The 57671-nt window shown below is 41.6% G+C and carries 57 protein-coding genes, 1 pseudogene, 1 riboswitch and 1 other annotated feature (2 of these 60 cut by a window edge); of the genes and pseudogenes, 24 read left to right on the top strand and 34 right to left on the bottom strand.

The annotated features are described in order from the left end of the window. The 3 genes from pheS to AYJ08_RS00575 all read right to left on the bottom strand — a co-directional run. Window positions 1-1019, bottom strand: the 5' portion of a protein-coding gene (pheS, locus tag AYJ08_RS00585) for a phenylalanine--tRNA ligase subunit alpha (protein WP_031410890.1). 16 nt of this gene lie to the left of the window's left edge; 1019 of the gene's 1035 nt are visible here — the first part of the coding sequence; the start codon lies at window positions 1017-1019; its stop codon lies off the left edge, out of view. Between the two features lie 441 nt (window positions 1020-1460). Next, complete coding sequence (locus AYJ08_RS00580; RefSeq protein ID WP_064016164.1) at window positions 1461-2288, bottom strand: TrmH family RNA methyltransferase; 828 nt, start codon at window positions 2286-2288, stop codon at window positions 1461-1463. Between the two features lie 4 nt (window positions 2289-2292). Next, the gene (locus tag AYJ08_RS00575) at window positions 2293-2946 is read right to left on the bottom strand and encodes a potassium channel family protein (RefSeq protein ID WP_003335016.1); all 654 of its coding nucleotides are present in this window, start codon (window positions 2944-2946) and stop codon (window positions 2293-2295) included. A 136-nt stretch (window positions 2947-3082) separates the two neighbouring features. On the opposite strand from AYJ08_RS00575, the gene sspI reads away from it, so the two are divergent. Then, on the top strand, window positions 3083-3319 hold the full coding sequence (gene sspI, locus AYJ08_RS00570; protein WP_031410892.1) for a small acid-soluble spore protein SspI: 237 nt from the start codon (window positions 3083-3085) through the stop codon (window positions 3317-3319). A gap of 135 nt (window positions 3320-3454) precedes the next feature. Here sspI and AYJ08_RS00565 read toward each other — a convergent pair whose 3' ends face one another. The 6 genes from AYJ08_RS00565 to AYJ08_RS00540 form a co-directional block, all read right to left on the bottom strand. After that, window positions 3455-4537 (bottom strand): M42 family metallopeptidase, encoded by a 1083-nt coding sequence (locus AYJ08_RS00565; RefSeq protein WP_082890818.1) that lies wholly within the window; start codon window positions 4535-4537, stop codon window positions 3455-3457. Between the two features lie 32 nt (window positions 4538-4569). Beyond that, entirely contained in the window at window positions 4570-4950 is a 381-nt protein-coding gene (locus tag AYJ08_RS00560; protein WP_031410894.1) for a DUF1294 domain-containing protein, read from the bottom strand. Continuing rightward, on the bottom strand, window positions 4947-5573 hold the full coding sequence (locus AYJ08_RS00555; protein ID WP_064016163.1) for a DedA family protein: 627 nt from the start codon (window positions 5571-5573) through the stop codon (window positions 4947-4949). The genes AYJ08_RS00560 and AYJ08_RS00555 overlap by 4 nt, the downstream gene beginning before the upstream one ends. A 230-nt stretch (window positions 5574-5803) precedes the next feature. After that, window positions 5804-7579: a B12-binding domain-containing radical SAM protein gene (locus tag AYJ08_RS00550; protein ID WP_064016162.1), complete on the bottom strand. Its 1776-nt coding sequence runs from the start codon at window positions 7577-7579 to the stop codon at window positions 5804-5806. A 33-nt stretch (window positions 7580-7612) separates the two neighbouring features. After that, a complete protein-coding gene (locus tag AYJ08_RS00545) occupies window positions 7613-8125 on the bottom strand; it encodes a MogA/MoaB family molybdenum cofactor biosynthesis protein (protein WP_003338945.1) in 513 nt (170 codons plus the stop codon). 240 nt (window positions 8126-8365) lie between these two features. Next, entirely contained in the window at window positions 8366-9067 is a 702-nt protein-coding gene (locus tag AYJ08_RS00540; protein ID WP_064016161.1) for a pirin family protein, read from the bottom strand. 263 nt (window positions 9068-9330) lie between these two features. Here AYJ08_RS00540 and AYJ08_RS00535 point away from each other — a divergent pair, with 263 nt between their 5' ends. Both AYJ08_RS00535 and AYJ08_RS00530 read left to right on the top strand, forming a co-directional pair. Next, window positions 9331-9702 (top strand): hypothetical protein, encoded by a 372-nt coding sequence (locus tag AYJ08_RS00535; RefSeq protein ID WP_064016160.1) that lies wholly within the window; start codon window positions 9331-9333, stop codon window positions 9700-9702. 282 nt (window positions 9703-9984) lie between these two features. Next, window positions 9985-11331, top strand: coding sequence for a TrkH family potassium uptake protein (locus AYJ08_RS00530; RefSeq protein WP_064016159.1), 1347 nt, complete (start codon window positions 9985-9987; stop codon window positions 11329-11331). Between the two features lie 61 nt (window positions 11332-11392). Here AYJ08_RS00530 and leuB read toward each other — a convergent pair whose 3' ends face one another. From leuB to AYJ08_RS00495, 7 genes are all read right to left on the bottom strand, one after another. Beyond that, complete coding sequence (gene leuB / locus AYJ08_RS00525) at window positions 11393-12490, bottom strand: 3-isopropylmalate dehydrogenase (RefSeq protein ID WP_064016158.1); 1098 nt, start codon at window positions 12488-12490, stop codon at window positions 11393-11395. Between the two features lie 112 nt (window positions 12491-12602). Next, on the bottom strand, window positions 12603-14138 hold the full coding sequence (locus AYJ08_RS00520) for a 2-isopropylmalate synthase (protein ID WP_064016157.1): 1536 nt from the start codon (window positions 14136-14138) through the stop codon (window positions 12603-12605). Between the two features lie 82 nt (window positions 14139-14220). Further along, complete coding sequence (ilvC, locus tag AYJ08_RS00515) at window positions 14221-15243, bottom strand: ketol-acid reductoisomerase (RefSeq protein WP_003335031.1); 1023 nt, start codon at window positions 15241-15243, stop codon at window positions 14221-14223. A 75-nt stretch (window positions 15244-15318) separates the two neighbouring features. After that, window positions 15319-15819: an acetolactate synthase small subunit gene (gene ilvN, locus AYJ08_RS00510; protein ID WP_003335032.1), complete on the bottom strand. Its 501-nt coding sequence runs from the start codon at window positions 15817-15819 to the stop codon at window positions 15319-15321. Between the two features lies 1 nt (window position 15820). Beyond that, window positions 15821-17545: a biosynthetic-type acetolactate synthase large subunit gene (gene ilvB / locus AYJ08_RS00505; protein ID WP_064016156.1), complete on the bottom strand. Its 1725-nt coding sequence runs from the start codon at window positions 17543-17545 to the stop codon at window positions 15821-15823. Between the two features lie 853 nt (window positions 17546-18398). Continuing rightward, complete coding sequence (sat, locus tag AYJ08_RS00500) at window positions 18399-19571, bottom strand: sulfate adenylyltransferase (protein ID WP_231928953.1); 1173 nt, start codon at window positions 19569-19571, stop codon at window positions 18399-18401. Between the two features lie 54 nt (window positions 19572-19625). Further along, a complete protein-coding gene (locus AYJ08_RS00495) occupies window positions 19626-20318 on the bottom strand; it encodes a phosphoadenylyl-sulfate reductase (protein WP_064016154.1) in 693 nt (230 codons plus the stop codon). Window positions 20319-20616: 298 nt separating this feature from the next. On the opposite strand from AYJ08_RS00495, the gene AYJ08_RS00490 reads away from it, so the two are divergent. Continuing rightward, on the top strand, window positions 20617-22242 hold the full coding sequence (locus AYJ08_RS00490) for a nitrite/sulfite reductase (RefSeq protein ID WP_064016153.1): 1626 nt from the start codon (window positions 20617-20619) through the stop codon (window positions 22240-22242). Window positions 22243-22332: 90 nt separating this feature from the next. Next, complete coding sequence (locus AYJ08_RS00485) at window positions 22333-22539, top strand: DUF3906 family protein (protein WP_003335037.1); 207 nt, start codon at window positions 22333-22335, stop codon at window positions 22537-22539. A gap of 157 nt (window positions 22540-22696) precedes the next feature. On the opposite strand, the gene AYJ08_RS00480 is transcribed toward AYJ08_RS00485, so the two are convergent. The 5 genes from AYJ08_RS00480 to infC all read right to left on the bottom strand — a co-directional run bounded on the left by AYJ08_RS00480 (window position 22697) and on the right by infC (window position 26551). Continuing rightward, entirely contained in the window at window positions 22697-23863 is a 1167-nt protein-coding gene (locus AYJ08_RS00480) for an aminotransferase class I/II-fold pyridoxal phosphate-dependent enzyme (RefSeq protein ID WP_064016152.1), read from the bottom strand. After that, on the bottom strand, window positions 23860-25023 hold the full coding sequence (locus tag AYJ08_RS00475) for an aminotransferase class I/II-fold pyridoxal phosphate-dependent enzyme (protein ID WP_064016151.1): 1164 nt from the start codon (window positions 25021-25023) through the stop codon (window positions 23860-23862). The genes AYJ08_RS00480 and AYJ08_RS00475 overlap by 4 nt, the downstream gene beginning before the upstream one ends. A gap of 98 nt (window positions 25024-25121) precedes the next feature. Further along, window positions 25122-25230, bottom strand: a riboswitch (SAM riboswitch). Between the two features lie 128 nt (window positions 25231-25358). After that, window positions 25359-25718, bottom strand: a complete 360-nt coding sequence (gene rplT, locus AYJ08_RS00470) for a 50S ribosomal protein L20 (RefSeq protein WP_003335040.1) — start codon at window positions 25716-25718, stop codon at window positions 25359-25361. Window positions 25719-25819: 101 nt separating this feature from the next. Next, a complete protein-coding gene (rpmI, locus tag AYJ08_RS00465; protein WP_003335042.1) occupies window positions 25820-26017 on the bottom strand; it encodes a 50S ribosomal protein L35 in 198 nt (65 codons plus the stop codon). Window positions 26018-26041: 24 nt separating this feature from the next. Further along, entirely contained in the window at window positions 26042-26551 is a 510-nt protein-coding gene (gene infC, locus AYJ08_RS00460; protein ID WP_003335043.1) for a translation initiation factor IF-3, read from the bottom strand. Window positions 26552-26661: 110 nt separating this feature from the next. Here infC and AYJ08_RS23225 point away from each other — a divergent pair, with 110 nt between their 5' ends. Continuing rightward, window positions 26662-26868, top strand: coding sequence for a hypothetical protein (locus AYJ08_RS23225; RefSeq protein WP_157452759.1), 207 nt, complete (start codon window positions 26662-26664; stop codon window positions 26866-26868). Window positions 26869-26896: 28 nt separating this feature from the next. Here the strand turns inward: AYJ08_RS23225 and thrS are convergent, their stop codons facing one another. The 3 genes from thrS to AYJ08_RS00445 all read right to left on the bottom strand — a co-directional run bounded on the left by thrS (window position 26897) and on the right by AYJ08_RS00445 (window position 31296). Beyond that, window positions 26897-28810 (bottom strand): threonine--tRNA ligase, encoded by a 1914-nt coding sequence (gene thrS / locus AYJ08_RS00455; RefSeq protein WP_064016150.1) that lies wholly within the window; start codon window positions 28808-28810, stop codon window positions 26897-26899. A 79-nt stretch (window positions 28811-28889) separates the two neighbouring features. Then, window positions 28890-29132, bottom strand: a binding site (T-box leader). A 10-nt stretch (window positions 29133-29142) separates the two neighbouring features. Further along, window positions 29143-30060, bottom strand: a complete 918-nt coding sequence (gene ytxC, locus AYJ08_RS00450) for a putative sporulation protein YtxC (RefSeq protein ID WP_064016149.1) — start codon at window positions 30058-30060, stop codon at window positions 29143-29145. 183 nt (window positions 30061-30243) lie between these two features. Continuing rightward, entirely contained in the window at window positions 30244-31296 is a 1053-nt protein-coding gene (locus AYJ08_RS00445) for an FAD:protein FMN transferase (protein WP_064016148.1), read from the bottom strand. Window positions 31297-31550: 254 nt separating this feature from the next. Here AYJ08_RS00445 and AYJ08_RS00440 point away from each other — a divergent pair, with 254 nt between their 5' ends. From AYJ08_RS00440 to AYJ08_RS23215, 15 genes and pseudogenes are all read left to right on the top strand, one after another. After that, window positions 31551-31937: a NusG domain II-containing protein gene (locus AYJ08_RS00440; protein WP_064016147.1), complete on the top strand. Its 387-nt coding sequence runs from the start codon at window positions 31551-31553 to the stop codon at window positions 31935-31937. Continuing rightward, window positions 31921-32487, top strand: a complete 567-nt coding sequence (locus AYJ08_RS00435; RefSeq protein ID WP_064016146.1) for a Gx transporter family protein — start codon at window positions 31921-31923, stop codon at window positions 32485-32487. The genes AYJ08_RS00440 and AYJ08_RS00435 overlap by 17 nt, the downstream gene beginning before the upstream one ends. Window positions 32488-32518: 31 nt before the next feature. Next, a complete protein-coding gene (locus tag AYJ08_RS00430; RefSeq protein ID WP_064016145.1) occupies window positions 32519-33355 on the top strand; it encodes an ATP-binding cassette domain-containing protein in 837 nt (278 codons plus the stop codon). Continuing rightward, window positions 33331-34230, top strand: a complete 900-nt coding sequence (locus AYJ08_RS00425; protein WP_064016144.1) for an ATP-binding cassette domain-containing protein — start codon at window positions 33331-33333, stop codon at window positions 34228-34230. The genes AYJ08_RS00430 and AYJ08_RS00425 overlap by 25 nt, the downstream gene beginning before the upstream one ends. Further along, window positions 34224-35054 (top strand): energy-coupling factor transporter transmembrane component T family protein, encoded by an 831-nt coding sequence (locus AYJ08_RS00420; RefSeq protein WP_064016143.1) that lies wholly within the window; start codon window positions 34224-34226, stop codon window positions 35052-35054. Before AYJ08_RS00425 ends, AYJ08_RS00420 begins: the two co-directional genes overlap by 7 nt. Then, entirely contained in the window at window positions 35038-36972 is a 1935-nt protein-coding gene (locus AYJ08_RS00415) for a peptidase U32 family protein (RefSeq protein WP_064016142.1), read from the top strand. Before AYJ08_RS00420 ends, AYJ08_RS00415 begins: the two co-directional genes overlap by 17 nt. Window positions 36973-36998: 26 nt before the next feature. Beyond that, window positions 36999-38276 carry an aspartate aminotransferase family protein gene (locus AYJ08_RS00410; protein ID WP_064016141.1) on the top strand — a complete coding sequence of 426 codons (1278 nt, stop codon included), beginning with the start codon at window positions 36999-37001 and terminating at the stop codon, window positions 38274-38276. A 27-nt stretch (window positions 38277-38303) separates the two neighbouring features. Then, entirely contained in the window at window positions 38304-39758 is a 1455-nt protein-coding gene (locus AYJ08_RS00405; RefSeq protein WP_064016140.1) for a menaquinone biosynthesis decarboxylase, read from the top strand. Then, window positions 39733-40605 carry a UbiA-like polyprenyltransferase gene (locus AYJ08_RS00400; RefSeq protein WP_064016139.1) on the top strand — a complete coding sequence of 291 codons (873 nt, stop codon included), beginning with the start codon at window positions 39733-39735 and terminating at the stop codon, window positions 40603-40605. The genes AYJ08_RS00405 and AYJ08_RS00400 overlap by 26 nt, the downstream gene beginning before the upstream one ends. Before the next feature lie 520 nt (window positions 40606-41125). After that, window positions 41126-42400: a helix-turn-helix domain-containing protein gene (locus tag AYJ08_RS00395; RefSeq protein ID WP_064016138.1), complete on the top strand. Its 1275-nt coding sequence runs from the start codon at window positions 41126-41128 to the stop codon at window positions 42398-42400. A gap of 19 nt (window positions 42401-42419) precedes the next feature. Further along, on the top strand, window positions 42420-42557 hold the full coding sequence (locus AYJ08_RS23220) for a hypothetical protein (protein WP_157452758.1): 138 nt from the start codon (window positions 42420-42422) through the stop codon (window positions 42555-42557). 300 nt (window positions 42558-42857) lie between these two features. Next, complete coding sequence (locus AYJ08_RS00390) at window positions 42858-43025, top strand: aspartyl-phosphate phosphatase Spo0E family protein (RefSeq protein ID WP_064016137.1); 168 nt, start codon at window positions 42858-42860, stop codon at window positions 43023-43025. A gap of 272 nt (window positions 43026-43297) precedes the next feature. Continuing rightward, window positions 43298-44110, top strand: coding sequence for a hypothetical protein (locus AYJ08_RS00385; protein WP_064016136.1), 813 nt, complete (start codon window positions 43298-43300; stop codon window positions 44108-44110). Between the two features lie 674 nt (window positions 44111-44784). Further along, a pseudogene (locus AYJ08_RS22660) lies at window positions 44785-45026 on the top strand (transposase); the annotation flags it as partial. After that, entirely contained in the window at window positions 44968-45153 is a 186-nt protein-coding gene (locus AYJ08_RS23215) for a hypothetical protein (protein ID WP_157452757.1), read from the top strand. The pseudogene AYJ08_RS22660 and the gene AYJ08_RS23215, both read left to right, overlap by 59 nt. Window positions 45154-45565: 412 nt before the next feature. Here AYJ08_RS23215 and AYJ08_RS00370 read toward each other — a convergent pair whose 3' ends face one another. From AYJ08_RS00370 to AYJ08_RS00345, 6 genes are all read right to left on the bottom strand, one after another. Further along, on the bottom strand, window positions 45566-46546 hold the full coding sequence (locus tag AYJ08_RS00370) for a polyprenyl synthetase family protein (RefSeq protein WP_064016135.1): 981 nt from the start codon (window positions 46544-46546) through the stop codon (window positions 45566-45568). Beyond that, window positions 46533-46970, bottom strand: coding sequence for a hypothetical protein (locus AYJ08_RS00365; RefSeq protein WP_003335064.1), 438 nt, complete (start codon window positions 46968-46970; stop codon window positions 46533-46535). Before AYJ08_RS00365 ends, AYJ08_RS00370 begins: the two co-directional genes overlap by 14 nt. A 131-nt stretch (window positions 46971-47101) precedes the next feature. Continuing rightward, window positions 47102-48982, bottom strand: coding sequence for an FAD-dependent oxidoreductase (locus tag AYJ08_RS00360; RefSeq protein ID WP_064016134.1), 1881 nt, complete (start codon window positions 48980-48982; stop codon window positions 47102-47104). Between the two features lie 80 nt (window positions 48983-49062). After that, window positions 49063-49935, bottom strand: coding sequence for a hypothetical protein (locus tag AYJ08_RS00355; RefSeq protein ID WP_064016133.1), 873 nt, complete (start codon window positions 49933-49935; stop codon window positions 49063-49065). A gap of 364 nt (window positions 49936-50299) precedes the next feature. Beyond that, a complete protein-coding gene (gene mqnC / locus AYJ08_RS00350) occupies window positions 50300-51406 on the bottom strand; it encodes a cyclic dehypoxanthinyl futalosine synthase (RefSeq protein WP_031410945.1) in 1107 nt (368 codons plus the stop codon). Window positions 51407-51488: 82 nt separating this feature from the next. Beyond that, window positions 51489-51707, bottom strand: coding sequence for a hypothetical protein (locus tag AYJ08_RS00345; protein ID WP_003335068.1), 219 nt, complete (start codon window positions 51705-51707; stop codon window positions 51489-51491). A gap of 252 nt (window positions 51708-51959) precedes the next feature. On the opposite strand from AYJ08_RS00345, the gene AYJ08_RS00340 reads away from it, so the two are divergent. After that, window positions 51960-52535: a YqaA family protein gene (locus tag AYJ08_RS00340; RefSeq protein ID WP_031410947.1), complete on the top strand. Its 576-nt coding sequence runs from the start codon at window positions 51960-51962 to the stop codon at window positions 52533-52535. 188 nt (window positions 52536-52723) lie between these two features. On the opposite strand, the gene ald is transcribed toward AYJ08_RS00340, so the two are convergent. Both ald and AYJ08_RS00330 read right to left on the bottom strand, forming a co-directional pair. Beyond that, window positions 52724-53848 (bottom strand): alanine dehydrogenase, encoded by a 1125-nt coding sequence (gene ald / locus AYJ08_RS00335; RefSeq protein ID WP_064016132.1) that lies wholly within the window; start codon window positions 53846-53848, stop codon window positions 52724-52726. A gap of 257 nt (window positions 53849-54105) precedes the next feature. Then, window positions 54106-55515, bottom strand: coding sequence for an amino acid permease (locus AYJ08_RS00330; protein ID WP_064016131.1), 1410 nt, complete (start codon window positions 55513-55515; stop codon window positions 54106-54108). 185 nt (window positions 55516-55700) lie between these two features. On the opposite strand from AYJ08_RS00330, the gene AYJ08_RS00325 reads away from it, so the two are divergent. Next, a complete protein-coding gene (locus AYJ08_RS00325) occupies window positions 55701-56123 on the top strand; it encodes a cell wall hydrolase (protein ID WP_064016130.1) in 423 nt (140 codons plus the stop codon). An 18-nt stretch (window positions 56124-56141) separates the two neighbouring features. Continuing rightward, window positions 56142-56630 carry a spore coat protein GerQ gene (gene gerQ, locus AYJ08_RS00320; protein ID WP_064016129.1) on the top strand — a complete coding sequence of 163 codons (489 nt, stop codon included), beginning with the start codon at window positions 56142-56144 and terminating at the stop codon, window positions 56628-56630. Between the two features lie 159 nt (window positions 56631-56789). Here gerQ and AYJ08_RS00315 read toward each other — a convergent pair whose 3' ends face one another. Both AYJ08_RS00315 and AYJ08_RS00310 read right to left on the bottom strand, forming a co-directional pair. Further along, window positions 56790-57248 carry a DUF420 domain-containing protein gene (locus AYJ08_RS00315; RefSeq protein ID WP_064016128.1) on the bottom strand — a complete coding sequence of 153 codons (459 nt, stop codon included), beginning with the start codon at window positions 57246-57248 and terminating at the stop codon, window positions 56790-56792. Window positions 57249-57279: 31 nt separating this feature from the next. Beyond that, on the bottom strand, window positions 57280-57671 hold the 3' portion of the coding sequence (locus tag AYJ08_RS00310; RefSeq protein WP_064016127.1) for a cytochrome c oxidase assembly protein. It continues 514 nt past the right edge of the window; the window shows 392 of its 906 coding nt (coding positions 515-906); its start codon lies beyond the right edge, outside the window; it ends in the stop codon at window positions 57280-57282.

Raw genomic sequence — 57671 nt, 5'->3', positions numbered from 1 at the left:
TGACGTAGGAAACGCACATCATTTGTATAGAAATTACGAATATCCTCAATACCATACTTCAGCATTGCAATGCGCTCTACTCCCATACCAAATGCAAAACCGCTAACTTCCTGCGGATTATAGCCTGCCATTTCAAGAACGCGAGGATGAACCATTCCAGCACCCAAAATCTCAATCCATCCCGTTTGTTTACAAATACGGCAACCCTCTCCATGACAGATTACGCACTGAATATCTACCTCAACACTTGGCTCTGTGAATGGGAAAAAGCTAGGACGAAGACGAATTTGCTGGTCTTCTCCAAACATTTGCTTAGCAAACGTGAGCAAGGTTCCTTTCAAATCACTCATGCTGATGCCTTTTCCAACCACAAGTCCCTCAATTTGAGTAAATTGGTGGGAATGTGTCGCGTCATCATCATCGCGGCGATACACTTTTCCAGGGCAAATGATTTTAACTGGCGTTTTTCCTTCTTTTTTTAGCATGGTACGAGCCTGTACAGGCGAAGTATGCGTACGCAATAACAGCTCTTCTGTGATGTAGAAGGAATCCTGCATATCGCGTGCTGGATGTCCTTTTGGCAAATTGAGCATTTCAAAGTTGAAATGATCCAGCTCCACTTCAGGTCCCTCTGCTACTTCATAGCCTAGTCCAATAAAGATGTCTTCCAATTCTTCAATAATACGGGACAAAGGATGCATGGTTCCTGTCGGTACAGGACGACCTGGCAATGTCACATCAATGGTTTGCTTATTTAGCTTCGCTTCTAGTACACGTGCTTCAAATTCCTGCTGTTTGGAAAGAATCGCTTCTTCAATCACTTGACGAACTTCATTCACTAGCTGGCCAATTTTTGGTCGCTCTTCAGCAGACAATCCACCCATACCACGTAAGATTTCTGTTAATTCGCCTTTTTTACCTAAGTATTTAACACGAAGATCCTGAAGCTCCTGTCCTTCGCCCACTTGCTTCAATAAAGCAAGTGCATTTTCTTTTAACTGTTGTAAACGCGTTTGCACAACAATCTCTCCTTTGTTTCCAAATAAAAATACAACAAAAAAACTTCCTCCCTAAAAAAGGGACGAAGTTTAATTTCCGCGGTACCACCCTAGTTAGACATCTCATTATGTCTCACCTTCGCATCCGTAACGTGGATGAACCGGTTCCTCCTACTTGAAAATCCGATTGTTGCTTTGATCTTAGCCAGTTAAACCACAAGCATTTGATCACAGTTTTTTTCAATCTTGAGTTCAGAGGTCTGCTCATGAGGGAATTCCATAGAGATCACGTAAAGGTGCTTCCAGTCGCTCGTATGCGGCACCTTTTCCCTGAACACGTCATCTGTTCTATGTACTAGTCTCAATCCTAGCATTTATGACAATTATTTTAGAATTTGCGATTAATTATACCTCACAATGGGGGTCACTTGCAAAAGAAAACCAGATAATATCCCAAAAATCTTAGTCGCAACCACAATCTGCTTTGCGCTGACGTACTGCCTCATATAACATTACACCAGTGGCAACAGCGGCATTTAACGATTCTGTTCTTCCGTATATTGGAATATGAATCAACTCGTCTGCTTGGGACAGCACGGAATCAGACACGCCTCGTGCTTCATTCCCAATCACTATGGCAACTTTTCCGCTATATACCGGTTCGTCATACTCCCGACTTTGTTGTCCAAGAGCCGTCACTAGTATACGTCCGCCTGCCAGTTTTATTTCCTCCGATACAGCTTTTACATCACAAGTGAATACAGGCATACGGAAGAATGAGCCCATCGTTGAACGCAATACCTTACCATTATAAAGGTCGACACTGCCTCGTCCCATTAAAACAGCATCTACACCAGCCGCCTCTGCTGTCCGCATAATCGTGCCAACGTTACCAGGGTCTTGTAATTCATCAAGAATAAGTATGAGAAAATCATATTTCCGCAATTTTTTCCATTCCGTATCCCAATCATTGGACCGCATTTTCACTTCTGCTACGATTCCTTGCGGTGTCTTCGTTTCAGATAATTTACTTAACACGACATCCGTTGTAGATATGCATTTAACAGGGTCAGAGAATGCTTCAAGCGCTCTCATTACTGTAGCAGGCAAACCTTTGCCCTCGTCAAATAAGAGCGTCACCACTTCCATATTAGACAATAGAGCTTCCTCCACCAAATGCTCTCCCTCTATGAGGAAACGCCCTGCTGCTTCTCGACCTTTTTTGGTTTGCAATTCCTTCAAACGCTTTACGAAAGGATTTTGCAAGGATTGTATATGTTCTACTTTCATGTATTTATGCCTTCTCCTCGAATTCTTTCAAATCCATATTATGACCAATAACCACCAAGACATCGTCATGCTGCAAAACAATGTCTGGGCCCGGGGAAATGTTAAACGATTGGTTACTCTTAATAGCAATAACGTTTACCCCATACTTGGCACGAACGTCAATGTCGCGTAGAGACTGTCCAACCATCGAATGAGATACGACGACCTCAGCCACGCTGTAATCTTCAGCAAGCTCGATAAAATCCAGTACATTCGCTGATATTAAATTGTGAGCCACACGTATTCCCATATCACGCTCAGGGAAAACCACTCGATCAGCCCCAACCTTATATAAAACCTGCCCATGACGCTCGTTTTGGGCTTTCGCTACAATTTTTTTAACGCCCATTTCTTTTAGAATCAGTACAGTCAAGATACTGGCTTGAATATCCGCACCAATGGATACAACGACAACGTCAAAGTTACGAATTCCAATTTCTCGCAATGCCATTTCATCAGTAGAATCGGCAGCAACCGAATGTGTTACATTTTGGATATTTTCATTAATACGCTCTTCGTCTTCATCGATTCCCATCACTTCATAACCCATTTCGTATAAAGCATGAGCCACACTGGAACCAAAACGTCCCATTCCGATAACGGCAAATTGTTTTGACATGATTCAACCTCCCATTTGTCCTACTAGATTATAACATAGCGCTGAAACAGTACAAAAGGAATGTAAATGTAGCATTCAACGAATACTAATAACGAGGATCATCTTTATTTTTGATGTAAAAAGGAGTGTTATACAGGTGAATATTAATGCGTTAAATCTTCGTCAAGCTATCATGTATAAAATGCAAGGTTCCAGTCCTGCATCCGTAGAAGAAACGATCAATGATGCGATTCAAAGTCGTATGGAAAAAACCTTACCAGGACTTGGCGTATTATTTGAGGTGCTATGGCAAAACAGCAGTTCCGATCTGCAACAACAAATGGTCACTACCATTTCCGAGCATATTCCAGCGAATACAGACTCTCCTGTATAAAGTAAGAACTCACTCTACTTTGCTACTTCTTTTTTACCAAAAGACAATGGGGACTTGCAAGTTAAGTTACCGTTGTCTTTTTTGCATAGAAAAAAGCGAGCCTTGGTTTACAACCAAAGCCCACCTTGTTTTTACTTATTCAAAAGAAGTCAATTCAGCTACTTTTTCTTTATCTAAGCGATTCACCAAAGCAACCAATAATTTTACCAGATTCTCATAATCATCATAATGAAGCACAGAAGCATGACTATGGATGTAACGCGTTGCTACAGAAAGTGCAATGGATGGTACCCCACTACCCGTAAGAGTAAACGCCGCCGCGTCTGTAGCTCCACCTGGAATAGAAGTTAATTGATACGGTATATTTTCCATTTCAGCCGTCTCAATAACAAAATCACGTAATTTTTGCGGTGCAATCATGCGAGCGTCATATAGCCCAATTTCAACCCCGGCACCTGCTTTGGATGGTGCATCATTTTTGCTGACGCCTGGCGTATCACCAGCGATCCCCACATCTACAGCGATACCAATATCCGGTCTTACCACATTAGCTACAGTGAAAGCTCCGCGAGTACCAACTTCCTCCATTACAGTTCCTGCTGCATATAAGGTATTAGGGTGCTCCACACCTTGAAGACCCTTCATTAAATCAATAGCAGCAGCACAACCCATGCGATTATCCCATGCTTTCGCCATTAGCATTTTTGGATTTTTTAATACTGTAAATGGACACACCGGAATAATCGGATCACCCAAACGGACCCCGAATTCCTCTGCTTCTTTTTTACTGGAAGCTCCAATATCCACAAACATATCTTTGATTTCAACCATTTTACGGCGCTTTTCCATTGGCATAACATGAGGCGGAATAGAGCCAATTACTCCATCTAGGAAGCCATCCTTGGTTTGAATATGTACTCGCTGTGCCAGCATAACTTGCGGCCACCATCCACCCAGCGGTTGAAATTTCAGAAAACCTTCGTCTGTAATCTGCGTTACCATAAAACCAACTTCGTCCAAATGTCCCGCGATCAGCACTTTAGGCCCGTTAGCATCGCCTGTTTTTTTAGCGATCAGGCTCCCTAAATTATCATAAGTAATTTCATCTGCGTACGGTTCTATGTATGATTTCATAACCTGACGAGCTTCTTGTTCAAAACCAGGTACACCATGAGCCTCTGTTAGATCACGTAGCATTTGTTCAGTCTTTTGATCCATATCTTTCATTCCTTTCTGCGTTGCGTGTTGTATCATACGAAATATGGTATCACATAATACCACATGACATACAAAACCCCACCATTCCATAATAAACAAAGTGGTATCAGAACACAAAAAGACGGATGCTTGGTTTTATGACGCCATATGAGCATCCCTAACCCTACGCCCACAGCACCTCCAAGCGCAGCTAGCAAAAAAAACGTAGCTTCGGGTATTCTCCAAGAGTTATGCTTGCGAGCAAGACGTTTGTCCCATCCCATTGCACACAGCGCATAAAGATTGATGAACCCAATCGCTACTGAAATAAGCAGAAGCTGATGTAATACAACTCCAATTAACAGCATAACCAAGGTTACTAGAAAAATACTATTTCTCTGGCGCTTATGAGCCTGTAATTTTTTCGGGATCACTTTTGATCCCCCTCTGGTGTTTTATTCGAACGTTTTTTTAAGCAGCAAAAGCGATAAAGAATCAAGCCGATAATTAGGGCTAGTATCACCCACAATGTGATAAAACCATAATGACGGCTCACAGCGATAATATGATCGACATGGTTACCAAAAAAATAACCTAAAAAATAGAACGCCAACGCCCAAATCAGACCAGTGGAGTAGGAATATAGCGCATATTTACGAAAAGTCATACCTCCGACTGCTACAACATATGGCACTAAATGACGTACAACTGGCAGCAAATAGCTGATAAACAGTGAAAACGTACCATATTTTTGGATGAGTGCGGTCGATCGGTCAATATATGGTCCAAACTTCTTTTTCTTAGCTAACCGAGTAAGTATAGGTGGACCTACCCAACGTCCTAAAAAAAAGCCGATAGACAGACCCGAAACCACTCCCAGGTAGCCAGCAAGAAAGGCATAGTAAGGATTCAAGTAACCAAGAGCAGCCACTAATCCACCTGTCGCTACTACCAGCTCATCAGGAACAGGCAGACCCACAATGCCCAGCCATAGGAGAAAAAAGATGGCCAGATATCCATATTGTTCAATAAAATGAAGTAACACATCCACACTCATGTCCAAAGAAGCTCCCCTTTTGTCTTATCTGAGATCCAAACGTCTTTATCGTTGGTATTACGATTTACTTATCATTTTCGTTACATTCCTCATCGAATTCGCAGGAAAAGTTTAGGCAATAAAGGTTTTCGTCATGTGTAAGAACTACTTTGGGCATGATGCAAAAATAGCAGTGCGGATCGCGTACCTAGGTCACTTTATACTACTGTCTGTTTCCTTCTGGGTATCGTCTAGGCAACTGTTTGTGGTACGGGTACACAGACGAATGTATTGGAAGCCCCTTCCACAAACGGATAATACATCACCAAAGCAAAATTACCTTCAACCATTTCACCCGTTTTTACATAGTGTTCTACATTAAATGAGACATGCGCTACTGTAGTATGTTTGGCATATTCCTTTTCCGTTTCAGCGTGTAGAGCAAAATCTGCACGTAAATCTTTACGTTTACTTGCTACATTTTGATAAATCGCTTGTAATTCTGATTTGTTGACCGTATCTTCCCACCAGATTTTACGCGGCCGATATTTCTGATTTAATAAGTAATCAAATTTTAACATACTTAATGAATGACTTGTTTTATTAGGTGCTTTCCTTTCAAGAAAACGTTGGAGACGAATAAACAAATCTTCTAGCTGGTGCCCAAAGCGTCCCCAGCCTTGCTCTTCCCAATAATCGCCAAACTCTTGAAAGAAATCAAATGGCGTCTCAAAATGATGAGCCATAATCCATTCAAACGCCTTGTCCATTCTATGAGCATTCCAATATTTCTCTAAAATATCTTCCGTACGCTTAATGCGTTGCATGTCATGAAAGGAAAGTACGTTATTCCCAAGAATTTCATAGGGTGACTGATCCATATATATATACCCATGTTCTGCAGCACGTGCCCTCACACCTGTACCTCGCAGCATTTTTAAAAAGCCTAATTGCAACTCTTCCGGACGCAAAGCAAATACGTCGTTAAATGTCTTGCGGAAGGATGCATAATCTTCCTCTGGTAATCCCGCGATTAAGTCTAAGTGCTGATCAATTTTACCAGATTCTTTGATTTTCAGCACGGTATAACTTAATTTTTCAAAGTTTTGTCGGCGTTGTACAAGACGATTTGTTTCGTCATTGGTTGATTGAACCCCAATTTCAAAGCGGAAAATACCTGGGGGCGCATTCTCAGCTAAAAAGTCCACTACATCCGGCTTCAGGATGTCGGCTGTTATCTCAAATTGAAAAATGGTTCCATTATGGTTATCAATTAAAAATTGAAAGATCTCCATAGCATACTGCTTATTAATATTAAACGTCCGATCCACAAATTTAATGGTTTTCACTCCATGATCTATTAAACGCTTCAAATCGCGCTTCACCCGATCTAGATCAAAATAGCGAACTCCGTTTTCAATGGAGGACAAACAGTACTGACAGCGAAAAGGGCAACCGCGAGACGCTTCAAAATAGACGACACGATTATTTAATTCATCTAAATCCTCTTCAAAAGGAGATGGTAAGTGATTTAAATCCTTCGTTTGTATACGTTGCATCGAAAAACGGACACGTTCTCCATCCCGATAAGCAATACCTGGTACTTCTTTTAACAGCGGAGCGTCACCGGTTTGTTTTGCCCGGTCATAGGCCTGACATAATTCCAGAAACGTTTCTTCACCTTCACCCATTACAATTACATCAATGGCAGAATAATTTTTCATCCATTCGTCTGTATCGTACGAGACTTCTGGACCTCCTAATATAATCGGCACATTTGGACAAATCTTTTTTACATTATTAATTACGTCCAACGTCTCACGAATATTCCAGATATAACAGGAAAATGCAATGATATCAGGCTGACGTTTATGAATATCCCCAACAATATTAATCAAAACATCATTAATGGTGTATTCAACTAGTTCGATATTTGGATAATGGGGCTTGGCATAGCTACGCAAATATCGTAAAGCCAAAGAAGAATGAATGTATTTGGCGTTAAGGGTTGCAAGTAAGATTTTCATTATATATGGTCACTCCTTTTTCTACGCCCTTCATTATACTGTTCTGCGCAATTCTCTGACAACATGTCCTAATTCGGGCAGTATTAATTTGACCATTGCTAGTTTAACCGCTCCTGTGGAACCTGGTGTGGAAAAGATCGCTTTTCCCTTATAGGTGCCCGCTATCGCTCTAGATAGTATGGATGCGGAACCAATATCCTCGGTATAACTTAGCATGCGGAAAATCTCGCCAAACCCGGGCATCTCTTTATCAAGCAATCCTTTTACCGACTCATATGTATGATCGCGAGGAGCAATACCAGTGCCTCCGTTAAGCAAAATGACATCTACCTCTGGGTGCTCTATACCTTGCTCAATTACAGCCTGTATCTGCGCTGGTTCATCTTTCACAATATAATAAAGAAGAGTGGTATGACCCGCTTCTTCCAAAAGATTTTTCATTAGCTTTCCACTTTTATCTGTTTCTTCGTCCCTTGTATCAGATACGGTGACAACCATTACCCCCACACTTTTAGGTGCAGTTGCTTTATGTTCGGTTGTGCTCATTCATTATTCCTCCTCAGATACCTCTTTTTCAAAACGCCACAGTCCCATTGTACTCGATCATAAGCCAGATGATAGAGACAAGCAACGAAAAAACTAGATTGTAATTCCTATCATACCCTTCTTTTTCCAAGCGCAAAAGCCCGACACTTCTGTGGCACTCTAGACCACAAAGTTCGGGCTAATGGATGATAACTTACTTACATATCTCTTGCCTTGTATTCATACATAAATGAAAAGCACTTATGGCAAATCAATCAGCATAAAATAGGAGTCTTGTCCTGCTACTAGCTCCAGCTTATCCAAATCGGTAATTCGCGCTGAATCGCGTCGTTCTAATACTTGTCCGTTGACCTCTACTTGTCCCTCCATGATAAAAAGGAACGTCCGTCTATTCGTCTGCTGAGGGAACAAGATGTTCTTTCCTGCTTCTAAACGAGACAAATAAATGGTCATATCTTGATGGATATGTGCAACACGATGCTCATGTTGATTAGCCGATACGACAGGCAATAAGGCATTTACCATCGCCTTTTGATCATAAGCAAACTGTTCGTATGACGGCGTTAAGCCATACTGCTTCGGTTCAAACCACAATTGAAGCAGCTTCGCTTCCTCTGTAGTGGAGCCATTATACTCAGAGTGCAGAATACCTGTACCAGCAGACATACGTTGAATTTCGCCTGGCTTAAGCTCCTCTTCATTTCCTGTACTGTCTTTATGACGCAGAACACCTTCTAGCATGATCGTAACAATCTCCATCTCCTTGTGCGGATGGGTTCCAAAACCATATCCAGCTTGGATGGTATCGTCATTTAGCACTCTCATAGGACCAAAGTTCATATTGTCTGGATCATAATATTCTGCAAAGGAAAAACTAAATTGTGATTTCAACCAGCCATGATTAGCTTGGAAACGAGAATCTGATGGAAAAATTTTTATCATAGTAGCTCACCTCATAGCTTTAGTTTGTAGGCATTGTAACGATATATTCTTGTTTCCATCGTACCAAAGTAACTAACTTTTGTAAAGTAACTAATTATTTATTGAAAACAAAATGAATAGAGTCCTTTTTTGAAACTTATATCTGCTATTTCCGTATACAGAATAAATCGAAGTTTTATGTCGATTATTTTTTCATGCAAAAACACTACTTCCTATTCATATAGATCAAGGAAATATCGAGAAAAGGAGGCATCCCATTCCTTATGGCTTTATTACTAAAAATACTTTTACCTATTGGTTGCTTCTTTCTTTGTTGGTATTTTATGAGTCGTTTATTTCATCCCTTACGTGCATTTAGGCAAGCTAGACGAAAAGGTACGTTTCATTTATTAGATACGCCAAGTAATATCAGACAAAATCTGCTTTTAACGTATAAAAAGGCGGTATATGAAGGGGAAAAATACTCAGAACCTGGTAAACCTTCCCATGTAAACTGGATCGTGTTGACCTTAACCAAGCCTACTACGGAAGAACTATTGCCTTTAGACTATGAGCTAATGGAAAGCCGTTTACATGAGCATTATCCTCAAGCCCAAATACAATGGCCACCTTGCACGAAAAGGAACTCTCTTTAGGCCTTGATTGGGCCTTTTTTTATTTTGAGCTGTATGTAGAGCACAATTACCAGACTCCTTCTTCATGTTTATTTGATCTTCTATTACTTGTGCTCGGCTCTTTTCGGGTGTTACATTTATTGGAATTTCGGTACTTTTTCTTATTGATGAACAATTGATTTTCTGCTACGCTTGTGAGCAGTTTCCACTACAAACCAAAGTAAGACCTTACTTTTAATGGTTATACTATCAATAAAGACGTATTTCCTTAAAAGGTAATGTCAGGTAAAGGAAGAGGTTGCGATGTTAGTAAAATTAATTAAAAAATTTCATTTAAGCCCACCCAAGGTGCTCGTCTTAGGCTTTGCGCTTATCATTGCAATTGGTGCCATCTTATTAACTCTTCCTATTGCAACGAACGACGGCCAGGGGCTTTCTTTGATCAACGCCGTGTTTACCTCTACGTCTGCTACCTGCGTAACAGGACTAGTAGTGACAGATACTGGGACAACTTTTACACTGTTTGGGCAACTAGTGATTTTAGCACTAATTCAAATAGGCGGTTTAGGATTTATGACCCTAGCTACTTTTTTTGCTCTTCTTATGGGGAAAAAAATATCCTTACGACAACGTCTCTTGTTGCAAGAGTCTCTCAATCAGATTTCTATCGAGGGGGTAGTCAGGCTTGCCAAGATGCTTCTGATCTTTACAGGCTTGATCGAATTGACTGGGGGACTTTTGCTTACACTACGCTTTGCCTTTGATATGCCGTTTGCGAAAGCTTTGTATTACGGTATGTTTCATTCCATATCTAACTTTAACAATGCCGGATTCGATCTCATGGGCGAATTCAGTAGCTTAACCAAGTATGTGAGTGATCCCATCGTTAATATAACAGTCTGTTCGCTGATTATTTTAGGCGGGATTGGATTTATTGTGATGGCAGAAGTATATGGGTATCGAGATACGAAACGATTATCATTACATACAAAGGTAGTTCTAACTACCACAGCCATTTTGATTGTTCTAGGCACGCTAGCCATTTTTATCCTAGAGTTTACTAATGCCAAAACGCTACAGCCATTGTCTCCTGTTGGTAAGTTTTTTGGAGCGCTCTATCAATCTGTTACGGCTAGAACGGCTGGCTCTAATACGATAAGCATTGGCGATATGCGACAGTCGAGTTTGTTCTTTATGATTGTGTTAATGTTTATCGGAGCTTCACCTGGATCTACAGGCGGCGGTATTAAAACTACCACCTTTGCCACTCTATTAGGAGCAGTATGGGCGCAAATAAAAGGCAGAGAAGATGTTATTTTCTACCGTCAACGTATTCTGCCGCATATGATTTATAAATCCCTGACCGTAACGATGACTGCTTTATTTATCGTAATTATAGTAAGTATGATTTTGACGATTACTGAGCCAGGCAAAGATTTTTTAATGATTCTCTTTGAGAGTGTCTCTGCCTTTGCAACGGTTGGTTTATCAATGGGACTGACCCCTGATTTATCTGATATCGGAAAAATTGTCATCTCCTTGACCATGTTTGCTGGACGTGTAGGACCGTTAACTATCGCCTTTGCATTAGCTCAGCGAAATCGAAAGGAATACTTCCGCTATCCAAAAGGAAAAATTATGATCGGGTAACTGAAAACACAAAAAGACCACTCAGAAAAGCTTGTTTTCTGCAGTGGTCTTTTTTCCATTTTTATTTAGCAATGACTGCCTTCCTTAGTTCAGCAACAACCAACTGCCCCATTTCGATCGTACTAAGCGCTTCTGCTTTATTGGCTGCCAGATCACCTGTACGATGACCTGCTTCCAATACAGACCATACCGCTTGCTCGACTCGATCTGCGGCTTCATCTAAATGCAGTGAGTAACGCAGTAGCATCGCTACAGACAAGATCGTAGCTAATGGATTAGCAATGCCCTTCCCGGCTATATCGGGTGCTGAACCATGTACTGGCTCATACAAGCCAAAGCTACCTGCAGCAAGACTCGCAGAAGCCAGCATGCCGATTGAGCCAGTCAGCATGGCAGCCTCATCACTTAAAATATCCCCAAACATATTCTCTGTTACAATCACATCAAATTGCTTTGGTGCACGCACTAGCTGCATGGCGCAAGAGTCCACCAGCATATGTGAAAGTTCTACATCAGGGTAATCGGTAGCAACCCGATCAGCCACCTTTCGCCATAGACGTGAGCTTTCCAATACATTTGCCTTATCCACGGAGACGAGCTTCTTTTGCCGTTTTCGAGCGATGTCAAAAGCGGTTCGTATGATGCGCTCCACTTCTTCCTCACGGTATAGTAACAAATCTTCTGCTGTATCCTGACCATCCTCTCCGATATAGCGCTTCTTGTCACCGAAGTAGATGCCACCTGTTAATTCACGTACAACGATTAAATCAACGCCTGCCACTACTTCTGGTTTTAAAGAGGATGCTTCTACGAGACTGTCATGCATGGTTGCAGGCCGCAAATTAGCAAACAGACCTAAGGCTTTGCGAATCCCCAGAAGGCCTGTTTCCGGGCGTAAATGGCCCGGATTCTGGTCCCATTTTGGCCCACCAACTGCACCAAGCAATACAGCATCCGCCTCTTTACATATGCGGATTGTCTCCTCAGGTAACGGTGTCCCCTCTTCATCAATCGCACAACCGCCGATTTTTCCATAAGTAAACTGAAAGGAATGACCTGTTTGCTCAGCAACTACTTCTAATACTTTAACCGCTTCGGCAACAATTTCAGCCCCAATTCCATCCCCTGGAAGAACGGCCACATTAAAGGTTTTTGTCATATCTCGATCTCTCTCTTTCGCTTCTTAACTAACTGGTACTCCCGGTCATTTGCAATTCTCTCTTTATGTTTCCTATATCCGAATCATTGGACTTTTGGCTGTAAACTGGTCATTAGACTGGTTGTGCGTCAAGTACCTCTCCGCGTGCCTGAATCAGCTTGTTAATTGCTCGCACATAGGCAATCGCACTCGCTTCCATAACATCGGTACTTAGCCCTCTTCCTTGAGAAATTTCATCTCCTTGCTGAAGACGTACATACACTTCTCCTAGAGCATCTTTCCCATGTGTAACCGAGATAATCTTATAATCAATTAATGTGACATCTTCACCGATCGCTCTATCGATAGCTTTGTAAATGGAATCGACCGAACCATTCCCACAAGCAGCTTCTTCATAAGTCTCACCATCTGCGCGAATGATGCGTACGCTGGCTGTGGGGGTGCTTTGATTGCCATAGGAAAGCTGAATGGAATCAAGCTGATACATTTCTTCACTATCAGCCATTTTCGCATCAATTAATGCCAAAATATCGTCGTCACTAACTTCTTTCTTTTTATCACATAGCACTTTAAATGCCTGGAAAGCCGTATCAATCTGCTCCGTCTCCAAATGATAGCCAAGCTCTGCAAGCTTATCCTTAAAGGCATGTCGCCCTGAATGCTTGCCTAGCACCAATAGATTAGACTTGTACCCTACTGTTTCTGGACGGATAATTTCGTAGGTTTGCGAATTTTTTAATACGCCGTCTTGATGGATACCCGATTCGTGCGCATACGCGTTTGCACCTACAATGGCCTTGTTACCAGGCACAATCATCCCCGTTAGACGGCTGACCAATTGGCTGGTACGGGCAATTTCTTTCAACTGCCATTTCGTTTCTACCTGATAGAAGCTCTTTCTTGTTTCCAGTGCCATCACAACTTCTTCTAGCGACGTATTACCTGCTCGCTCACCGATTCCATTGATCGTACCTTCCACTTGCGTTACCCCTGCTTCAATCGCTGCCAAGCTATTCGCAACCGCCATTCCCAAATCATCATGACAATGACAGCTTAGCTTAATACTCGCCGTTTCAGGGACACGAAGAATCATTTCGCGAAAAATATTTCCGTATTCCTGCGGTGTTAAATAGCCCACTGTGTCAGGCAGATTAATAACATTGGCTCCAGCCGCAATAGCAGCCCTCACTACCTCTGCCAAATAAGGAAGCTCCGTACGACCAGCATCTTCAGCGGAAAACTGTACGTTAGATACGTACTTTTTCGCATGCTTGATCGCTGCTACCGCTCGCTCAATCACTTGCTCCTTTGACATGTTTAATTTATGCTCGCGATGAATTGGAGACGTAGCCAGAAAAACATGAATGCACGGATTTTGAGCATCACGTAGCGCCTCGTAAGCCTTATCAATATCACCTGATACAGATCTGGCTAGGCTGACAACTGTTGCATTTTTTACTCGTTTAGCGACTTCAGCAACCGACCGAAGATCACCGGGGGAGGCAGCGGCAAAACCAGCCTCCATTCGAGAAACACCCAAACGTTCGAGTTGGAGGGCAATCTCCACCTTTTCATTCATGCTCAAATTCACTCCTGGAGATTGTTCTCCATCACGCAATGTGGTATCAAAAATCTCGATAGTACGCATTACACTTCCTCCTCCCAGCTCTTCATTTTGTTTATAACTCAATAAATATATTTGCGAGTGCTTTTTGACGTAATCAGAAATCTTAGGCTTTTACTGGAGCTTGCTCCTCTTTCTTTTCTTTTTGAATCCAAGCCATCATATTGCGTAATTTTTCACCCACTTGCTCAATGCCATGCTCACTTTCTAGGCGGCGGCGAGCATTGAAGCCCGGGCGGTTCGCTTGATTTTCGAGAATCCAATTACGTGCGAATGTTCCATCTTGGATTTCTGCAAGCACTTTTTTCATCTCTTGACGTGTTTCATCTGTTACAATGCGACGCCCTGTGCTGTAGTCACCGTACTCTGCTGTATCACTGATGGAGTAGCGCATACGAGCTAAGCCACCTTCATACATCAAATCAACGATCAGCTTCAACTCATGCAAACACTCGAAGTAGGCGATTTCCGGCTGATAGCCTGCATCTACCAGCGTATCAAATCCTGCTTTTACTAGCTCAGATACACCACCGCACAATACAGCCTGCTCACCAAACAGATCTGTTTCTGTCTCTTCACGGAACGTGGTTTCAATAACCCCTGCCTTGGTGCTGCCAATTCCGCTTGCATAAGCAAGAGCTGTTTCTAATGCTTTTCCGCTATGATCCTGATGAATAGCTACCAAGCTAGGCACACCAAAGCCTTCTACATATACACGGCGAACAAGGTGACCAGGACTCTTTGGTGCGACCATAATGACGTCCACATTGTCAGGCGCTACAATTTGACCGAAATGAATATTGAAGCCGTGTGAGAAAGAAAGGGTTGCTCCTGCTTTTAAATTCGGTTGAATCTCTTCTTTGTAGACACGGCCCTGATGTTCATCCGGAAGCAGAATTTGAATAACATCTGCCTGACTGGTAGCCTCTGCTACTGTGTACACTTCAAAACCATCGTTTTCAGCTTGTTTCCAGGATTTCCCCGGGCGTAAGCCAATGATTACTCGATATCCGCTATCACGTAGGTTTTGGGCTTGTGCATGACCCTGACTACCGTATCCAACGATCGCGATAGTTTTTCCGTATAGAGCAGCTTGATTAGCATCTTGTTCATAATAGATTTTCATCATAAGTAAATTCCTCCTAGTTTTTGAGTTGTTTTTATTTTTGAATTTCAAAAATTCAATTTTCATTAAATTAACTGATTAAACTTGCATTAATTCCAGACTTAGACCGCGAGCCATTGCTACGCTTCCTGTTCGTGTTAATTCTTCGATTCCATAAGGAGACAGCAAAGCTAGCAGAGCATCGATTTTCTCACTATCACCAGTTGCCTGAATAATAATGGATGTAGGTCCGATATCAACAATGGAGGCTCGAAACGGTTCTACAATCCCAGTGAGCTCCGTCCGCTGACCAGCTTCGGCATGAACTCGAATTAAAGCAATTTCTCTTGCTACCATCGGGTCCTTACTCAGATGGGTTACCGAGATAACATCAATAAGCTTACACAATTGTTTCATCAATTGATCAAGCTGATGCTCATCTCCGTTTGTTGTAATAATCATTCGGGACAAACCAGCTTCTTCTGTTGAGCCTACAGTAATACTGTCGATATTAAAATTGCGTTGGCCAAACAGTATGGCTACTCGAGTCAGAACACCGGGATGGTCGTTTACCAAAAGGGCTAATGTATGTCGCTGCATGTTACTCATCCCCCAGCATCATTTGATCTAGCGTGCATCCCGCTGCCACCATTGGGTACACGTTTTCTCCAGCTGCTACTCTAAAATCAATTACCACAGGTCCATTGAATTCCAATGCTTCCTTCCAGACAGACCGAGCTTCTGCTGAAGTAATAGCTCGCATTCCTCTGATACCATAGGCTTCTGCTAATTTCACAAAATCAGGGCTACATGTTAAATCAATCGAACTATAGCGCTGATCGTAGAAGATCTCTTGCCATTGCCGCACCATGCCTAGACATTGATTATTTATGATAACCACTTTGACAGGAAGCTTGTGTTGGGCTAAAATCGCTAGCTCCTGATTGGTCATCTGGAATCCCCCATCTCCTACGATGCTGATTACCGTACGGTCAGGATAAGCAATCTGTGCTCCAATCGCAGCTGGAAAACCAAAGCCCATGGTTCCAAGACCACCAGATGAAATAAATGAGCGCGGATTTTTGACCTTGTAATATTGGGCACTCCACATCTGATGCTGCCCAACATCCGTTGTCACAATTGCTTCACCATTTGTTGTTTCATAAAGCATTTCGATTACTTCCTGCGGTTTAAGCTGACCATCTTTTTTATAGCCGTACGGGTGCGCCTTCTGCCATCCATGCAATTGTTTCAGCCATGCGCTGGTTTCGAGCGGTTTAGCTAGCAATAATGCTTTTTCTAACGTACTTTTGATGTCTCCTGCTACACAGACTGCTGTTTTAACATTTTTGCCCAATTCTGCCGGATCGATATCTACATGGACAATTGTTGCGTTTGGTGCGAATTCCTTCGTGCGCCCCATCGTAATGCGGTCATCAAAACGTGCTCCTAAACCAATCACACAGTCTGCATTAATTAAAGCTTGATTAGCCGTATAATTCCCGTGCATGCCCGGCATACCAAGTGATAATTCATGTGTTCCAGAAAAGTTTCCTAGTCCCATAAATGTGCTGATAACAGGGATGCGGGTCAGTTCTGCAAAAGCAAGTAATTCCTGATGAGCGTTAGCAGCTAAAATACCCCCTCCAGCCAAAATGACTGGGCGTGTAGACTTATTGATCGCTGTAATAAATTGCTCCATCTCAGCATCCGAGGGTATCAAAGTAGGTGAATAGCCGCGAACGCTAACACTCTCAAGCGGGTGGAACGGCGCTACGCTATTGCAAACATCCTTGGGAATATCAATCAGCACCGGACCTGGACGACCTGTCGTTGCAATATAAAAGGCCTCTTTTATGATGCGTGGAATATCGCGGATATCACGAATAAAATAGTTATGCTTGGTAATCGGCATGGTAATTCCCGTAATGTTTGCTTCCTGAAAAGCGTCTGTTCCAATCATGTTTTGGGCAACGTTTCCGGTAATGCAGACGAGCGGTACAGAGTCCATTTGTGCTGTGGCAATGCCTGTGACTAAATTGGTAGCCCCTGGTCCTGATGTAGCCACTACTACCCCCGCTTTTCCACTTGCTCTTGCGTATCCATCGGCTGCGTGAATAGCCCCTTGCTCGTGCCTTGCCAAAATATGCTTTAAACGACTGCCATAGAGTGAGTCGTAAATTGGCAGAACGGCTCCTCCAGGATAACCAAAAATATGCTCAACACCTTCTAGCAATAAGCAACGTAACAGGGTTTCTGCCCCTGTAAGTTCTTCGCCAAATCTCATTTCAGGTAACATCCGCGTCTGTTCTGCGGTCTCGATCATCTTCTCTCCTCCCTATCCCTTTTAGCAAGTAAAAGTCTTTTTCCGCATAAAAAAATCCCATCACCCCGACATACGAAAGATGTCTGATTGGGGCGAAGGGATTCGCGGTACCACCCAAATTTGCTGATTCCTCGCGGAAGATCAGCCTTGGACAGGTCAGTGATAACTCTGACTGTCAGCGCGATAACGGGCGCTAAGCGGTTACACCTACTAGACCTAAATCGTTCAGCTAACAGCTCAGAGGCGAGCAATTCATTACGTTCCTATCCGGTTCTCAGCATCCCGGACTCTCTGTGAAAGAATGAGTAATCAATCATGTCCTCATCAAAGCCATCGAAATATTCTCTCAAATCAAAATAATTCAGTTTGAAGTGTCATGTGAATTGTCTGAAAATAATTGTTATGACTGATTATAGCCAGCCCCAAAATATGTGTCAATCAAATCAAATTCTTTTTATTAAACTTTTTCCCGAACGATTGCTCACTAGAATTGATCAGGCTCTTATGGATCATAATTGAAAGCGCATACAAGATTTTTTGTTCACATATCTGTTTTTTTTAAAAAGAATTTTCTTTGGAGTATTTGTCCCACACGAATATTCCTAAAAAATAAAACTAAACAAATCACTAACATTCAAAACAGAACTAACATGTAATATTCGTTATTTTTCCAATACCTTCTCATTCATAGTCGACCTAGCTATCTGCTGTTTTATTCCCCATACGCCCTATGTATACAAATGCATAAAAAAACGCAGAGAAGCTATCATTTCTCTGCGTATGTCTATTTTTCACTGTATTTATCCACTTTTCCCTCTCAATTCGTATTCCTCTACTTCTGTGTGTTCACAGTTTATCCTTGCATTTTTTCTCGTTCGCGAAGACCTTGAATTAACACCCGCGCTACTTCTGGACGTGAAAATTCTGGCGGAGGAGTAATGCCGTTTCGGAGTAATTCCCGTACTTTAGTCCCTGATAATGCAACGTGATGCGCTTTGTCATGCGGACATGTTTTCGTCGTAGCCATTCCTTGGCATGCTTGGCAGAAAAAGCTATGCTCAAAAAACAAGAGCGTTATTCCCAGCTCCTCTGGGGTAAATTCTGAAAAAATATGTTGTGCATCATATGTGCCATAATAGTCGCCAACGCCTGCGTGATCTCGTCCCACGATAAAGTGCGTGCATCCATAATTCTTTCTTACCAGGGCATGAAAGACAGCTTCTCTTGGCCCGGCATAACGCATTGCCGCTGGAAAGGCTCCTAAAAAAACACGATTTTTCGGATAGTACTTTTCGAGTAAAACAAAATAACTCTTCATTCTTACAGAGGCAGGTATATCATCGGATTTTGTTTGACCTACCAGCGGATTTAAAAATAACCCATCCACAATTTCTAAAGCCGCCTTCTGAATATATTCATGTGCCCGATGTACTGGATTTCTTGTTTGAAAGCCTACGATACTTTTCCAACCGAGCTTTCTAAAGAAATCTCTCGTTTCACTTGGAGTATAATAATAATTGGCAAACAGCTCTGGTTGTGGACGTTGAATTACCTGTATACTCCCACCTACGTAAAAAGCAGGGCGTTGATATAGCTTAGCTACTCCAGGGTGAGCTAGATCAGTCGTTCTATATACTTGAAGGGCTTCTCTCTTTTTGTCCGGCAGGTAGACATCCTGAACCGTAAGGACGGCATAATTTTTACCATCCTGTCCGCGTAACACCAGCTTCTCACCAACAGCTAAATCGCTAAACTCCTCAGGTACTGCCAATGTGATCGGTACCGACCAAACCGTTCCATCAGGTAAGCGCATGTGCTCTACCACTGAATCATACTCTTCTTCTGTTAGAAAACCCTTTAGCGGAGAAAAGGCTCCAATCCCTATACAATCAATATCAGACAAAGTCCATTCATCCACAGTAACGAAACGATAGGGAAGTAAGCGTTGGTTATTCTCTTCTACAAATACAGGAGATAACAAACGATTTACCAGAGCCCCACCATGAGCTAGATAGTGTTCTGCCACGATTATTCTCATTCCTTTCTAAACATTCCTCACTGTCGTCTTTATGCAGGAAATTTATTTGTGTAAACCACACTCCGTTTTTTCAAAACCTGACCAACGTCCGGCACGGGGATCTTCTCCCGGGAGCACCACACGGGTACAGACTGAACATCCGATGCTCGGATAATTTTGATCGTGTAACGGATTGTAAATAACATCATGCTTGCGGATATACGTCCATACATCCTCACTCGACCATGCTGCTAGCGGATTGCATTTTAGCAGACCAAATTTCTCGTCCCACTCTATCTTTTTGCTGTTGGCACGCGTTGGAGCCTGATCGCGGCGAATCCCTGTAATCCAAGCCTCATAGTTGTTCAAAATACGTTTTAGCGGCTCTACCTTACGAATGTTGCAACAGGCTGTAGGATTGCTTTTCCACAGCTCATCTCCATACTGGATACGCTGTTCTTCTAGGGTCAGTAACGGTGACACCCTAATAAAAGAGATGGCATAATGCTTCTCAAGTCGATCACGCGTTTCATACGTCTCTTTAAAATGTTTATTTGTATCCAGATAAAATACAGGCGTTTTTGGCGCAATTTTTTGCAGCATATCAATTAGCACCACATCCTCGGCCCCGAAGCTAGATGCAAGTACAATGCCGGTACCATAAGTTTCAGTTGCCCAAGTCAACAATTCCTCTGCTTTTGCATGCTCGAACCGATTGGCCAACGATCCAATCTCGGGTAAGGTCAATTTGTTCATTCCTCTATCTCTCCTCCTCAGCTATCACCTACTCATCTTATGTAGCACGTTCCCCTGCGGATACTTGCCTACTGAGATTGCTCAGACACTTACCAGAGAATAGATAAGCTCCTGAGAATTAAAACCTAGTTGAAAAGTAGGATTTAGAAGCTTTTGCCCTACATGATAGTCATTTATTTTTGTTGTGTCAATTCAAACTATTTCGTTTTTTTATCGTTGACCTCGTTGTTTCCAGCGGTTATACTCAGTTCAAAGTATTCCGACAAAAATAATATGAATTAAGGGAGGATCATTGAAAATGAGCAATCAACAATCTCGCCCTTGGGAAGCAGATAAGAGCAAATTAAATGCATTTGAACTAACAAAATTAGAACGAGACGGCTTGGATATTATCGAGAAGATTCGACAACTAGGTTCAAAGGGCTATCAAGCGTTCTCCGCTGACGATCTCGCCTTTTTTAAATGGGCAGGAATCTATGAGCAAAAACCTAAAGGCAACGGTTTTTTTATGATGAGAGTCCGAATTCCAGGAGGGATTTTACGAGCAGATCAAGCAAGAGCTCTCGCAGATATCAGTCGGGAATACGGGCGAAATCTAGTAGATATCACAACCCGACAGGCGGTGCAGTTTCATTGGCTGACTACACCTGATCTCCCTGATATATTTGATCGCTTAGAGCATGTAGGATTATTCTCTTATGAGGCTTGCGGAGATGTTCCGCGTACAATTGTCGGCAATCCGCTCTCAGGTATTGACCCTCACGAACTCATGGATACCGAACCCCTAGTACAACAACTGGAAGAGCATTTTTTATTAAATCCTGAATTCTCAAACCTCCCACGCAAATATAAATTATCCATTTCAGCAAATATCTATAATACCGGCCATGCAGAGATAAATGATCTCGCTTTTACGCCGGCCTCTAAAATCATACATGGTCAGGAACAGATTGGCTTTCATGTCTGGGTAGGCGGCGGTTTGTCAGCCAAGCCTTATCTAGCAAAGCAGCTCCCTATCTTTGTTTTGCCCACAGAGGTTGTAAAGGTAGCAGATGCTGTGACGCGTATTTTTCGAGATTATGGTTATCGCGAAAAGAGACATCAGGCTCGTCTTAAATTTTTAATGGCAGATTGGGGTCCTGAAAAATTTACTGAGAAATTACTTGAATTGACTGGGCCATTAGAAGAGCGCGGAGACGATCGGACAGTTGGCTGGAATGCAGGCTACTTTACTGGTGTCCATAAACAAAAACAGCCCGGTTTACATTATGTGGGACTATTATTGCCTGTGGGACGACTCACTGCTGAGGATTTAGCCGAGCTGGCCGATTTAGCCGATCGTTATGGAAACGGCTCGATACGGACTACCAATTCCCAAAATATCATCCTGCCAAACATTCCCGATGAACATCTGGATTCCTTGCTTGCAGAAGCCTTACTTACACGTTATTCCCCGACCCCACGAACATTTATTGGGCACGCTGTTTCCTGTACGGGCAATGAATTTTGCAATCTGGCAATCGTTGAGACAAAAGCGCGGATGGCTTCTATCGCTCACTGGCTAGATGAACATGTGGAAATCGATACCCCCATAAGAATTCACATGATCGGATGCCCCAATTCGTGTGGTCAGCAACAGATCGCCGATATTGGACTACAGGGCTCTTTGGTTAAAACAGCAGAAGGAACAGTGGACGCCTATGATTTTTTCGTCGGGGGCAGTCTTGGTCCAGATGCCCAATTTAATAGCCGTTTAAAAGGGCGTGTTGTTGCTGATCGAGTAGCTCCTGTTATCGCTCAGCTAGTGGAATTGTTTAAAACCAACCGTGAATCGGGAGAAAAGTTTCACCAGTTCGCTCGTAGGTTCGGAGTCGCTAACATTCAGGAGCATTTTACACAGATTATTGCAAGTGTGAATGTGTAGAGAATACTGGTTGATTAGCTAGAGTCATCTAATGCGGGTATTGTTAGAACGCTCATTTAAGCTCAGCAAGTATGAAAAGAGGGGAATATCATGTATCTATATCATGTCGAGATTGTAACAACTGAGGAAAAAAATCTGGTAGCTGCCGTTATTGCGGAAACGGAGGAAGCAGCCTTTCACACCGCTCATGCTCTTACCAAGCGACAATTCCACCCAACTCCCACTATAAAAACTAGTACCTTACTTGAAAAAAAGTATATAGAAAAAGGGAAAGGATACGTGTTTGCTATTTCCTAACACAAAAAGAAATCCAGCTAAATCTGATAGGAGGTCAGAGAGAGGCTGGATTTCTTTTTGCTTTCATTGCTTTTTTTCATACATGATTTACCCTATTTTTAGTAAACAGAATGGTTTACTCCGATAAAGCCAAACTTTTTACTACGTTTCCTCATCCCTACACATTCACCTGCTCCTCTATGCTCTCCCCCGCCTTCAAGCCACACTCTAGGTCTGCCAATACGTCCGTTACATCCTCTACACCAAGCGATAGCCTTACTAATCCATCTGTAATGCCACGCTTTTCTCGCTCCGCTTTCGGCATCGCTGCATGTGACATCTGCGCTGGATAGGATAAAATACTCTCCACTCCGCCAAGGCTAACTCCTACGAGAGCATATTGCACATTTTCAAATAAAGCCTTCACCCGCGCTCGACTTCCCAAGTCAAACGAAAGCACAGCCCCGTGTCCATTTGCTTGGTTCTCCTGAATTTTGTGACCAGCATGAGTCGGCAAACCCGTATAATAGACATTTTTGACCAAAGGATGCTCTGCTAAATGGTCTGCTACAATTGCAGCATTTCGGGTTGAAATATCCAAACGTGCCTTTAAGGTTTTTAAGCCCCGCATCACTAGCCAGCTATCCTGTACGCCAAGAATGGCGCCAAATCCATTTTGAATCGCATATAATTTTTGTCCTATTTCCTTTGTTTTTGTCACTGCCAGACCTGCAACCACATCACTGTGGCCACCGATAAACTTGGTTGCACTATGCAACACAATATCAGCTCCTAACTCCAGCGGTCGCTGGTAGTAGGGAGTCAAGAAAGTATTGTCCACGATCGTCAAAAGCCCGTGTCGTTTCGCAATTGCAATAACCCCACGCAAATCAGTCACCTTCAATGTCGGATTGGAGGGTGTTTCTAAAAATATGGCCCTCGTGTTGGGTTGAATCGCTGCCTCCACTAAAGACAGTTGAGTTGTATCCACAAAGGTCACTTCAATTTGCATCCGTTCGAGCACGGTTGTTAAAAAGCGAAACGTCCCGCCATAGACATCCTCGGCCACTACCAAGTGATCGCCACTTGAAAATAAAAGAAATACGCTGGAAATGGCAGCCATTCCAGATGAAAAAGCAAATCCCCGCTCTCCCCCCTCTAACGCTGCAATCGTTTCTTCTAACGCCTGCCGCGTAGGGTTCCCTGATCTTGCATAATCGTAGGTACCAGGCTGATCAATATCTTTTTGATGAAAAGTAGAGGCTTGGTAGATTGGGATGCTTGAAGCTCCCGTTACACGATCCATTCCACACGCACCATGAAGGATTTTGGTTGCAAAGTTCATCGGATACACTCCTCTATTTGTAAACATTTATCCAAAGCAAAGGTTAGGTCAGCAATCAAATCTTTTGGATGTTCAACTCCTACTGACAGACGCAACAATCGGTTGCAGACTCCTACATGCTCCCGTACTTCTACTGGTATATCTGCATGTGTCTGTGTTGCGGGATAGGTGCATAAGGATTCTACACCGCCTAGGCTTTCTGCAAATGAAATCACTCGTAATTGCTCTAAAAAGATAGCGACCATAGATTGTTCCTTAATGCGAAAGGAAACCATTCCGCTGTAGCCACTTGCTTGTTTAGTCTGACTATCATATCCCGGATGAGTAGGTAATCCAGGGTAAAAGACTTCTGACACCGCTGGGTGTGTTTGCAAAAATGCAGTCACAGCAAAAGCATTTGACTGATGACGCTCCATGCGTAATGCCAATGTTTTTAATCCACGTATCACCAACCAGCAATCCTGCGGGCCAAGCACTGCTCCTATAGAATTATGCAAGAAACCAATCTTTTCGGTCAGATCAGCACCCTTCGTCACGATCAAGCCAGATAGCACATCATTATGTCCAGCTAAATACTTCGTAGCACTGTGAAAGACGATATCTGCTCCTAACTCCAACGGTCGCTGATAATAGGGGGTCATAAATGTATTGTCAACAATGGATAGCAATTGATAGCGTTTGGCAATATCAATCATGCATCTCAAATCTGTAATTTGCATCAGGGGATTGGTAGGGGTTTCTATGAACAAAGCGCGTGTCCGGCTAGTAATAGCAGCCTCCACTAGCTCTGGCTGACACATATCAACATACGTGCAGGTTATACCGTATCGTTTCATGATTTGCTCGAATAATCGATATGTCCCGCCATACAGATCGAGCGAAACAACCAAATGGTCGCCGTAGGAGAATAAGCCTAAAATGGTTTGTATCGCCGCCATTCCGGAAGAGCAGGCAAAGCCACCGTCTCCTCCCTCCAAATCAGCGATTGCTTCCTCAAGTACCGCTCGCGTCGGATTAGCCGTCCGCGTATAATCAAAACCTGTGCTTTCCCCCAATGCTGGATGTCGGTAAGCTGTTGTATGATAGATCGGAAAACTGAGCGATCCTGTTGTTTTGTCTTTCCCTACCCCGATTTGTGCCAAACGTGTGTCAATATGCATCCTGATTCCACTCCTCTATCTCGCCTTATTTCCAAACAAAAAAGCCCTCTTTCGATGAAAGAAGGCTTTGGCTACGCAAAGAAATCCGTAAGCAAACCTTCTCATCTTTCAGAACAAAATTGTCCTGCAGGAATTAGCACCATCTTGCAATAAACAAGTGGTTGCCGGGCATCAACGGGCCAGTCCCTCCGCCTCTCTGGATAAGAAGTCATGCTATTCAATTTGTGTTGATTCTAAAATTATCAGACACTTTAAACGATGTCAAGTGGTTTTCTTTCGCATCAATCAAAAAAGGCTGCCGAGTAAATTCGACAGCCTTTTCTAAAAGAACGGTATTACGCGTTCAATTTGCTTTTAGCAACTGCAGCAATGTCGTTGAAAGCTGCTTTATCGTTAACAGCTAGATCAGCCAACATTTTGCGGTTTACTTCAACGCCAGCTAGTTTCAAACCGTGCATTAAACGGCTGTAAGAAAGACCATTCATGCGAGCTTGTGCATTGATACGAGTGATCCACAATTTGCGGAAGTCGCGTTTTTTCTGACGACGGTCACGATAAGCGTACATCAGGGACTTCATAACTTGTGCATTAGCGGATTTAAACAGACGGTGTTTAGAACCAAAGTAACCTTTGGCTAATTTCAAGATTTTCTTATGACGACGACGTGTCACAATGCCACCTTTTACTCTTGGCATAATCAATTCCTCCTGATCTATAGCATGGCGGTCTCTATATCGACGCTTATGGGGCTCATGCTAGAAAATTTTTCGTTGCGGAAAATGAGCAGAAATCAATCTTACAAGTAAGTGATCATTTGCTCAATGCGTTTTTGGTCTCCTTTAGAAACCATTCCACCTTTGCGAAGATGACGCTTCGCTTTAGTGCTCTTGTTAGCAAACAAATGGCTCGTGTAAGCAGAATCACGTTTCAAACGACCGCTACCAGTCTTTTTGAAGCGTTTTGCTGCTCCACTGTGAGTTTTCATTTTAGGCATTGGGAAATCCTCCTGTCTCGTATCCTATTTTTCCGATTTCGGAGTTGGAGCTAAGATCATAATCATGCTACGACCTTCAATTTTTGGTTTGCGTTCAACCGTTGCTACTTGTTCACAAGCGGCTGCTACACGTTCCAGCACCTGTTGTCCGATTTCAGAGTGGGTAATTTCACGACCACGGAAACGAATCGTACATTTCACTTTGTGTTCTTCACCCAGAAACTTTAGCACATTGCGAAGTTTCGTTTGGAAATCGTGTTCCTCAATGTTAGAGGAAAAACGAACTTCCTTCAGCTCAACAATTTTTTGATTCTTGCGAGCTTCTTTCTCCTTTTTCGATTGCTCATACTTGAACTTACCAAAGTCCATGATACGGCAAACGGGAGGTTTTGCTGTAGGAGCTACGTTTACAAGATCTAAATCAGATTCTTGTGCAATACGTAATGCTTCTCTTAGTGGTACTACACCTAGTTGGTCACCGTTAGCACCAATTAAGCGTACTTCTCGAGCACGAATCGCCTCATTTACCAACATTTGATCCTTGCTAATGATTTGCCACCTCCATAGTCTTTCGAGAGCAAAAACGGATAATAGAAAAGCTGGTCTTGCATAGTTGAAAGCTTTTCATAAGCATGTGGCGATCAATGATCATCAACCGCCACATACATAAAAATGCGGACGCTATAGCGCCCGCATTTAATCTCACCTTTAGCAAAACAACGAATCAATCGGAGGCTTTGCATACGTTAGACCCGTCAACTGTCCAGCTAGACGTCGATTCAGGTGAGAAGCTGGGCGCTTCTGCTTCAATCTCGAAATGTGAAGTTATCACACCCAGTAATTTTACATAACAACTAGGTATTTGTCAAGCTTTGCATCTTATTTTCTCTCTAAAATCTCGTTTTGAAGATGAGCCAACACTTCAGCAACTGGCTTGCTGCCTAGATCGCCTTCTCCACGTTTGCGTACGGATAAAGCTCCCTCTTCCATCTCTTTTTCCCCGATAACCAGCATGTACGGGATTTTTTGCATTTGAGCTTCGCGGATTTTGTAACCAATTTTTTCATTACGAGAATCCAGTTCAACACGAATACCTGCTTGCAGCAATTGCTTGCGCACTTCCTCTGCATAAGGAACATGCACTTCGTTAATTGTCATCAAACGCGCTTGGATTGGTGCAAGCCAAGTTGGGAACGCTCCACCATAGTGCTCCACCAAGATACCAATAAAGCGGTCAAGTGAACCATACATAGCACGGTGCAGGACAACTGGACGATGCTTTTCATTATCCTGACCAATATAGCTTAGGTCGAATTTCTCAGGTAATTGGAAGTCTAGTTGAATCGTTCCGCATTGGTGACTACGTTTCAGAGCATCTGTAATTTGGAAGTCAATTTTAGGACCATAGAATGCCCCATCGCCTTCATTGATTTCGTATTCCATTCCTAGCTCATCCAATACGTTTTTCAGAGAGTTCTCTGCAATTTCCCATAGCTCATCAGAACCCATGGAATCCTCTGGACGAGTAGATAGCTCTACACTGTATTTAAAGCCAAATACGCTGTAGATTCTATCAATAAGTTGGATCATGCCTTTGATTTCTGCTTCGATTTGATCAGGACGAACGAATACGTGTGCATCATCCTGACAGAACGTACGAACGCGTAACATACCATTTAGTGCCCCAGAGAACTCATGACGGTGCACCTGCCCAAATTCGGAATAACGAATCGGTAGATCGCGATAAGAATGCATCTCGTTTTTATAAATCAGCATGTGCCCTGGACAGTTCATCGGTTTAAGGGCAAAAGTTGTATTGTCTACTTCAGAGAAATACATATTCTCATGGTAGTGATCCCAGTGACCAGATTGCTCCCATAAGCGTTGGTTCATCATGAATGGTGTACGAACTTCCTCGTATAAAGCTAGGTCCTGCAAACGACGTGAGAATTGCTCTAGCTCGTTGCGGATCGTCATACCATTTGGCAGATAGAAAGGCATACCTGGTGCTTCTTCAGAGAACATGTACAAGCTTAGTTCTTTTCCCAATTTACGATGATCACGTTTCTTCGCTTCTTCTAAGAAGTGCAAGTGTTCATCTAGTTCTGCCTTTTTCGGGAACGCTGTGCCGTATACGCGTTGTAATACTTGGTTATCCGAGTTACCACGCCAGTAAGCACCTGCTACACTCATCAATTTGAACGCTTTGATTACCCCAGTGGAAGGCAAATGTGGTCCACGGCATAGGTCAAAAAATTCACCCTGATGATACATTGTAATGACGGAACCCTCTGGTAAATCACGAATCAATTCTAGCTTCAAATGATCATTTAATTCACCAAAGATGCGTAATGCTTCTTCACGACTTACTTCTTTACGCTCAATCTTTAAGTTTTCCTTGATGATTTTGTTCATTTCAGCTTCCAATTTGATTAAATCCTCAGGAGTTAAGCTAACAGGGATATCCATGTCGTAGTAAAAACCATCTTCAATAACAGGACCAATCCCCAATTTCACATCGTTTCCAAATACACGCTTTACTGCCTGAGCTAGCAAATGGGCTGTACTGTGGCGGTATACCTCTAGGCCATCCTTAGTATCTAACGTCACAATTTCCACGTTTGTATCTTCATGAATAGGTGTAGTTAAATCTACAACTTTTCCATTTACTTTTCCTGCTACCGCTTTTTTCTTCAAGCTGGTGCTAATGGACCCTGCAATATCTTCAATTGTTACGCCCGCTTCGTATTCACGAGTAGAGCCGTCTGGCAGAGTTACTTTTACTTGCGCCATTTTCATAACTTCCCTTCCATATGTGTATCTTTTACCCGAGTCATCTCAGGCTTGAAAAAATAAAAAAACGCTCAATCCCAAAAGGGACGAGCGCTATTTCTCGTGGTACCACCCTAGTTCAGACTTATCCTCTAAAGCATGGATAAATCCCTCTACGTAAACGATAACGGCTTCACGCCGGCTAACCGATACTAGGCAAAATGCCGTTCCCAGTTGCTACTCGAAGGTGGTAAATCATTGTTCGCTGCGTGGTGAGCTTTCAGCCATGGCTCTCCTCTCTATAACGCTAAAACAAGATTCTTGTCCTTCTCACTGTATTTGACTCTTATTACTTATGTATTATAGTGACTGGAGAATTGGAAGTCAAGATTTCCAGGAGTCGTTAAACAATGAGCACAACTCACACACGCTAATACACGATCTCCAAATACAGCCCGCATTGTTTGCATCAAAACGTTGCTATCTTCCACCCCGTGTATAACGATCTTCTCCGGTGCAAGCGCAATTAATGCACTCATGATATGATCCTCTTGTCGATCCGGTCTAAACCCTAAAATGGTATCTAATTGGCTTAGGTCTATTTTGGCATCGTCTTGATCGTACATAATGAATTCTTGCGTTTCCCGCAGCACAACATGAACGAGCGGATAACGATGCTCTTGTTTCGATACAAAGAAGCGCAGTAATTCGACAAACTCCTGATATTCCTTATCCTGCTGATATTGCTGCAATCCCATTTCAAAGGCCTTGTCCAACAGGATGCGATAATTTTTCAAGCGGAATTTCACAAAACCTTCCAAATATAGGTACTGTTCTTCATCCAGATAGCGGAATACCTGTTCGTAAATTGCCGCTTTGCGCGTAGATCGGTTCATATTTTCCCGTACTTCGTCTAACTCATGGAATACAAATTGAATATAAGGATAAATTTCGTCAAACTTATGAATAAACGCTCCTTTTGCTTTTCGTTTTAAAAAGGTGCGCAACAATTCTACTTCTATAACCTGCACAGTCCATTCAGTAACCAGTAAAGCAACAAAGGAAGCCATATATTCTAAGGTCTCACAGGTATACTCTTCCCGTGACCAACTCACAAAGCGAAACTGCGTATGACATCCATGCTCCTCTACTCGACATTCGATGCGAACAGGGGATGTATCTATTTTCTCCTGCATGCTCTGGAGAATATGGCAGAACCTCTCAATGTAATGTTGATTTGTTGTTTGTAGGAATACGGATACTGTTTGCACGTGGTTCACCCCCCACCCGTTTATACAATCAGTATATGCCCAAGCCTTGGCGATATACTTTTAAACCATTGGAAAAACCATCAAACGAACGCTACGTTCATCTGACGGTTTTATCGAGTAAAAAGGGTGCTAGCAAACTGCAAATATTTTATTTTTGTGACTCATGAAAATCTCAGGCTTTATTTAATTAGCCATTTTATACTGTTCATTTGTCAATTCCCAATTACCTTTTAATCCGCTGGTAATGTAGACATTTTTGTCTTTTGTAATAAAAATCGCCTCGACATGGGGCAAGCTTTCCATAAATGACATGCCTTTTTCAAGCCCTAATGCAAAACCGGTCGTTGACAATGCGTCTGCATCGGCAGATTCATTCGTGATAATGCTAACGCTAAACAGATTATTGTCCACAGGAAATCCTGTAGCTGGATTTAAAATATGATGATAATGCTTACCATTTTCTTCAAAATAACGTTCATAAATTCCTGAAGTAACTACTGTCTTATTTGTAACCTTCAACTTTCCTAATTGATTGCCACGGTTGCGATCAGGATCTTGAATACCAATCACCCAATCCTTTCCATCCGGTTTCTTTCCCAATGCTACTATATTTCCACCTAAATCAATAATGGCACTGTTAAAGCCTTTTTCTGTTAAATAGGCAGCAATTTGGTCAGCAGCATATCCTTTGCCTATTCCACCTAGATCAATCGCCATGCCCGGCTGTTTTAAAAACACCGTTCTTTTAGCATCATCTAAGACAATTTGATGATAATCAATCACCTGTAATGCCTCTTTAAGCTTCTCCTCGGAAGGTACCTTAGCATTATCCTGCCCAATATTCCATAAACTCACTAATGGACCGATCGCTGGATCAAATTTCCCCGCTGATAGCTCTGCAAATTTCACGGCTTTCTTGATTACTCCATACGTCTCCTCAGATACAGGAACTGCTTGTTTTCCCGCTTGTTCATTGATTCGATAAACCTCACTGCCTTGCAGGGTGCGGCTTAAATGGAATTCGATTTCTTTCATGCGGGCTTCCAGATCTTTAAAATGCTTGTCTGTCACTTGGTCATCATATACACGTACAGTCACAATCGTGTCATAAATAAAAAAGCTTTCAGAATGTGGTTGGATTGCATTTTTCACAATTTCTTCATCAGGTTTAGAGACACAGCCATTTACGATGAGACTGAATAGTAAAAAAAACAGAAGCGCAAATTTGGGTTTCATGTTGCCAGTCCTCCGCTGTCTTTTCCCGTCTCGAGCCAAAAGTAAGGTCATTACGGGAGTTTTACCCGCTCTTATCCAAAGAATCACTCTTGTAAACGTAGACTTTCGGACAAAAGTGAACGTGGCGCATTATACCACTAGAATAATATTTTGGAAAGGAAGAGTATCACACCTCCATATTTTAGATCGTGTATAATACGTATTGACATTGCATGATTAGAAAATGAGAAAAAATGATAACAGGAGACAAAAACATGAAACGAGCGGATTTTATTTTAATTGGCATTGTGCTCGTCGTGGCTCTGGCTTTTCTTGTGCCTCGTTCCTTTCATACAGATTCAAGTGAAAAAATGCACAATGTCCATAAAGTAGCAAAGATTACCGTAAATAACCAATTATACAAAACCATTGAACTCACCAAAGAAGAACAAACCATTAAGCTTGATACTGAGCACGGCCAAAATATCCTGAAGATACATGATTATGGCATAGAAATGGTTGATGCCGATTGTGATGATAAGGTTTGCCTATCCTTCGGGTTTATCACTGATCCTAGTCAAACCATCGTTTGCTTGCCTCATCGCGTATTGGTGGAAATCGTTTCAGATGAAGGAGCTGACGTAGATGGCCTTGCCAAATAATTCTTCACAGGTAAATACCCAATCACAGGTATTAAAAAAAGCAGTGATTATCGCCATCTTCGCTGCAGTATCTGTGGTGCTTGGATTGATCGAATCAACCCTCCCCATTAACTTGCAATTGCCCGGGGCCAAGCTTGGACTAGCTAACATCATGGTGCTTTCCTGCCTGTATTTTTTATCTGGCAAGGACGCCTTTACCCTGATCATCTTAAAAACGCTGTTAACAGCCATGATTTTAGGTACGTTCTCCAGTTTTTTATTTAGTTTTTTTGGCGCTGTATTTAGCTTCATCGTTATGTTCGGATTAATGAAGCTAACCGGAAAATCCTTTAGCCTGATCGGGATTAGTATTCTAGGTGGGGTGGCACATAATATTGGACAGTTAACTGCGGCTGTGCTTATTTTTCAGACAAGCAAAATATTTTATTATCTGCCAGCCTTACTCGTAACAGGAATTCTTACCGGAGTATTTATTGGCATTGCTGTCCGTTATTTAATTCGTTCTTTATCCAAGATGGCTTTATTTCAGCCTTACGTTCCAGTCGACTAAGAATCAGTACATCCGAAAGCAGGTGAAGGCGTTGTCCCAACAACCATTGATTCAGCTTGAATCGGTTTCGTTTCAATTTCCAAATCAGCCTCCTCTTCTCACAGATATTTCTTTGCAAATCAAGCAAGGGGAACGCGTCGCCATCGTAGGGCATAACGGGTGCGGAAAATCCACTTTAGTTAAATTGCTGAATGGTCTGCTCCGACATACGCAAGGAGAAATTCGGGTGGGAGGGCAAGCTTTATCGGATGACAGCTTGCCGAGTATTCGCCGGCAGATTGGCATGGTCTTTCAAAATCCTGAAAATCAATTTGTGGGAACAACCGTTGCTGATGATATTCTGTTTGGGTTAGAAAATATGTGCTTGGAACGCTCTGTTATGCACGATAGATTAACCCACTACGCTGAAAAATTACATATTACGCATTTTTTACATAAACATCCAGATGAGCTGTCTGGTGGACAAAAACAACGAGTAGCGATCGCTTCCATACTTGCTATGCAGCCGAGGATCATCATTTTTGACGAGGCTACCTCAATGCTTGATGAAACAGCGAAAAACCAGATCGGAAAACTAATCGATGAATTACATTTGGAAGGCGCTTACACAAGCTTGTCCATCACCCATGATGCAGAAGAAATCTTAGCGGCTGATCGAGTAATAGCTCTAGCTGGTGGGAGATTACTGGCTGACACTACACCCCTTGAATTATTTTCCCAACCAGATTGGATTGCTGCTTGCCATCTCGATTTGCCTTTTACTTTGGCAGTAAGTCAGATGATTCATGATTTACATCCAGAAATACCTGTTCATTCAGATGAACAAGCTTTGATGGAGGACTTATGGCGATTCACTTTCATGAAGTAACCTACTCGTATCAACTTGGAGATTTGTTTCAGGAAACTGCTTTGGACAATATCCACGTAGGATTTCCTAGTGGCTCGTTTACAGCCATTATCGGGCCTAGCGGCTGTGGAAAATCAACTTTATTACAGCATATGAATGGCATTTTATTACCCACGAAGGGGCACGTTCACATTCTTGATCATGTCATTACCCCGCACCATTCAAAAAAAGGCATTCGCCAGCTTCGACAACGTGTTGGACTTATTTTTCAATTTCCAGAGCATCAAATGTTTGCTGATTCGGTAGAGAAGGAAATTGTGTTTGGTCCCAAAAACTACGGGGCTTCCCCCTCACAAGCAAGAGCATTAGCAGTTCAGGCTCTACATCAAGTGAATTTAGGTACAGAGTTTTTAGATAAGAATCCGTTTCAATTAAGCGGTGGTCAAATGCGTAAAGTCGCAATTGCCTCTATACTCGCTATGAACCCGGACATCCTTGTATTAGATGAGCCAACCGCTACCTTGGATTGTAAAAGTCGGCATGAGCTTCTACAGCTTTTGCATCATTTATGTAAACAGGAGCTCAAGACCGTTATCATGGTAACTCATCGATTGGAGGAAGTTCTATCTTACTGCGACCGGGTGGTCATTATGCAGGAGGGTAAGGTTGCCTTTCAAGGTGAGACACATGAGTTACGTGAGCAAACAGATATTTTGGCCACACTCGGAATTACGATTCCCGCTCAGCTTCGTTTTCAGCACGCTTTTCGCCAAAGATTTCCCGAACTCCCGTTGCCTACAGATCAATCTGTACAGGGCTGGGCTAGGTATCTCGGAGAACGTAAGATGCTTCTTAAGGAAGATAAGAAACAACAAGCGGGTGATCCATCATGTTAAACAAAGTGATGTTTGGACGCTACATTGACACAAATAGCTGGCTTCATCGCTTAGACCCGCGTTCCAAGCTACTCGGTATGTTTCTATTTGTTCTTTTAATTATGATCACCCATTCCTTACTGGCATGCATCGCTGTTTTTCTATTCGCTATAGGCATTATGGCAAGTAGTCGAATACCTTTTGGCTTTTTCGTAAAAGCTGTCAAACCGTTACGGTTTCTCATTTTATTCTTATTTTTGTTCCAGCTTTTCTTTATAAAGGAAGGGCGCTTTTTGCTATCCATCGGCCCATTTTCTTTTTATGCAGAAGGAGTACGCCTTGCCTGTATGACAGCTTGGCGCATGATCTTGTTGCTCGCATTCACCTCTTTATTAACCTTTACAACCAAACCTTTCTCGTTAGCAAAAGGGGTGGAAGGAATTTTACAGCCATTTCGTTTTACTGGCATCTCACCTGAAAAACTAGGTTTCATGATCAGCATTTCTCTGCGTTTTATTCCAACCATTTTTGAAGAAACACAGAAAATCATGAAAGCTCAGGCTTCCCGTGGTGCCGATGTAGCCGACTTGCCTTGGCGCGAAAAAGGCAAAATGCTCTTATCGCTGTTGGTGCCCGTTACCGTAAGCTCATTTCGCCGAGCAGAAGACCTGGTATATTCGATGGAAGCTCGCGGGTATGTGCTAGGCGCTCCCCGAATCCCGTATGAAATGTTGAAGTGGAAGCGCCATGATTCGATCTTTTTAGGTTTGTTGCTGGCAATAAATATCCTTGTAGGATTCATTTTAAATGATTGTGGAGGTCTTACCTATGGCTCGTTATTTTAATGGCAAAGAAATTGAATTATTAGCACCTGCTGGAACATTTGAGATTTTTACAACAATTGTAGAAACCAATTGCGATGCGATCTATTGCGGCGGACCCGTCCTTAATATGCGAATGATGCGTAAAGGCTATAACCTGACTCATGAAGAATTGGAACGAGCTGTCCAAATCGCTCATGAAAAGGGCAAGCGTGTTTATATTACGGTCAATAATTTATTTGACGAGGCTGATCTGGAAGAAGCGAAAACATATCTACGTTTTCTCGACAGCATTCGCCCAGATGCTCTCATTGTTCAGGATATGGCCATTTTCCCATTGATTCAGGAGCAAGAGCTAACAGTACCTCTTCACTCCTCTGTCATGATGAACGTACACAATTTAGAAATGATCGAAGCCTTACAAACATTGGGTGTAACACGTATCGTTGCATCTCGTGAAATGGATTTGCAAACAGCAAAACAGCTACAAGCCTTGACCAAAATGGAATTTGAATACTTTGTGCATGGTGACATGTGCACGGTTCATGGTGCGAACTGCTTATACAGCTCGATGCTATTTGGTAACAGCAGTAACCGCGGGCGGTGTATGAAGCCTTGCCGGTGGGACTACCGCGTGAAGAAGGATGGCTATGTCTACCCAACAGAATATCCCCTAGCAGCTAAGGATATGTACATGTACGAGCATATACCAGAGTTAATTGAGTCTGGAATTACTTCATTTAAAATTGAAGGTCGCATGCGAGACGAGGAATTTCTCGTTACGCTAATCAACAGCTACGGCGATGCCATTGACCGTTACATCCAAGATCCAATCGGGTTTGATCGTTGCAAAGATAAACAAAGCTTATTTGAAAATCGTAAGCGGGACTTTAGTACAGGATATGCCTTTGGTACGCCTGGACTTGCTTACATTAATCGACGCTACGAGGGTACGGGTAAATTTTATAGCACGGGAAAAGTCTTTAGTACACCAACAGAAGAACGTGAAATTCGTGATCAACGCATAGAAGCCTTGCAAAACGCATTCCAAGAACATCAGCTTACGACCTCCTCAGCAAAAGCAAAGGGAGAATTATGTGTTCGTGTAAACAATCAGGAGCAGGCGGAAATGGCGATCGCTGAGGGAGTGGAGCACATCTATTTAGCTGGAGATGTTTTCTTGCCTGATCTGCCATTTACGAAAGAACAGATAAAACACCTTGTAGCTATAAAAGGCGACAGCAAGATTTACTTGGGTATGCCACGCATGATGTTTGGGCTGCAATTTGATCAATACAATCATTTCTTATCTACATTAGACATAGAAATAGACGGGCTGGTAGCTACGAATATTGGAGCTATGTATACATGCAAACCATATAATCTGCCAATGATTGGAGACTTATCACTTAACCTGTATAACCATAAAGCAATTGAGCTTTATCAACAATTCGGATTGACACGTGCATTCGCTTCCATTGAGCTGAAGCAGAAAAACCTAGCCGAGCTCGTTCAGTATTCACCATTGCCTGTTGAAGTATTAGTGCATGGCACTCCTGTTGTGATGTACCTAGAGCACGATCTATATGCAAATACCCGTGTGCTGGAGCCAATCGCCCAAGAGGATAACAAACACGTGGATAACAAATATCTCGTTTTATTAACAGATAAAGGCGAAAACCCGGTGTATTGCGATCAATTTGGACGAAATCATTTGACCACAGCAAAGGAGCTATGTCTCCTGCCACTAGTAAAAGACTTACTGGCTGTTGGTGTTAGTCATTTCCGTATTGAGGGCGCTAGCTATACGACTGAGCAATTACGAACCATTATCCGTATGTATCAGGAGGCTTTACAGCAGCCACAACGATCTATGCAGATCTATGAAAGAGCAATTCCTGTCCATGCAGGATATACGCTTGGCACCCTATCCTTTGACTAAACAATTTATAAAAGGAGCAAAAAGATATGACTACTTACTTAGGCCCATCTGGCATTTTAGATAAGCGCAAAGAATATTTCTATCCGTGCACCGCTCATTTCTATGAAAGACCCCCTCAGCTAGTACGAGGTGACATGCAATATGTATACGACAGCACCGGCAAAGCGTATACAGACTTTTTCTCTGGGGTGTCCGTAGTCGCATGCGGCCATTGCAATCCGGCAATTACGGCGGCAACGATCAAGCAACTGGAAACATTACAGCATACATGCACCATCTATTTAACGGAACCAAATGTAGCGTTGGCTGAAAAAATGGCAAGCGTCCTGCCTGGAAATATGAAGCGAACCTTCTTTGTAAACAGCGGTTCGGAAGCAAATGAAGCTGCTTTAACACTAGCTCGGCTCGCTACTGGCAAAAAGGAATTTATCGCATTGGAATATGGCTTACATGGCCGGACGTTCTTAACCATGAGCGTAACAGGCATTCCCATGTGGCGTTCTGACAACTATTTAGAGGAAGGAGTCAGTTTTATTCCTCGCCCTTATGATCCTAATCTGAATGAACAAGAAGCAGTAGAACGCTCTCTATCAGCTCTGCGGAAGGTGCTGGAGGAAAAAGGAGATCGCATCGCTGCCATGATTGTAGAACCCATGCAAGGCAATGGCGGTATTGTTCCTGCCCCGCTCGCTTACTTCAAAGCGGCAAAGAAGCTATTAGAGGAGCATCATGTCCTATTGATCGCAGATGAAATACAAACTGGGTTTGGCCGTACAGGCAAAATGTTCGCCATTGAGCATTACGGCATTGTTCCAGATATCTTAACTATGGCAAAAGCGTTGGGGAATGGCGTGCCAATTGCCGCTTTTGCTACAAATGACGAAATTGCTGCTCATTATAACCGCCCTTCTGCTTCTACGCTTGGAGGCAATCCCGTTTCGTCTATGACGGCTCTCGCTGTCCTCTCCTATATTGAGAACGAACAACTGATAGCACGTGCAGAACAACTCGGTAAGCAGTTAAAAGAAGGGTTGCTTTTCATTCAGACAGCTTATCGAGCAGCTATTACGGATGTCCGCGGTCTTGGCCTCATGATCGGTATGGAGCTTTATGCAAATGAACCTGAGAAAGCAGCTCCTCTTGTTGATTCCATTTTAGAGGAAATGAAAGATCGTGGCTTTATCATTGGAAAGAATGGTGTAAATCGCAACGTAATCGCCTTCCAGCCCCCTCTAGTCATCACTGAACAAGATATTGCAAACATGCTGGAGGCATTAGCAGACACCCTCAAACGATTACTCTAATATCTGAACTTACTGGAGGAGCATACTGTGGCATACGATAATTTACGCGCGTTTATAAAAGACCTACAGGATCATGGGGAGCTTCACACGATTGATACTCAAGTGGATAGTTATTTAGAAATTACGGAGATTACTGACCGTATTTCCAAACAGCATGGCAAGGCTTTATTGTTCACCAACGTAAAAAATTCTCCTTACCCAGTGTTAATTAACAGCATGGGGACGGATAAACGCATGAGCATGGCTTTAGGCGTGCAGGATTATGATCAGGTTGCAGAAGAAATACAAAATTTCATGGATTTGGCTAATTACAAGGGTTTATGGAATCAGCTCAAAATGGCTCCTGACCTATACAAGCTATCCAAAATTTTTCCTAAAAAAGTAGCATCTGCTCCTTGCCAGGAGGTAATAGAGGAACCTGACCTGACACAGCTTCCCGTTCTTCATTGTTGGCCAAAGGACGCAGGTCGATTTGTTACTCTGCCACTAGTAATTACGAAAGACCCTGAAACGGGACAACAAAACATGGGGATGTACCGTCTTCAGGTTTATGATAAAAACACGACAGGTATGCATTGGCATTTACACAAGGACGGCAAGGAAATCTACGAGAAATATCGCAGGTTAGGGTATAAACGCATGCCTGTATCAGTCGCGCTCGGTGGTGACCCGTCGTTAATCTACTCGGCTACCGCCCCTTTGCCAAAGATGATTGATGAAATGCTATTTGCCGGTTATCTGCGCAAGAAACCAATCGAGGTTGTGAAGTGCATATCAAATGAGTTATATGTTCCTGCTGAAGCCGAATTTATTTTGGAAGGCTATGTGGAATTAGATGAAAGGCGCTTGGAAGGCCCTTTTGGTGATCACACCGGCTACTATTCACTAGCGGACATGTATCCAGTCTTTCATGTAGAGAAGGTGACACGCCGTACATCACCGATCTACCCCACGACAATTGTGGGTCAACCACCTATGGAGGATTGCTATATAGGAAAGGCTACAGAGCGTGTATTTTTGCCATTAATGAAATTGATGCTACCAGAAATCGTGGATATGCATTTACCATTTGAGGGAGTGTTTCATAACTGCGCTATTGTTTCAATCAAAAAAGCATTCCCGAAACACGCTCAAAAAGTCATGTACGGCTTGTGGGGCATGGGACAGATGATGTACACCAAAATGATTATCATAGTAGATGAAAATATAGACCCTCACGATGTTTCCAAAGTAATGTGGAAAGTGTTTAACAATATCGATCCTAAAAGAGACCTTGTCATAACAGAAGGTCCTCTGGATGCTCTCGATCACTCTTCTCCAACCGCTTACTATGGTCACCGTCTTGGTATCGACGCTACTAAGAAATGGCCAAGTGAAGGTCATACACGTGAATGGCCCGATGATATAGAGATGTCTGACGAAGTGAAGAGCATGGTCGATGCGAAATGGAGGGAATATGGTTTTGAAAACGATCCTTCATAAATCCCGCATGTTCGGAGAGCTCGTGATGTTCTCCCACACATTGTTCTCGCTCCCCTTTGCCATCATTGCAATGGTTTGGGCAGCCGAGGGACTGGCCCCCGCTCAGGTATTGATTTGGTCATTGGTAGCATTGGTAGCGGCGCGAAATGGAGCTAATGCCTTTAACCGTCTCGTGGATCGAGAATTTGACGGCAAAAACCCACGCACAAGCCATCGCCATCTGCCACAACGCTTGTTACACGAAAAAGAAGTGATCACTTTTATTCTCATAAACTATGCAGTCTTTATTTTTGCTTCTTCTATGTTAAATCCGTTGTGTCTGCTATTGTCACCCGTAGCCATTTTATTGATCTCTTCTTATTCTTACACGAAACGCTTTACGTGGCTGAGCCACTTATATTTAGGCTTTACCATCGCGTCTGCTCCTATTGGGGCTTGGTTTGCAGTAACCGGTGAGATTGCATTTGTACCGTTTGTACTGGGTACCATCGTGATGCTATGGATTGCTGGCTTTGACATCATTTACGCTACGCAGGATATTGAATTTGACCGCAAGGAAGGGCTATGGTCTATCCCGAGCTATTTTGGGCTGCAAACAGCACTGTGGATCGCACGAGGCCTACATTTTATCATGATTCTATTGCTGTTATTCCTCTTTTTCTATCAAAATTTGGGCTTTGTTTACCTAGTGGGATTAACAATCTCGACCGTACTGCTTTTAGCCGAGCATAAAATAATCAAACCTGCTAATCGAAGCCTCATGAAAGTGGCCTCCTATAAACTGAATCAAGTAATTAGTATGGTTATTTTGATTTGCACCTTAGTTGATTTTTACATGATGAGCTAATCTATCGAAAACTCTCAGGGGGGTTGCGGTGCTCTTTTTAGATGTCAGGGTAGGAAAGGGCACTACTTAATGACCTCCAGAGAGTTTTTGATTTTCTCCTCTACCTCCCCTATTGATCTTTCCGAATGAAGACCTACGAAAAAAATTCAAAGTAGTGATGGATGGTCGGGAATTGACTGAGAAGAAATGGAAAGAGTTAGTTACGAAATAAATACGGTTTCTTTAATTAAAAATATATTAATATTACAAATATATCACAAAAGAATAAAAGCTTATAAATTGAAGTACCATAAGCGCTATACAATCAATATATAAAACACCTTTCACCCTATTATTAACTGACAAGGAAAAACACCTCCCTGAATCGTAAATAACAATTTGGCGGAGGTATTTTATTTTTTGAAAGATATTTCCAGAGAACCGTTACATAATTTTATTCATATTTACATAATTATACAATTAAGTTAGAATGTTAAGAAATATCATGCTTTATTAATTTCAGGAAGGGGAATAGCTTAACATGGCTGAAAGTTTAACTTTCACAACACTGGGGGAACTGATAAAAGGAAAAAGAACAGAATTAGGTGTAAGCCTATCAGAATTAGGAAGAGTGTCAGGAGTAAGTAAAGGAGTTATTTCCAAAATAGAAACGGGAGAAACAAGACGCCCGGAGCTAAAGACTTTAAAATCACTTTCAGAAGCTTTGGAAATTCCCTACGAAGAGATTATGGATCGCTATATTGATATAGAACATCGGATAGATATTCTAGGCGAATTGCTTTTTGAATCGATTGAACTTTCTAACAACCCGTTGATTACTAAGGTATCACAACAGATCATGGAGTCCCCTAACGAGGATACATATATAATATTACAACATCTCTATGATCTTAGTAGTACTGTAGCTGACAATGAGGCAAAGTTAACTATATACGATGTCATTATAAAGTACGCAAGATTACATGGTGTACCTAAGTATATAGCAAAGGGTTTATTACAAAAATACTTCATAGAAAGTCAAAACCTAAAAAAGAAAGAAAAGTCGTTTAAAAGCGGTGAAGAGATTCTATATTACACAGATTTCTTAGACCAAGAGGAGAAAATCAATTTTTACTATCTAATGGCTTTTGATGCACATGGTATAGGAAAATATGAGCAATGTATTAAGCTGGGTAAAATGGGACATGTCGAAGATACAACTGATAATGAGGTAAAAGAGCGTGTAGCTTTAGCAATTTGTAATGCTTATTCCAGAATGGGCAACTATTCTGCTTTGGAGGAACATCTTAATAGGTATGCTGAACTAAACTTTGACTTTGTTATAAAACGTATTAAATATTATCGTGCGATAATCCTGTCAAATACTGGTCAAGAATTCGAAGCAATTCCCTTGCTAAAAGAATGTGTTGAGGAAGCAGAAGATAATCACCGATTACATCGAGTAAATGATTTATTAGAGGTTCTTCTTAAAGTTAACGACTTGTACACCGCTCAACAAATTCTTGATCTAGAGGAAAAAAATACATTTGTTAAGCTTTTCACAGCTTACAAGATTTCAGAATTAGGTAAATACTATAGATTAAAGGGAACATTTCTTGTTAGAAACGGTTTATTTAATCAAGGTATGGAATCATATTTAACAGCTATGGATTTCTACAGTAAAATTAATGACCGTAGCGGTATAATGAAATGTTCTGAAAAAGTTTACGCTCATCATAATGAGCAAAGTAAAGTAATGGAATTAGGACTTCTGAAAAGATTACAAGAAGTATATAATGTGGTAAATAAAGGTTAAACAAAGGAGGGAGAAGAAGTTGAAAAAATATCTGACCATAATTGCAACTGTTTCTTTTGTAATTTGCTCTCTTTTTACTGTAGCAAGTTTCTTGGGTTTCGAGAAATACGGAGAACAGCAGAGTGCAAAAACATTCCATGATGATCCACAAGGTTAATAATAAAGGACCACAATAAACCGATTTTATTTAAAGGACGCCAATATTTTTCGCGTTCTTTTTATTTTGTAATATTTTGTCATAATTTGCAGAACGTCCTACATTTTTTTGAACTACAGAAATTTATAGGACATATGGTAAATTAATACACAGGAGGAAGAAAGGAGGTATTAAAATTAGTTTGTTTATTAATTCAAAAGGGACGTTCCCTAGTCGGCATACTAACTGGAACGCCCCACATCACAAATAACAAAAATTGTTATTCGTATTGATTGTATCATTCAAATAAAGGAATGTGAAATGGAAAATACCCAATCGAAAGATGATTTGCAGAAGCTTATAGAAATCCTCCGCCAAGAATTGGCACAGTTGTATTTGAAAAAAGGTTCATTTTTAAACCCAACCGTAATACAAATGAGCCAACAACTAGATGAGTACATCGTTATCTTTCAAAAGCTTAGACACTAGTTGGTCGATATGAATAAGCTGTACGGAAAACCTTTTAGAACAAATATAGCCGTGTTTTAGCTATTCAGAAAAAATAGCTAGAGTATTTCTATGCATATGAAATCAATCTTATCAACTGAAATAGAAAGAGCCAGCAAGAATATTACGAAAACAAGAATTACAACAACCAATGGTCTGAACGCAGACTTGAACTGGTAGTTGAAACTAGGAGAACGATAAGAAAATGTTAGATAGTAAATATCACTATTAAATTACAAGTTGGAGGTTCTAAAATGAAGAAAAAAATTGTATCCTTAGCTGTAGTCTTTATGACGATGATATCTTCAATCGGGTTTGCAGCACAAAGCAAAGAACATTCAGATTGGGGAGAAGACTCCTCCTTAAATGAACAAGAAATACAGAAATTGATATATGATGTTGGAATTGAAGAAAGTGAGATTAATGATTATCCGGTCCAAGTTCTTCACCAACTAATTCAAAATGATGCTAAGAAAATAGCAACTAATTATAAAGTCGTCAAAGAAGAGGCAATACAAGGTCTATCTGGTGAAGATATAGATGGTGGTACTTTGGAGTTAAGAGGAACTGCCTTCGAAGAAAAAAGTGATAAGAAAGGGAAAAAGAAGTTTTATTTATATGGAAAGTATGAATGGACAGATAGTCCACGTTGGGGATTAACAGACGGAATAAGTATTGGGTATCCAGTAAGTAATAAATGGACTTTACCCATGTCAGCAAATGGGAAAGTTAAAGATTTTGCACTTCGCTATTGTCATAAGCCAGAAAACGTAGATAAAAAATGGAAATGTTCCAAAAGTTACAAACCAAAAGATTGGGATCCAGGTGTAGGCGTTGGTGGAGAAATAGATTTAGAAGCAATGCCAAATAACAACCTTCACAAAGGATATATTGGTCAATATGTATACACAGACGAAAGGAATTCAGGGTCAACAAATATTAAATTTCAATATGGCCACCAAACTTGGGGTGGGAATGTAGAATTTGCTATATTTCCAGCTGGACTTTCAATTAAACCTCAATCAGTAAGTGAGGTAATTGATTTCGGTATTGAATTTAATTATTAATTAATTCCTCGTATTTTCGAAAGAAACCTTGAATCAATAATATTAGTTTGAAGATTATAACTTTTTTGCCTTCTTGAATCTCTTCCAAGATATTTTTCGAGGGTAGACAGAGATATTGCTACCCTCCTAAACTTCAAGACAAGTCCTCTTTTTGAAAGGGGACTTTCTCGTCTATCTAATCCCATTAGTTGACGATGAGGATAACCTATATTAGGAGGTATTTATGAAATACTATTATTTATCTTTATTATTGATATTTGCTTTTACGTTTTTGTTTAATTTTTTTGAAGTAATAAAATCATTATTGGAAAAAAACATGTCTCGTTATAAGACTTGTCGGATATTATCACTTATTAGTTTCTTATTGTTTATTACAATTTATATCTTAGCCTACAAAAAATAAAATATGTACGCCATGAACTTATGTAATAATTTTGATTAATTGGGCTACTAGTCATCTTTTGTGGTAGTCCAATATCACTCCTCAGTCATCATTGTTTATTAATAAACACTCTATAGATGTCAGTTATATTTAAAAACCTATCAAGGTTTTTGGATTAACTCTATCAGTTTTGCGGTTCCTGCCCACTTGCAACCCTTACCCGATCTGCCAGCCCCCATGATATTAGATGCAGAATCCCATTACTAACTGTCCGTTGTTTCATTAAAGGAGCCTTGTCCCTTCTAATCATTTAGTTCGTAAAATTGATTTTATATATGAACTTGTAAAAGACAAATACTCGAAAGATAATGGGAGACCGAGTGTCGACCCTGTTGTGCTAATAAAGACCGTATTTATTCAATATTTATTTGAATAAGCTCTATGCGTCAGACAATCAAAGAACTGAAGACAAATCTTGCTTATCGATGGTTTATCGGTTATGACTCCACTCAGCCAATCCCTCATTTGGCAAGCATATTACTATGGTGCTGATATCAATTTTAGGGATCAAAATCCAACTGCTGCTATAGGTGGATACGCTCCTTATGATGTTTATGATACAGACGAGTTAAGTCGTATCTTAAAACAAGGTTCCTGGTAGAAAAAAAGAGACCGCAATAGGTTATATGCTGTCTCTTTTTCCTCATATGAAATTAGTGCTAATTAAAAAGGAAAGTAGGAATTCCAAAGATGGTTATTTTTAAAAAAGTTTGGTTTTGGCTGGGAATTTTAAGTATTATAGTCTGCTTAAACGATTTTTATGGAAATGACCAAAAACATATATTGTTAATTGGATTGAACCCTCTTCTAGATTATATGGTCTATAAGGAATCATTTCGTGATTGGATAATAAATGATAATCAAATTGAAGGAAAAATTTTATTGGGAGGGTATGTTATACATTTTGTATCATACATCCTACTTGGAATCTTCATTGATCTGTTATTTTTCTTTAATAAACAAAAGAAGTAAAATGGTATACAACACGAAGAAAATACTAGTCTTTGTAGCTATCACATCTTCCGCTTCCCAAAATACGCAATCAGCACTCTCAAATCCTTATGTGCCACAAACTCAGTTAACTCCTCGACAATTCTCATCGCATTTTGCAAATACTGATCTGCTAGTTGGTCTGCTTTTTCTAAAATGTCGCTATCGCGAATTAGCTTGACCACACTTTGTATTTCTCTCGATGTGGATTGCTCATGGAGCTGGCGTACACACTTGCTCAAGCACTCGTCCTGCAACGCATACATAACTGGCAACGTAATATTGCCATTAGCTAAATCGCTGCCTGCTGGCTTTCCTAGCGCTTCTGATGTCTCTGTAAAATCTAACACATCATCGCGAATCTGAAAGGCCATGCCTAAATCATCACCGAATTGCGCCAATTTAGCTGTTACTTCTGGAGTTGCATGTCCCAGCTTTGCTCCAATCTCTAAACAGGTTGCCATCAACACGGCCGTTTTATTGCGTGTTTTGCTTAAATAGGCATCCATGGATAAATCAAAATTAAATCGGTTTGCCATCTGTTGATATTCGCCTAAACAAAGTCGCGAGGTTAATAGACCAGTAATCTCTTCCCGATACGGGTGTCTATCATCCTCCATTTTACTCAATAGCTCAGCTACTCTCGTCATCATATAATTAGCCGTATGAATCGCTGTGGGTATGTCAGTAAGCACATGCAATGTTGGTTTTCCACGTCTCGTATCCGCTTGATCAATCACATCGTCGTGGATTAATGAAGCTACATGGATAAATTCTGTTACAGCTGCCATCTGCAATACTTTTTGGGGGTCTGCCATTCTGCCAAAACGGCTACCGACCATTACCATCATGGGGCGTAATCGTTTCCCCCCTGCTAAAATCATACGACTTATATTGCCAGCGATGGATGAAAGCATGGGTAAACTCATATCCGTCCGAACTATGCGCAGCATCTCTTTATCAATTATGTCTAGATTAATGTGCAATTGGTCAGCTAACTTCATAAGTCACCTGCTGCTCTGTTTTTGTCAGGAATTTTTCTATGCGTTGAAAGAGAATACGCTCTATTGATTTACCTTGGATCAAACGGATTTGAATTTGCTTTAGAATAGGAGCCAAAAAATTCACGAAATCCTTTTCACCATGCTTACATGCATATTCATAATAAAAGCTTTGCAGATAATCACCATCTAGAATATCCTTTGTCAAACAAGGATTGTCGAATGTCAGCTTTTTATGCTTGCGAAAAGCAGCCTGCAACAGGACATAGCACCCAAATATATGCTCTTTGCGTGCAGATGAAAGCTCAAATGAATCAAGCAGATGTCCCATCTCCTCCAACAGCCGCCTATCCACTTCAAGCGTGATGCCAGCTTGTGGTGACATTTGCTTCTCTAGCTTCTGCAATGATTCCCGAATTCCATTCATCTCTCTCATCCCCTACTCACGCTTTTCTTTTTCGTATCCCTCTATTTCATGGGTCTATATGTGGAAAGAAGGGGAATGTACAATTCACAGCACATTCCCCCATTCCATGATATAGCTATCTTGTTATACAATTAGTCTACGTATAAATACCAACGTTTGACGAACGGGATTTTTTTCCACACTTTTTTTAATTGCGGTAATACATAGTAGTCCAGACCCAATGTGCTTCCAGAACCACCAATGAGGGCAATACCTCCTCCAAGGTACCAAAGCATCTCATATGGAGCCATTCCGGAAGACCAAATCATTAAACCCATACAGACTGTAGCTATGGAAGATATAGCTGTGAATAACCCGATGATCAACAATACGCCAAATATTACTTCAGCGAAGACCATCATCGTTTGGAACACAGAGGCTAATGCTGTATAGCTTCCATCTGCATTGTAGAAGAACATATCCATTGAGCCTTTTACCATACTGTCAATAAACCCAGGTACAGGGAGTGCCTGTACCGCTTCTTTCGCTGTAGCGACTGCTGAAGCAGCCGAAGAAGTATCTACCGTTTGGGCAACATCCTGTACGGCTTGTGAGGCTGACGTAATTCCGTCAACCGCTTTTGGAGATGGCGGTATTAAGAAGATGTTAGAAGGGTCCTTTAGCACTTTGCTCATTTTCGCTAAGCCCTCTGACAACCACATGGCGCCGACCAAAACACGTAAAGGTACTAACCAGAAGTTAGGTGATCGTTTACTAAAATGGCCGCCTAAGAAACTGCGTCTATTATTCACATGGAAAATTTCATGCATGAGATAAGACCAAACTTTATTAAATCCACAAATTTGAACGAGATATACCATGTTGATAAAGTGCTTAACAAACATTGCCATGAAGCCGCTCATCAAGAACATTTTTCCTGGCACTCCTACACTAGCTACACCATAGCGGCTACCGATACATACCATACAGCCATGGAATGTAGGCTTGTAGGACTTGTGTGTACCGCCTTTCACATCTACATAGATGTTATGCGCAACGATTGGAGCTGAATGCTCAGCATTCTCCACCATTTGGGGTACAGGGCGCTCTTCACCTTCTGGAATAAAGAAAATGTTGTCCCCTACGACATACACATTGTTATGCTCAGGGCTCTGTAGCTTATCATTAACCACGATACGCTTGCGGCCCTTTTGTTCTAATTCGACCTTTTCCAATAGGTCAGAGCCTTCGACACCTGCTGTCCAGACAACTGTTTTAGAGCGAAGCAATCCTCTCTCGCCCAACTCAACTCCATCTGGGGAAACACCAGTAATTTTACTGTTCGTAATAATGTTAACGTTTAACTTATGTAAATGTCGCTCTGCCTTCTGAATGAGCTTGTCAGGCAAAATGGGTAAGATTTTAGGCGCCATATCAGCAACGTGCAGTTGTACTTCAGATGGCTCTATTGCGTAGGTTTTGCATAATTCATCTCGGAATTCCGCCAATTCTCCCACCATCTCAATGCCAGTAAAACCAGCACCTACTACCACGAAGCTCAACATATCCTGACGCTTTTGCTTATTCGTTTCTTTTGAAGCGTTAATAAACATACTGCGAATTTGCTCGCGTAGATGAACAGCATCCTCGAAGGACCAAAGGGAAAACGCATTCTCCTCTGCACCAGGGATTCCAAAGAAGGATGGCTTACAGCCTGTCCCCATTACTAGGTAATCATATTCGTAGGTGCTATTCTCGGACACTAATTTTTTGCTAGCAAAGTCGATCGTGGAAATTTCATCAAGCACCACATCAACCTTACGTTTTGCAAAAATCTTTTTCAGGTCAACTTTTATGGAGTCCTCTTCAACACGATTAGCCGCTACTTCATGTAATTCCGTTAGAAGAGTGTGGAATGGCTTACGGTCTATTAATGTAATCTGGACGTCGGTATCTTTTTTAAATTTGCTCGCCAGCTTTTTCGCTGTCAAGACACCACCGTAACCTCCGCCTAGTACAATTATTTTTTTCATAGCATGTCCTCTCATTTCCATAGATAATTACCCGTTGACGATTTTCACCAGCAATGGTAATCCCCCTATGCATAATTGCCTTATTTTTTCGCGTCTTTTAGAGCCTCTTCAGCTAATTTCACGAAATCGCTCACCTTAATGGAAACACCTGAAACCGCATCTGTTTTGCCTTCATTATTTACTGTAATTGCCGCTGGGTCTTGTTTTTCAATTAGAGCCTGTTCTACTTTTGCTGCTTGCTCATGCCACTCAGCCTGTGCTTTTGCTTTTTCTTTCATGCCATACTTGCCTTCTTTAGACTGTGTTTTCTTGTCTGCTTCACCTTTTTCATTGATTGCATTCCAGTTCGCAGCAACAATGTTACCATTTAGCACAGTAAAGTCCGCTGTATATTTCCAATCTTTTTCAAATTCTGGCTGTTCTGCATGATATGCACCGTCTTTATAAGGACCTGGTTGTTGGGGACCTGCCGCTAATGCTTCCGTTACCAAAGCAGTAAAGTCATTTACCTTAACAGATACACCTGAAACTGCATCAGTTTTTCCCTCGTTATCCACTGTAATTGCCGCTGGGTCTTGTTTTTCTATCAAGAATTTTTCTACTTTTTCGGCTTGTTCATGCCACTCAGCTTGAGCTTTTGCTTTTTCCTTCATGCCATATTTGCCATCTTTAGATAGTGTTTTTTTATCTGGTCCCGCATCTTTACTGATACCAGTCCAGTTCACATTGGTAATTTTTCCATCCTTTACATCTAGTACAACTGCATAGTTCCAATCCGCATCAGCATTTTTTTGTTGAGCGTAATACACGCCATCCGCCATTGTTTTATCCGTTGCATTAGCCGGGGCGGCTGTTTCTGTTTTCTTGTCAGGAGCAGGTTGCGTAGCAGCACCGCATCCTGCTAGCATAGAAACTGCTAATACACTTGCCATCATCAGTGAAAGTTTTTTCATTTTCTTTCTCCTCCCTTTTTCTCCACACGCATGTGAAAAATTACACAAATATCATTACGCCATCATTCTAACATTCCTAACTAAATAATCAAGACCTTTTATTTCCATTTTTATGTTAAATTAGGCTAAAAAACAGGCCTTTTTTTGACAATCTGGAGAACAATTTTGTTTATTCTAATCTACGAGATAAATAAATGAAAAATATGAATATTTCTAGTGTGAAAACGCTTTAAAACGTCATACAATCTTCATATAAAACAAAAAACCCGTCCTGTAAAAAGACGGGTTTTCTCTATCATTTTGTATCAACCAAGCTGACGACAACCTATCAATAAGCCAGCTTTTATTCGGTTCTCTACACTCATTAATTTTGCATAACAAAATCCGTCTCTGCCCATTCGCCCTCTTGAAACACGTGTAGAGTTTCATAGGCGGTATTGCGTTGAGCAGGAATTTTTCCTGCTTCACGGATTAACTCTAGGATTTTGTTTGTATTTACCTTGTAAGCACATTTCGCTGCTGATACAACATTCTCTTCCATCATAGTCGAGCCAAAATCATTAGCTCCATAAGACAAGGACAGTTTACCGATCTCAGGTCCCATCGTTACCCAGGAGGATTGAAAGTTAGGTATATTATCCAGCATCAAACGGCTGATCGCCAATGTTTTTAGATACTCTTCTGGAGTGTTTTTCGTAGCTTTCATGTTGGTATTATCAGGCTGGAAGGTCCAGACAATAAAAGCCTTAAATCCATTTGTCTCATCCTGAGCATCACGAATGCGCAGCAAAGATAACACTCGCTCTTCCATTTCTTCACCAAAACCGATAACCATCGTAGCCGTTCCAGGCAGACCTGCTCGGTGGGCTGCTTTTTGGATATCCACCCACTGCTCCCAGGTTCCTTTTAAACGCGAAATCTTTTTACGTGTCCGATTGTCCAGAATTTCTCCGCCTGCTCCTGGCAAAGAATCTAGACCAGCTTCTTTTAGCTGTCTTAGGGCCTCTTCAACTGAAACATTGGAGACCTCAGCCATTTTAGCTACCTCGGCTGTAGATAAAGAGTGCATCGTAATGGTAGGGAAGCGCTGTTTAATCTCGCGTAGCAAATCCGTAAAATAGGATAGTTTTAAATCAGGATTCGTACCACCCTGCATTAAAATTTCTGTTCCGCCAACATCAACTGTTTCTTGAATCTTTTCGAAAATTGTTTCTTTTGGAAGAACATAGCCTTCCTTCGAGCCAGGCGGGCGATAAAAGGCGCAAAAACGGCAATAGGTATCACAGACATTGGAATAGTTGATATTCCGTCCGATGACAAAGGTCGTGATCGGTTCAGGATGCCACTTTTGCATGATCTGATTCGCTGCATGACCTATTTTCTCAATTTCATCAGAAGCAAAAAGGGCTAAACCATCCTCTAATTGAAGTCGCTCGCCACGAAGAGCTTTGTCCAATATATGATCAATCAAGAGGAATTCCTCCTATCCTGTGCATATTCCACCTTTCATCCTATCATAAAATCAAATTCCTGCCTACGCTAGAAGTATAGTGCTATTCGTAGCCAATCTCTTCATAAACTTCCGGTTCCCAATAAATGACACAGTTTGCTAGGGGTAAATTAATTTCACGTGCACCATTCGGCTGACCATTGAAGCGAATGATTTCCGTTACGGAGACACGATCCCCTCGTACTACAATTTCTCCTTTAAGCTCTTGACGCTTTCCATCTGGCGAATAGAAGATTATGACTCCAGAACCAATATCTTTCATATACAATCCCTCGGAATTCTCAAAATTTTTATCTTAATAGTAGTAGAGAAGTTTGAGAACGTCAACTATCTGTGTAGATTGAGAAAAAACTGAATCCTTTTTACCCAAGTGTTCGTATAACCTTGTAGCATGCTATAATATGGGTCGAACTTGTCATATCCCAGACTGGACGACCATACTTCTAATTAAGTACAAATTTTGTTCGATCCTTGACTACAAGAAAAATCGACTTTATACATAAAGGAGACTACGATGCTTGACCAAATCAATGAAATCTTTCAGCAATACGGAGCGTGGGGATTATTTACACTCTCCTTTCTAGATTCAATCATCTTGCCGTTTCCCCCATTCTTTTTACAGATTGCAATGAGTCTATTGGAGCCTTCACTTGCTATTGAATATGCTCTCTTTGCTTTTATCGGCTCTTTACTGGGGGCACCATGCGGCTTTATTCTCGGCAAACTGTTTGGTAAACCGCTGATGAACAAAATCGTTCCGGAAAAATGGATCGGTCTAGCTACAGAACAAATGACTAAAAACGGTGATGCTGCCATTATCATTGGTTCATTTACACCTGTTCCTTTTAAGGTATTTACCATCCTGTCTGGTGTACTCGGCTTCTCCTTCAAAAAACTGATGGTTTATGCTGTTATTGGTCGAGGTTTTAAATTTTTTCTCATCGGTTTAATCTTCCATTTATATGGAAAGCAAGCAAAATTGTTAATTGACGAGTATATGGATATTTCGCTTTTATTTGTAGCTGTTCTACTTGCCGTAGGCTGGCTGATCTTCATGCAAATAAGAAAGCGACGTGCTGCTAAAAAGTAAATGTTTTAATCGCTATCCTGGCCCTTGAGGCTCCTACCTTGTAACAAAGTAGAGTCCTTTGGTCGAGATGACTTTTTGTTCAACGACGATTGTAAAATACCAAACTCTCAAATGATAAGTATCGCACCAAAAAAGGGCTATCCATCTTCTAAGATGTACGATAGCCCTTTTTATCAACTCTATGCTTTTTAGCTTTGCTGCTCTAGCAATTCCTTCGCATCTACAGACTCATAGCCCAATGCTTGTGCAACAGCCTGATATGCTACATGTCCATTCAGTGTATTTATACCTTTTAATAAGGCAGGGTTTTCTAAGCATGCCTTTTGATAGCCTTTATTGGCGATTTGCACCGCATATGGAACCGTCACGTTTGTCAAAGCAAACGTAGATGTGCGTGGAACAGCACCAGGCATATTCGCCACCGCATAATGCACTACACCATGTTTTTCATACGTTGGGTTATCATGAGTAGTGATACGATCGGTTGTTTCAAAAATACCCCCTTGGTCAATCGCAATATCTACTAGAACCGAGCCTGGTTGCATGGATTTAACCATTTCCTCTGTAACCAATTTTGGTGCTTTTGCTCCTGGAATAAGAACAGCCCCAATAACTAGATCAGATTCCTGTACGGCATGTGCAATATTAAATGGATTGGACATCAGGGTTTTTACGCTATGTCCAAAAATATCTTCTATTTGACGCAAGCGATCAGGATTTAGGTCGATAATGGTAACATCAGCACCTAAACCTACTGCCATCTTCGCCGCATTAGTACCGGCTACTCCTCCGCCAACAATGGTTACTTTGCCACGTTGGACCCCTGGCACACCGCCGAGGAGAATACCTTTACCGCCTTCCTGTTTTTCCAAGAACTGAGCGCCGATTTGGGTAGACATGCGCCCTGCAACCTCTGACATAGGAGTTAACAACGGCAGTGAGCCATTGCTCAGTTGAACGGTTTCATAAGCGATCCCTATAACTTTATTATCAACTAACGCTTTCGTTAATTCTGGTTCTGGAGCTAAATGTAAGTATGTGAACAGGATAAGTCCTTCACGGAAATATTGATATTCGGAAGGCAATGGTTCCTTAACTTTCATAACCATGTCCATTCCCCAAGCTTCTTGTGCAGTCTGGACGATTTTAGCCCCAGCTGCTACAAATTGTTCATCAGTAAATCCAGAGCCAAGCCCTGCGGATGTTTCGATGAAGATTTCATGTCCATTCTTCACCAAATTCATTGCTCCTGCTGGTGTCATAGCTACTCGATTTTCGTTGTTTTTAATTTCCTTTGGAATACCGATGCGCATGTTTCGACCTCCTCAGTAAGTTAAACATAAATAGTTTCAAACAGTTCTGATGATTAATTCAAAGTAGAAGCTTTATCCACGCATTGATTGTATCATGGACGAACCAAAAATGAAAGCGCTTACAAAAAATCTATAAATTCACATTCTCCTAAGTTATTTGATAGTTTTGAAGTATATAAACAAGAAAAGTCACCAGCTATCCCCTACTGGTGACTTGTTCTTATCTTTACATGAAAATATGATTTTTACCTATCAAATTACCTTCTTTTCTTAGATCCGTCCGAAGAGCCTACGCCCTCTAACAAACTATGTTTCTTAGAGTAAACAAAATAGACAACCGTTCCGATGGCCACCCAGATTGCAAAATACATCCAGGTTGCTCCTGGAAGATTAATCATAAGGAACACACAGAATACCATTGTTAAGATAGGAATGAACGGAACTAATGGAACCTTAAAGCCACGCTCCAAATTTGGATGCGTTTTACGAAGTACGATAACTGATAATGCGACCATAGCAAACGTGAGTAACGCACCGATGTTTGCTAAATTAGATAGTTCCTTAATTTCTACAAATCCTGCAATTCCACCACTGAGTAATCCTGTTAGCCATGTAGAAAATACTGGTGTATCTGTTTTATTTACACGTGAGAAGCGTTTTGGAAGTAGCCCATCGCGACTCATCGCAAAGATTACACGAGTGCCAGCAAATACATAAGCAAAAATAACTGCCATAATACCAATAACGGCTCCTACAGCAACGATTCCCGCTACTGTATCCTGACCTACAAGCTCCAGGACATACGCCATTGCTTCAGGTACATCTAAGTTCTTATAAGAAGTGATGCCTGTCATGATTAGACACACAATAACATAAAGGATCGTACAAACAACAAGTGATGAGATAATCCCTATCGGCAAAGCCTTTTGCGGGTTCTTACACTCCTCTGCAGAGGTTGATACTGCATCAAAGCCTAGGAACGCGAAGAATACCGCTGCTGCTCCAGCAAAAACTCCTTCAACGCCATACGGCATGAATGGGTTCCAATTTTCAGGTTTAACATAAAATACACCTACAGCGATAAACAGTAAGATCACCAGTAGCTTTACTAATACCATGAAGTTGTTAAACTTCTTACTTTCTCTTGTTCCACGAGATAATACAAAAGTGATTAGTAAGACAATGATAACAGCCGGTAGATTAATAATTCCGCCACTCATCGGCGTACTGACCAACTGTTCAGGTAAACCCCAGCCCAAACCAGTCAGCAAATTATTAAAATAAGCAGACCATCCAACAGCAACTGCTGAAGTGGTAAGAAAATAAACAGATAATAATGTCCATCCCATCAGATGCGCTACAAATTCACCTAGTGTTGCATACGTATAGGTGTAAGCGCTTCCAGAAACCGGGATGGTGGAAGCAAATTCTGAATAGCAAAATGCAGCAAAACCACAAACAAGTGCAGCAATCATAAACGAAAGAATAACAGCAGGCCCAGCATCTCTAGCTGCTACAATACCTGTAAGTACCATAACACCAGTTCCCAGCACTGCCCCAATGCCTAGTAAAGAAAGGTCAAAGGATGTTAGTGTTTTGTTTAATGATTTTTTTTGACCTTGTTGCAATAAGTCAGTAACTGATTTTTTTCTCAAAAGATTGCTCATATTGCCCCCCCTTGATTGATAACATGTTTCCTTCACATAAGTATCCTACCACACAATATTCATTTTGTTGTATTTATAGATTTTTCTTAAAAATTCAAAAAAAGACGTTTTTTTATACTGTACAATCACCTATCTAAGAAAACACTTATATATTGAAATAGGAGAGAAAAAGGGGAGGTGAATGAATGGCTGTTATTAAGTATAACTCCAGTGATCTTGACATGCTCGCTAGGCTGCTTAGGGCAGAAGCTGAAGGAGAAGGAGATCTTGGAATGTTAATGGTTGGAAACGTTTCTGTTAATCGTGTTCTTGCCAACTGCTTAGATTTTAAAAACATAAGAACCATTCCTCAAATGGTATATCAACGTCCCGGCGGATACGAATCAGTTCAAAAACCGTATTTCTATCAAAGAGCTAGAGAAGCAGAGAAGCGATTGGCCAAGCGCGTAATTAATGGAGAGCGAACACATCCTGCAAGCAACGGACTTTGGTTCTATCGCCCTGTCGGCAGTTGCCCTCCCACATGGTTCAACCAGAGAAACACTGGACGATTTAAAGCACATTGTTTCTTTGCACCATCCGTTCAGGATTGCCCTAGAGTTTATTAAAGAGGAGAGAAAAACCAGATGTATGATAATACTTATGCTCAGCAAGGATGCGACCCCTGCGGCACCCCATATTACCCACAATGCTACATGTATCCATATTACCCTGCTCCACAACAGCAGACACCAGCCACACAAATGAGTCCCACACAGGTAAGTCCTACCCAACAAATCCAGCAACAGCCTCAGCAAGTCGTGCCTCCTACTGCAAATGGTAGCGTTATTCCCGGTGGTCCCCTTCCTGTAGTCGAAGAATCATACGTAGAAAATATTTTACGTTTCAATCGAGGAAAAATCGGCACCTTCTATATGACCTATGAAAATAACAGCGAATGGAATGCAAAAATTTTCCGCGGAGTCATAGAAACTGCTGGTCGAGACCATATCATCATCAGTGATCCGCAAACCGGTATGCGCTTTTTGCTTCTGACGCTAAACCTCGATTATGTTACCTTTGATGAAGAAATTAACTACATTCCACCAGTAAGTCCATTTGCTCGTACACGCTAGTCCTTAGTCATTACCAAGAGAGACAACTCGTCAATGTACAAATAATCTGGTTCCCTATTATTAGTAGCGGAACAATATACCAAACAAGCCTCCACGTACACTTGAAAGTGAATCTGGAGGCTTGTTGCTTGCTTTTTGAGTGTGTATGTTATTCTTTACTTAAAAGCCCAAAATGGTTCTGAATAAGCTTGATGTCTCTCCACCTGGATAAATGATAAACAGCAAAAAGTACACAGCTATACCGGTAATCGCTGAACCGAACCAGATAATAGAAGTAACTGGCCCCCACTTCCGATGCTTAGCAAATTGCTTGGTAAAGCCTAAATATAACGTTACCAATCCAAAAACGGCCGCTGCTGTAGCCAAGGTGATATGGAATATCAAAAAGATTTGGTAGTATAAGCGCAATTCATCCGGTCCACCGAAGTTCATATTTCCCACGAAAATCGTTCTAGACATATAAATAATGAAAAATGCTAGGGCAAACACGGATGCAACAATCATTGTTTTTTTATGGGCCTCAAATTTTCGTTTGGCTACTTGAACCCAACCGATTGCTACAAGGATTGCACTGATGGCAATAAAACTTGTACTAAGTGCAGGCAACAACGTTAGCACTCGATCACTTCCTCTTGTTCTTTTTTAAAATTTATACTCGCCCACTAGTGGGAACGATAGTGAGTTCTTTTCGCTGTTCCATGGGTTCAAAGGATTCAAGCGGATCGATTTCATCAATACCCGTTGTCGGATTTTCCTCACGGTACCATTTAGAAAACACATGCCATAGCCCAACTCCATATGCTGTTTCCTGTACCATCTTCATCACAACACCACCCAATTGCTGATCATCGAGTATCGGTAGGATGGCAAACAATTGCGGTCCATAGCTATAAGATTCATAGACCAATTGGGAAGCAAATATGATTAACGCACAGGCCGGTGTCATAAGCACACCCGCTGCAAAGATATACCCCATTAGCTTGACGTTTTTAATCCGTTGTAACTCTGGAACTGGACAGATAATATGCCACCATATCATGA

This window comes from Brevibacillus sp. SKDU10, assembly GCF_001645205.1.
GTDB classification, from domain to species: domain Bacteria; phylum Bacillota; class Bacilli; order Brevibacillales; family Brevibacillaceae; genus Brevibacillus_B; species Brevibacillus_B halotolerans.
The sequence above is the reverse complement of the archived record's forward strand: the minus strand, read 5'-3'. Positions and strand labels throughout refer to the sequence as shown.

Bases quoted from the DNA above. Each gene is read 5' to 3' on its own strand.
- ilvN (WP_003335032.1), bottom strand. From the start codon at position 15,819: ATGCAGCGACATACATTAGCCCTTTTGGTAAACGACCATCCCGGTGTT.
- ilvC (WP_003335031.1), bottom strand. From the start codon at position 15,243: ATGATGAAAATCTATTATGAACAAGATGCTAATCAAGCTGCTCTATAC.
- AYJ08_RS00410 (WP_064016141.1), top strand. From the start codon at position 36,999: ATGACTACTTACTTAGGCCCATCTGGCATTTTAGATAAGCGCAAAGAA.
- AYJ08_RS00385 (WP_064016136.1), top strand. From the start codon at position 43,298: ATGAAGAAAAAAATTGTATCCTTAGCTGTAGTCTTTATGACGATGATA.
- rpmI (WP_003335042.1), bottom strand. From the start codon at position 26,017: ATGCCTAAAATGAAAACTCACAGTGGAGCAGCAAAACGCTTCAAAAAG.
- AYJ08_RS00390 (WP_064016137.1), top strand. From the start codon at position 42,858: ATGGAAAATACCCAATCGAAAGATGATTTGCAGAAGCTTATAGAAATC.
- AYJ08_RS00550 (WP_064016162.1), bottom strand. From the start codon at position 7,579: ATGAAAATCTTACTTGCAACCCTTAACGCCAAATACATTCATTCTTCT.
- AYJ08_RS00330 (WP_064016131.1), bottom strand. From the start codon at position 55,515: ATGAGCAATCTTTTGAGAAAAAAATCAGTTACTGACTTATTGCAACAA.
- AYJ08_RS00415 (WP_064016142.1), top strand. From the start codon at position 35,038: ATGGCTCGTTATTTTAATGGCAAAGAAATTGAATTATTAGCACCTGCT.
- AYJ08_RS00400 (WP_064016139.1), top strand. From the start codon at position 39,733: ATGGTTTTGAAAACGATCCTTCATAAATCCCGCATGTTCGGAGAGCTC.
- gerQ (WP_064016129.1), top strand. From the start codon at position 56,142: ATGTATGATAATACTTATGCTCAGCAAGGATGCGACCCCTGCGGCACC.
- ilvB (WP_064016156.1), bottom strand. From the start codon at position 17,545: ATGATCGAGACCGCAGAACAGACGCGGATGTTACCTGAAATGAGATTT.
- AYJ08_RS00345 (WP_003335068.1), bottom strand. From the start codon at position 51,707: ATGAAAGATATTGGTTCTGGAGTCATAATCTTCTATTCGCCAGATGGA.
- AYJ08_RS00535 (WP_064016160.1), top strand. From the start codon at position 9,331: ATGGCTTTATTACTAAAAATACTTTTACCTATTGGTTGCTTCTTTCTT.
- AYJ08_RS00445 (WP_064016148.1), bottom strand. From the start codon at position 31,296: ATGAAACCCAAATTTGCGCTTCTGTTTTTTTTACTATTCAGTCTCATC.
- AYJ08_RS00355 (WP_064016133.1), bottom strand. From the start codon at position 49,935: ATGAAAAAACTTTCACTGATGATGGCAAGTGTATTAGCAGTTTCTATG.
- AYJ08_RS00545 (WP_003338945.1), bottom strand. From the start codon at position 8,125: ATGAGCACAACCGAACATAAAGCAACTGCACCTAAAAGTGTGGGGGTA.
- AYJ08_RS00555 (WP_064016163.1), bottom strand. From the start codon at position 5,573: ATGAGTGTGGATGTGTTACTTCATTTTATTGAACAATATGGATATCTG.
- AYJ08_RS00520 (WP_064016157.1), bottom strand. From the start codon at position 14,138: ATGCGTACTATCGAGATTTTTGATACCACATTGCGTGATGGAGAACAA.
- AYJ08_RS00435 (WP_064016146.1), top strand. From the start codon at position 31,921: ATGGCCTTGCCAAATAATTCTTCACAGGTAAATACCCAATCACAGGTA.
- AYJ08_RS00425 (WP_064016144.1), top strand. From the start codon at position 33,331: ATGGCGATTCACTTTCATGAAGTAACCTACTCGTATCAACTTGGAGAT.
- AYJ08_RS00480 (WP_064016152.1), bottom strand. From the start codon at position 23,863: ATGAACTTTGCAACCAAAATCCTTCATGGTGCGTGTGGAATGGATCGT.
- AYJ08_RS00530 (WP_064016159.1), top strand. From the start codon at position 9,985: ATGTTAGTAAAATTAATTAAAAAATTTCATTTAAGCCCACCCAAGGTG.
- AYJ08_RS00440 (WP_064016147.1), top strand. From the start codon at position 31,551: ATGAAACGAGCGGATTTTATTTTAATTGGCATTGTGCTCGTCGTGGCT.
- AYJ08_RS00495 (WP_064016154.1), bottom strand. From the start codon at position 20,318: ATGAACAAATTGACCTTACCCGAGATTGGATCGTTGGCCAATCGGTTC.
- AYJ08_RS00580 (WP_064016164.1), bottom strand. From the start codon at position 2,288: ATGAAAGTAGAACATATACAATCCTTGCAAAATCCTTTCGTAAAGCGT.
- AYJ08_RS23225 (WP_157452759.1), top strand. From the start codon at position 26,662: ATGATCATCAACCGCCACATACATAAAAATGCGGACGCTATAGCGCCC.
- AYJ08_RS00565 (WP_082890818.1), bottom strand. From the start codon at position 4,537: ATGGATCAAAAGACTGAACAAATGCTACGTGATCTAACAGAGGCTCAT.
- rplT (WP_003335040.1), bottom strand. From the start codon at position 25,718: ATGCCAAGAGTAAAAGGTGGCATTGTGACACGTCGTCGTCATAAGAAA.
- leuB (WP_064016158.1), bottom strand. From the start codon at position 12,490: ATGACAAAAACCTTTAATGTGGCCGTTCTTCCAGGGGATGGAATTGGG.
- AYJ08_RS00325 (WP_064016130.1), top strand. From the start codon at position 55,701: ATGGCTGTTATTAAGTATAACTCCAGTGATCTTGACATGCTCGCTAGG.
- AYJ08_RS00370 (WP_064016135.1), bottom strand. From the start codon at position 46,546: ATGAAGTTAGCTGACCAATTGCACATTAATCTAGACATAATTGATAAA.
- infC (WP_003335043.1), bottom strand. From the start codon at position 26,551: ATGTTGGTAAATGAGGCGATTCGTGCTCGAGAAGTACGCTTAATTGGT.
- AYJ08_RS00575 (WP_003335016.1), bottom strand. From the start codon at position 2,946: ATGTCAAAACAATTTGCCGTTATCGGAATGGGACGTTTTGGTTCCAGT.
- AYJ08_RS00365 (WP_003335064.1), bottom strand. From the start codon at position 46,970: ATGAATGGAATTCGGGAATCATTGCAGAAGCTAGAGAAGCAAATGTCA.
- AYJ08_RS00420 (WP_064016143.1), top strand. From the start codon at position 34,224: ATGTTAAACAAAGTGATGTTTGGACGCTACATTGACACAAATAGCTGG.
- AYJ08_RS00485 (WP_003335037.1), top strand. From the start codon at position 22,333: ATGTATCTATATCATGTCGAGATTGTAACAACTGAGGAAAAAAATCTG.
- AYJ08_RS00475 (WP_064016151.1), bottom strand. From the start codon at position 25,023: ATGCATATTGACACACGTTTGGCACAAATCGGGGTAGGGAAAGACAAA.
- AYJ08_RS00540 (WP_064016161.1), bottom strand. From the start codon at position 9,067: ATGATAAAAATTTTTCCATCAGATTCTCGTTTCCAAGCTAATCATGGC.
- thrS (WP_064016150.1), bottom strand. From the start codon at position 28,810: ATGGCGCAAGTAAAAGTAACTCTGCCAGACGGCTCTACTCGTGAATAC.
- AYJ08_RS00340 (WP_031410947.1), top strand. From the start codon at position 51,960: ATGCTTGACCAAATCAATGAAATCTTTCAGCAATACGGAGCGTGGGGA.
- AYJ08_RS00490 (WP_064016153.1), top strand. From the start codon at position 20,617: ATGAGCAATCAACAATCTCGCCCTTGGGAAGCAGATAAGAGCAAATTA.
- ald (WP_064016132.1), bottom strand. From the start codon at position 53,848: ATGCGCATCGGTATTCCAAAGGAAATTAAAAACAACGAAAATCGAGTA.
- AYJ08_RS00395 (WP_064016138.1), top strand. From the start codon at position 41,126: ATGGCTGAAAGTTTAACTTTCACAACACTGGGGGAACTGATAAAAGGA.
- AYJ08_RS00360 (WP_064016134.1), bottom strand. From the start codon at position 48,982: ATGAAAAAAATAATTGTACTAGGCGGAGGTTACGGTGGTGTCTTGACA.